53 protein-coding genes (1 of these 53 cut by a window edge) are annotated in these 57,221 nt (G+C 62.8%); 19 read left to right on the top strand and 34 right to left on the bottom strand.

The features are described 5' to 3' along the window. Window positions 1-43 precede the first annotated feature (43 nt). Both JQ641_RS06000 and JQ641_RS05995 read right to left on the bottom strand, forming a co-directional pair. The gene (locus tag JQ641_RS06000) at window positions 44-1,264 is read right to left on the bottom strand and encodes an LL-diaminopimelate aminotransferase (RefSeq protein WP_211995011.1); all 1,221 of its coding nucleotides are present in this window, start codon (window positions 1,262-1,264) and stop codon (window positions 44-46) included. Window positions 1,265-1,544: 280 nt separating this feature from the next. After that, complete coding sequence (locus tag JQ641_RS05995; protein WP_211995010.1) at window positions 1,545-1,835, bottom strand: hypothetical protein; 291 nt, start codon at window positions 1,833-1,835, stop codon at window positions 1,545-1,547. Window positions 1,836-2,134: 299 nt separating this feature from the next. Here JQ641_RS05995 and JQ641_RS05990 point away from each other — a divergent pair, with 299 nt between their 5' ends. Then, window positions 2,135-3,940, top strand: a complete 1,806-nt coding sequence (locus JQ641_RS05990; RefSeq protein WP_211995008.1) for a PHA/PHB synthase family protein — start codon at window positions 2,135-2,137, stop codon at window positions 3,938-3,940. A gap of 70 nt (window positions 3,941-4,010) precedes the next feature. Then, window positions 4,011-4,409, top strand: a complete 399-nt coding sequence (locus JQ641_RS05985) for an MAPEG family protein (RefSeq protein WP_192740854.1) — start codon at window positions 4,011-4,013, stop codon at window positions 4,407-4,409. Window positions 4,410-4,486: 77 nt separating this feature from the next. Here the strand turns inward: JQ641_RS05985 and JQ641_RS05980 are convergent, their stop codons facing one another. The 7 genes from JQ641_RS05980 to JQ641_RS05950 all read right to left on the bottom strand — a co-directional run bounded on the left by JQ641_RS05980 (window position 4,487) and on the right by JQ641_RS05950 (window position 11,544). Continuing rightward, complete coding sequence (locus tag JQ641_RS05980; protein ID WP_211995007.1) at window positions 4,487-5,725, bottom strand: DUF1963 domain-containing protein; 1,239 nt, start codon at window positions 5,723-5,725, stop codon at window positions 4,487-4,489. Window positions 5,726-5,841: 116 nt separating this feature from the next. Further along, window positions 5,842-7,047 (bottom strand): MFS transporter, encoded by a 1,206-nt coding sequence (locus tag JQ641_RS05975; protein WP_211995006.1) that lies wholly within the window; start codon window positions 7,045-7,047, stop codon window positions 5,842-5,844. A gap of 4 nt (window positions 7,048-7,051) precedes the next feature. Further along, window positions 7,052-7,645 carry a class I SAM-dependent methyltransferase gene (locus JQ641_RS05970; RefSeq protein ID WP_211995004.1) on the bottom strand — a complete coding sequence of 198 codons (594 nt, stop codon included), beginning with the start codon at window positions 7,643-7,645 and terminating at the stop codon, window positions 7,052-7,054. A 190-nt stretch (window positions 7,646-7,835) separates the two neighbouring features. Next, on the bottom strand, window positions 7,836-8,813 hold the full coding sequence (gene argC / locus JQ641_RS05965) for an N-acetyl-gamma-glutamyl-phosphate reductase (protein ID WP_211995002.1): 978 nt from the start codon (window positions 8,811-8,813) through the stop codon (window positions 7,836-7,838). Beyond that, on the bottom strand, window positions 8,810-9,505 hold the full coding sequence (locus JQ641_RS05960) for an FMN-binding negative transcriptional regulator (protein ID WP_211994999.1): 696 nt from the start codon (window positions 9,503-9,505) through the stop codon (window positions 8,810-8,812). Before JQ641_RS05960 ends, argC begins: the two co-directional genes overlap by 4 nt. Before the next feature lie 282 nt (window positions 9,506-9,787). Then, window positions 9,788-10,777: an MBL fold metallo-hydrolase gene (locus JQ641_RS05955; RefSeq protein ID WP_211994998.1), complete on the bottom strand. Its 990-nt coding sequence runs from the start codon at window positions 10,775-10,777 to the stop codon at window positions 9,788-9,790. Between the two features lie 236 nt (window positions 10,778-11,013). Beyond that, on the bottom strand, window positions 11,014-11,544 hold the full coding sequence (locus tag JQ641_RS05950) for a DedA family protein (RefSeq protein WP_211994997.1): 531 nt from the start codon (window positions 11,542-11,544) through the stop codon (window positions 11,014-11,016). Window positions 11,545-11,832: 288 nt separating this feature from the next. Here JQ641_RS05950 and parE point away from each other — a divergent pair, with 288 nt between their 5' ends. The 4 genes from parE (at window position 11,833) to JQ641_RS05930 (ending at window position 16,249) form a co-directional block, all read left to right on the top strand. Then, on the top strand, window positions 11,833-13,890 hold the full coding sequence (parE, locus tag JQ641_RS05945; RefSeq protein ID WP_211994996.1) for a DNA topoisomerase IV subunit B: 2,058 nt from the start codon (window positions 11,833-11,835) through the stop codon (window positions 13,888-13,890). A gap of 253 nt (window positions 13,891-14,143) precedes the next feature. After that, the gene (locus tag JQ641_RS05940) at window positions 14,144-14,971 is read left to right on the top strand and encodes an outer membrane protein (RefSeq protein ID WP_211994994.1); all 828 of its coding nucleotides are present in this window, start codon (window positions 14,144-14,146) and stop codon (window positions 14,969-14,971) included. A gap of 283 nt (window positions 14,972-15,254) precedes the next feature. Continuing rightward, window positions 15,255-15,440 carry a hypothetical protein gene (locus JQ641_RS05935; protein ID WP_211994991.1) on the top strand — a complete coding sequence of 62 codons (186 nt, stop codon included), beginning with the start codon at window positions 15,255-15,257 and terminating at the stop codon, window positions 15,438-15,440. Between the two features lie 38 nt (window positions 15,441-15,478). Continuing rightward, entirely contained in the window at window positions 15,479-16,249 is a 771-nt protein-coding gene (locus JQ641_RS05930) for an SDR family NAD(P)-dependent oxidoreductase (protein ID WP_211994988.1), read from the top strand. A gap of 82 nt (window positions 16,250-16,331) precedes the next feature. On the opposite strand, the gene JQ641_RS05925 is transcribed toward JQ641_RS05930, so the two are convergent. From JQ641_RS05925 to JQ641_RS05905, 5 genes are all read right to left on the bottom strand, one after another. Continuing rightward, window positions 16,332-17,831: an outer membrane protein gene (locus tag JQ641_RS05925; RefSeq protein WP_211994986.1), complete on the bottom strand. Its 1,500-nt coding sequence runs from the start codon at window positions 17,829-17,831 to the stop codon at window positions 16,332-16,334. Between the two features lie 210 nt (window positions 17,832-18,041). Next, the gene (locus JQ641_RS05920) at window positions 18,042-18,827 is read right to left on the bottom strand and encodes an outer membrane protein (protein WP_211994985.1); all 786 of its coding nucleotides are present in this window, start codon (window positions 18,825-18,827) and stop codon (window positions 18,042-18,044) included. Window positions 18,828-19,020: 193 nt separating this feature from the next. After that, entirely contained in the window at window positions 19,021-20,280 is a 1,260-nt protein-coding gene (locus JQ641_RS05915; protein WP_211994984.1) for an FAD-dependent oxidoreductase, read from the bottom strand. A 48-nt stretch (window positions 20,281-20,328) separates the two neighbouring features. Further along, on the bottom strand, window positions 20,329-21,858 hold the full coding sequence (locus JQ641_RS05910) for a caspase family protein (protein WP_211994983.1): 1,530 nt from the start codon (window positions 21,856-21,858) through the stop codon (window positions 20,329-20,331). A gap of 133 nt (window positions 21,859-21,991) precedes the next feature. Beyond that, window positions 21,992-23,773: a winged helix-turn-helix domain-containing protein gene (locus tag JQ641_RS05905; RefSeq protein ID WP_249150223.1), complete on the bottom strand. Its 1,782-nt coding sequence runs from the start codon at window positions 23,771-23,773 to the stop codon at window positions 21,992-21,994. A 253-nt stretch (window positions 23,774-24,026) separates the two neighbouring features. Between JQ641_RS05905 and JQ641_RS05900 the strand changes: the two genes are divergently transcribed. The 3 genes from JQ641_RS05900 (at window position 24,027) to JQ641_RS05890 (ending at window position 28,238) form a co-directional block, all read left to right on the top strand. Beyond that, window positions 24,027-25,067, top strand: a complete 1,041-nt coding sequence (locus tag JQ641_RS05900; RefSeq protein WP_349628511.1) for an AraC family transcriptional regulator — start codon at window positions 24,027-24,029, stop codon at window positions 25,065-25,067. 317 nt (window positions 25,068-25,384) lie between these two features. Next, complete coding sequence (locus JQ641_RS05895; protein WP_211994979.1) at window positions 25,385-26,926, top strand: DEAD/DEAH box helicase; 1,542 nt, start codon at window positions 25,385-25,387, stop codon at window positions 26,924-26,926. 244 nt (window positions 26,927-27,170) lie between these two features. Beyond that, window positions 27,171-28,238 (top strand): GGDEF domain-containing protein, encoded by a 1,068-nt coding sequence (locus JQ641_RS05890; RefSeq protein ID WP_211994978.1) that lies wholly within the window; start codon window positions 27,171-27,173, stop codon window positions 28,236-28,238. Between the two features lie 101 nt (window positions 28,239-28,339). On the opposite strand, the gene JQ641_RS05885 is transcribed toward JQ641_RS05890, so the two are convergent. The 11 genes from JQ641_RS05885 to JQ641_RS05835 all read right to left on the bottom strand — a co-directional run bounded on the left by JQ641_RS05885 (window position 28,340) and on the right by JQ641_RS05835 (window position 37,856). Further along, window positions 28,340-28,819: a TfoX/Sxy family protein gene (locus JQ641_RS05885; RefSeq protein WP_211994977.1), complete on the bottom strand. Its 480-nt coding sequence runs from the start codon at window positions 28,817-28,819 to the stop codon at window positions 28,340-28,342. 143 nt (window positions 28,820-28,962) lie between these two features. Then, complete coding sequence (locus tag JQ641_RS05880) at window positions 28,963-29,352, bottom strand: HesB/IscA family protein (RefSeq protein WP_211994976.1); 390 nt, start codon at window positions 29,350-29,352, stop codon at window positions 28,963-28,965. 145 nt (window positions 29,353-29,497) lie between these two features. Next, window positions 29,498-29,911: a VOC family protein gene (locus JQ641_RS05875; RefSeq protein WP_211994975.1), complete on the bottom strand. Its 414-nt coding sequence runs from the start codon at window positions 29,909-29,911 to the stop codon at window positions 29,498-29,500. Between the two features lie 9 nt (window positions 29,912-29,920). Beyond that, on the bottom strand, window positions 29,921-30,307 hold the full coding sequence (locus JQ641_RS05870) for an SUF system Fe-S cluster assembly protein (RefSeq protein ID WP_192739476.1): 387 nt from the start codon (window positions 30,305-30,307) through the stop codon (window positions 29,921-29,923). Next, window positions 30,304-31,551 (bottom strand): cysteine desulfurase, encoded by a 1,248-nt coding sequence (locus tag JQ641_RS05865; protein WP_211994974.1) that lies wholly within the window; start codon window positions 31,549-31,551, stop codon window positions 30,304-30,306. The genes JQ641_RS05870 and JQ641_RS05865 overlap by 4 nt, the downstream gene beginning before the upstream one ends. Further along, on the bottom strand, window positions 31,548-32,873 hold the full coding sequence (gene sufD, locus JQ641_RS05860; RefSeq protein WP_211994972.1) for a Fe-S cluster assembly protein SufD: 1,326 nt from the start codon (window positions 32,871-32,873) through the stop codon (window positions 31,548-31,550). Before sufD ends, JQ641_RS05865 begins: the two co-directional genes overlap by 4 nt. Window positions 32,874-32,893: 20 nt before the next feature. Beyond that, window positions 32,894-33,649 (bottom strand): Fe-S cluster assembly ATPase SufC, encoded by a 756-nt coding sequence (gene sufC, locus JQ641_RS05855; protein WP_211994970.1) that lies wholly within the window; start codon window positions 33,647-33,649, stop codon window positions 32,894-32,896. 16 nt (window positions 33,650-33,665) lie between these two features. Next, window positions 33,666-33,869: a GlyGly-CTERM sorting domain-containing protein gene (locus tag JQ641_RS05850; protein WP_211994968.1), complete on the bottom strand. Its 204-nt coding sequence runs from the start codon at window positions 33,867-33,869 to the stop codon at window positions 33,666-33,668. 5 nt (window positions 33,870-33,874) lie between these two features. Beyond that, window positions 33,875-35,356 carry a Fe-S cluster assembly protein SufB gene (sufB, locus tag JQ641_RS05845; RefSeq protein ID WP_211994964.1) on the bottom strand — a complete coding sequence of 494 codons (1,482 nt, stop codon included), beginning with the start codon at window positions 35,354-35,356 and terminating at the stop codon, window positions 33,875-33,877. A 91-nt stretch (window positions 35,357-35,447) separates the two neighbouring features. Beyond that, window positions 35,448-36,608, bottom strand: coding sequence for a cysteine desulfurase family protein (locus JQ641_RS05840; RefSeq protein WP_211994962.1), 1,161 nt, complete (start codon window positions 36,606-36,608; stop codon window positions 35,448-35,450). Between the two features lie 33 nt (window positions 36,609-36,641). After that, a complete protein-coding gene (locus JQ641_RS05835; RefSeq protein WP_211994961.1) occupies window positions 36,642-37,856 on the bottom strand; it encodes an acyltransferase family protein in 1,215 nt (404 codons plus the stop codon). Window positions 37,857-37,887: 31 nt separating this feature from the next. Here JQ641_RS05835 and JQ641_RS05830 point away from each other — a divergent pair, with 31 nt between their 5' ends. The 3 genes from JQ641_RS05830 to JQ641_RS05820 all read left to right on the top strand — a co-directional run bounded on the left by JQ641_RS05830 (window position 37,888) and on the right by JQ641_RS05820 (window position 40,264). Then, a complete protein-coding gene (locus JQ641_RS05830) occupies window positions 37,888-38,829 on the top strand; it encodes a LytTR family DNA-binding domain-containing protein (protein WP_211994960.1) in 942 nt (313 codons plus the stop codon). Window positions 38,830-39,088: 259 nt separating this feature from the next. Next, window positions 39,089-39,736 carry an alpha/beta hydrolase gene (locus tag JQ641_RS05825; protein WP_027536583.1) on the top strand — a complete coding sequence of 216 codons (648 nt, stop codon included), beginning with the start codon at window positions 39,089-39,091 and terminating at the stop codon, window positions 39,734-39,736. Between the two features lie 15 nt (window positions 39,737-39,751). Beyond that, a complete protein-coding gene (locus tag JQ641_RS05820; RefSeq protein WP_211994959.1) occupies window positions 39,752-40,264 on the top strand; it encodes a DUF1697 domain-containing protein in 513 nt (170 codons plus the stop codon). 89 nt (window positions 40,265-40,353) lie between these two features. Here the strand turns inward: JQ641_RS05820 and JQ641_RS05815 are convergent, their stop codons facing one another. From JQ641_RS05815 to JQ641_RS05805, 3 genes are all read right to left on the bottom strand, one after another. After that, the gene (locus JQ641_RS05815) at window positions 40,354-40,677 is read right to left on the bottom strand and encodes a DMT family transporter (protein ID WP_211994958.1); all 324 of its coding nucleotides are present in this window, start codon (window positions 40,675-40,677) and stop codon (window positions 40,354-40,356) included. Between the two features lie 2 nt (window positions 40,678-40,679). Beyond that, entirely contained in the window at window positions 40,680-41,357 is a 678-nt protein-coding gene (locus JQ641_RS05810; RefSeq protein ID WP_211994957.1) for a glutathione S-transferase family protein, read from the bottom strand. 119 nt (window positions 41,358-41,476) lie between these two features. After that, a complete protein-coding gene (locus JQ641_RS05805; RefSeq protein ID WP_211994955.1) occupies window positions 41,477-42,580 on the bottom strand; it encodes an anhydro-N-acetylmuramic acid kinase in 1,104 nt (367 codons plus the stop codon). A 176-nt stretch (window positions 42,581-42,756) separates the two neighbouring features. Between JQ641_RS05805 and tyrS the strand changes: the two genes are divergently transcribed. Further along, the gene (gene tyrS / locus JQ641_RS05800) at window positions 42,757-44,010 is read left to right on the top strand and encodes a tyrosine--tRNA ligase (RefSeq protein WP_211994954.1); all 1,254 of its coding nucleotides are present in this window, start codon (window positions 42,757-42,759) and stop codon (window positions 44,008-44,010) included. A 55-nt stretch (window positions 44,011-44,065) separates the two neighbouring features. Next, window positions 44,066-45,313, top strand: coding sequence for an MFS transporter (locus tag JQ641_RS05795; RefSeq protein WP_211994953.1), 1,248 nt, complete (start codon window positions 44,066-44,068; stop codon window positions 45,311-45,313). Window positions 45,314-45,343: 30 nt separating this feature from the next. On the opposite strand, the gene JQ641_RS05790 is transcribed toward JQ641_RS05795, so the two are convergent. The 3 genes from JQ641_RS05790 to JQ641_RS05780 form a co-directional block, all read right to left on the bottom strand. Then, complete coding sequence (locus tag JQ641_RS05790) at window positions 45,344-45,634, bottom strand: GlsB/YeaQ/YmgE family stress response membrane protein (RefSeq protein WP_211994952.1); 291 nt, start codon at window positions 45,632-45,634, stop codon at window positions 45,344-45,346. A 131-nt stretch (window positions 45,635-45,765) separates the two neighbouring features. Further along, entirely contained in the window at window positions 45,766-46,080 is a 315-nt protein-coding gene (locus tag JQ641_RS05785) for a hypothetical protein (protein ID WP_211994951.1), read from the bottom strand. A gap of 110 nt (window positions 46,081-46,190) precedes the next feature. After that, entirely contained in the window at window positions 46,191-47,399 is a 1,209-nt protein-coding gene (locus JQ641_RS05780) for a sensor histidine kinase (protein ID WP_211995263.1), read from the bottom strand. 242 nt (window positions 47,400-47,641) lie between these two features. On the opposite strand from JQ641_RS05780, the gene JQ641_RS05775 reads away from it, so the two are divergent. The 3 genes from JQ641_RS05775 to JQ641_RS05765 all read left to right on the top strand — a co-directional run bounded on the left by JQ641_RS05775 (window position 47,642) and on the right by JQ641_RS05765 (window position 49,118). After that, complete coding sequence (locus tag JQ641_RS05775) at window positions 47,642-47,809, top strand: hypothetical protein (protein WP_211994949.1); 168 nt, start codon at window positions 47,642-47,644, stop codon at window positions 47,807-47,809. Between the two features lie 36 nt (window positions 47,810-47,845). Continuing rightward, window positions 47,846-48,253 carry a response regulator gene (locus JQ641_RS05770; protein ID WP_211994947.1) on the top strand — a complete coding sequence of 136 codons (408 nt, stop codon included), beginning with the start codon at window positions 47,846-47,848 and terminating at the stop codon, window positions 48,251-48,253. Window positions 48,254-48,356: 103 nt separating this feature from the next. After that, window positions 48,357-49,118: a Crp/Fnr family transcriptional regulator gene (locus JQ641_RS05765; RefSeq protein ID WP_211994944.1), complete on the top strand. Its 762-nt coding sequence runs from the start codon at window positions 48,357-48,359 to the stop codon at window positions 49,116-49,118. Between the two features lie 8 nt (window positions 49,119-49,126). Here JQ641_RS05765 and JQ641_RS05760 read toward each other — a convergent pair whose 3' ends face one another. Further along, on the bottom strand, window positions 49,127-50,230 hold the full coding sequence (locus JQ641_RS05760) for a mandelate racemase/muconate lactonizing enzyme family protein (protein ID WP_211994942.1): 1,104 nt from the start codon (window positions 50,228-50,230) through the stop codon (window positions 49,127-49,129). Window positions 50,231-50,324: 94 nt separating this feature from the next. Further along, window positions 50,325-54,080 (bottom strand): YhdP family protein, encoded by a 3,756-nt coding sequence (locus JQ641_RS05755; RefSeq protein WP_211994941.1) that lies wholly within the window; start codon window positions 54,078-54,080, stop codon window positions 50,325-50,327. Window positions 54,081-54,308: 228 nt separating this feature from the next. Here JQ641_RS05755 and JQ641_RS05750 point away from each other — a divergent pair, with 228 nt between their 5' ends. Together JQ641_RS05750 and JQ641_RS05745 are read left to right on the top strand one after the other, a co-directional pair. Beyond that, window positions 54,309-55,118, top strand: coding sequence for a peroxiredoxin (locus JQ641_RS05750; RefSeq protein WP_211995262.1), 810 nt, complete (start codon window positions 54,309-54,311; stop codon window positions 55,116-55,118). A gap of 101 nt (window positions 55,119-55,219) precedes the next feature. Beyond that, on the top strand, window positions 55,220-56,569 hold the full coding sequence (locus JQ641_RS05745; protein WP_211994940.1) for a M23 family metallopeptidase: 1,350 nt from the start codon (window positions 55,220-55,222) through the stop codon (window positions 56,567-56,569). Window positions 56,570-56,646: 77 nt separating this feature from the next. Here the strand turns inward: JQ641_RS05745 and JQ641_RS05740 are convergent, their stop codons facing one another. After that, on the bottom strand, window positions 56,647-57,221 hold the 3' end of the coding sequence (locus JQ641_RS05740; protein ID WP_211994939.1) for a DUF5666 domain-containing protein. Its footprint extends 619 nt past the window's final position; 575 of the gene's 1,194 nt are visible here — the last part of the coding sequence; its start codon lies beyond the right edge, outside the window — the gene reads right to left on this strand; it ends in the stop codon at window positions 56,647-56,649.

Raw genomic sequence — 57,221 nt, 5'->3', positions numbered from 1 at the left:
GATCTGGTTCCGAAAACCGGAAGTCCGCTTTTCGGGATCATGCCTACCGCCGGTTGGCGAGAGGAACCACGTTGTGCAACGTTTCAATGCCGCTTTCAAGGAAGCGCCGCACGCCGCGCGCGGCCTGGCGAATACGCTGCTCGTTTTCCACCATGGCGATGCGGACATAGCCCTCGCCGTGCTCGCCGAAGGCAACCCCGGGCGACACCACCACGCCCGATTTTTCCACCATCAGGGTGGCGAACTGCATGCTGCCGACGCCCTCAAAGGCTTTCGGCAGCGGCGCCCAGGCGAACATCGAGGCTGCCGGCGGCGGAATATCCCATCCCGCACGGCCAAAACTTTCCACCAGCGCGTCGCGGCGCTTGCGGTAGGTGTCGCGCATCTCGCGAATGCAATCATCCGGTCCGTTCAAGGCCGCGGTGGCCGCGACCTGGACCGGCGTGAACGCGCCGTAATCGAGATAGGATTTCACCCGCGCCAGCGCCGCTATGATCCGCTCATTGCCGACGGCAAAGCCCATGCGCCAGCCCGCCATCGAAAACGTCTTCGACATCGAGGTGAATTCGACGGTCACGTCGATCGCTCCGGGAACCTGCAACACCGAGGGCGGCGGGTTCTTGTCGTCGAAATAGACTTCGGCGTAGGCCAGATCCGACAGGATGAAGATCTCGTGCTTCTTCGCGAACGCCACCAGATCCTTGTAGAAATCGAGGTCGGCGACATAGGCGGTCGGATTGGACGGATAGCAGACGATCAGCGCGATCGGCTTCGGGATCGAATGGATGATCGCGCGCTCCACCGCTTCGAAGAATTGCGGCGTCGGCTCCGAGGGCACCGAGCGGATCACGCCGCCCGCCATCAGGAAGCCGAAGGCGTGAATGGGATAGCTCGGATTGGGGCACAGCACGACATCGCCGGGCGCGGTGATCGCCTGCGCCACATTGGCGAAGCCTTCCTTGGAGCCCAGGGTCGCGACGACCTGGGTTTCCGGATTGAGCTTGACGCCGAACCGGCGGGCGTAATAGGCGGCCTGCGCCTTGCGCAGCCCGGTGATGCCGCGCGAGGCCGAATAACGGTCGGTCCGCGGCTTGCCCAGCGTATCCTTCAGCTTCTCGATCACATGGGCCGGCGTCGGCAAATCCGGGTTGCCCATGCCGAGGTCGATGATGTCGGCACCCGCGTTCCGCGCGGCCGCCTTGGCCCGGTTGACCTGTTCGAACACGTAAGGCGGCAGACGGCGGATGCGGTAGAAATCTTCCATGGGACCTTTGCTCCGACGACCAGCGGGACAGAATCGGTAGAATCTGCGGTTTTCGAAGCCGAATTCGGCTTCGTCCAAAACTCGCGCTCAATCAATTACTTAGAGCGAATTCAGGCGCAGAATCCTGTGTGCCGGACCGTGATGCGGTTGAATTAAGGCTCTTTTAGCACGGGCGTCCCGCAGCGCCAGAGACTATAGCGTTTTCAAGCGAAAGCCTGCCTGGACTTCATTTGGGGGCGGCAGCCGGATCGCGTCACGAAACGCGTCAAAAACAGACAGCTTATTTGGCGGCAGGGTTTGCTGCGGCCGCAGCCGCCTGACGATCCCGCGCGGCACGCAGTTCGGCCTCGATCTTGGCCTGCTCCGCCGGCTTGATGACAGCCTCGTCGCGCTCCGGCGGCAGGTCGTGGACCGGCAGATAGCCCCCGGCTTCCTTCGGACGCGCGGGCGCGTCGCCCGGTACGCCGACACCTGGCAAATCCGCGATCGACGTCGAGCAGCCGCTGACCGCGAGCGCGGTTGCGAACAGCGCGGCCATCGACCACAGCCTTATCATCCGATCCACCGGCATCCGTCCGGAAGTCCCCAATACCTGTCCCGTTGCCTTAGATCGTTTGCACAGTGCGCGTTGGCAAGGGCTGTTGGTATGCGCCTTGCAGCGCGCTGGATCGTCGAGCTGCGTCAAATTCTCCGCAACCCTTCAAACCATTGTCGCCCGAAACGATTAAAGCCAGAACAGGTAACTCAAACGGTGCGGCTTCAATGTGTCCGAACGGAGAAATCTTATCGCAGTGCAACAGGATTAACCCAAACCTACCGCCGCCGTCAGGCGCGGTGACGAACTCGAAATGAAGTTATAGTGTCCCTGACATGACCGACGTTAACACCGAAATCCACGCTGCGAAATCCTTCAACGCTGAAGCCTTCGCCATGAACATCGCCAGGGCCATGGAGAGCAGTGGCCAGGCGCTCGCGGCCTACCTGAAGCCGCGCGAAAACGGTGAGCTGAAGGACAAACCGCCGAATGAGATCGCTGAGGTGATCAAGACCTTCAGCACGGTCGCCGAATACTGGCTTTCGGACAAGGAGCGGGCGTCCGATCTGCAAGTCAAGATGGCCAAAGCCTATCTCGATCTCTGGGGCTCGACGGTGCGCCGCATGGCCGGCGAAGAGGCCCCGCCCGCGATCGAGCCGTCGCCGCGCGACAAGCGCTTCAAGGACCCGGAGTGGAAGACCAACAAGTTCTTCGACTTCATGATGCAGCTTTACCTGCTCACCACGCAATGGGCGCAGGAACTGGTGAAGAACGCCGAAGGCATCGATCCGCACACCCGCAAGAAGGCCGAATTCTACGTCCAGCAGATCAGCAACGCGATCTCGCCGTCGAACTTCGTTTTCACCAACCCGGAAGTGCTGCGCGAGACGCTGGCGTCGAACGGCGACAACCTGGTTCGCGGCATGAAGATGCTGGCCGAGGACATCGAAGCCGGCCGCGGCACGCTGCGCATCCGCCAGTCCGATCCCACCAACCTCGTCGTCGGCGTCAACATGGCGACGACGCCGGGCAAGGTGATCTTCCAGAACGAGCTGATGCAGCTGATCCAGTACACGCCCACCACGGAGACCGTGCTGCGCACGCCGCTGCTGATCGTGCCGCCCTGGATCAACAAGTTCTACATCCTCGATCTCAAGCCGGAAAAATCCTACATCAAATGGTGCGTCGATCAGGGCATCACCGTGTTCGTGATCTCCTGGGTCAATCCGGACAAGGAACTCGGCAAGAAGACGTTCGACGACTACATGAGGCAGGGACCGCTGACCGCGATGGATGTCATCGAAAAGGTCACGGGCGAGATGAAGGTTCATACCGCGGGCTATTGCGTCGGCGGCACCCTGCTCGCCTCGACGCTGGCGTGGCTCGCCGAAAAGCGCCGCGTGCGCGTCACCTCGGCGACGTTCTTTGCAGCCCAGGTCGACTTCACCCATGCCGGCGATCTGCTCGTGTTCGTCGACGAAGACCAGATCTCGGCGCTCGAGCGCGACATGCATGCGGCCGGGGTGCTCGAAGGCAGCAAGATGGCGATGGCCTTCAACATGCTGCGCTCGAACGACCTGATCTGGTCTTACGTCGTCAGCAATTACCTGAAGGGACAACCGCCCTCCTCGTTCGACCTGCTGCACTGGAACTCCGACGCGACGCGGATGCCGGCAGCCAACCATTCCTTCTACTTGCGCAATTGCTACCTGGAGAACCGGCTGTCCACCGGCAGCATGGTGCTCGACAACACGCTGCTCGACCTCTCGAAGGTGAAGGTGCCGGTCTATAATCTGGCGACGCGCGAAGATCACATCGCGCCCGCGGATTCGGTGCTGTATGGCTCGCAGTTCTTCGGCGGGCCGGTCAAATACGTGCTGTCCGGATCCGGCCACATCGCCGGCGTGGTCAATCCGCCGGCGTCCGGAAAGTATCAGTACTGGACCAACGACAACATCAAGGACGTCACGCTGGCCGACTGGCTCAAGAACGCTACCGAGCACAAGGGATCGTGGTGGCCGGACTGGCGTCAATGGCTGGAGGGCCTCGACGCCGAGATGGTGCCAGCGCGCGCGGTCGGCTCCGAGGCGATGCCGCCGATCGAGGATGCGCCGGGCAGCTACGTTCGGGTCCGCGCGTAGCGCAAGCCTGCGGGGTTGGCTATAAGCTGATATCCCGTATCGGGAATCGAAATCGAGCGAGGGGGAAACGATGACGCGTGAACTGTTCTGGCTGACGCTGACGGTGATTTTGACCGGTCTGCTGTGGGTCCCCTACATCATCAATCGCTGTCAGATCCGCGGCCTCTCCGGCGCCATGGCCAATCCCTCGCGCAACGACAAGCCGCATGCCGAATGGGCCAACCGGCTGATGTTCGCGCATGACAACGCGGTCGAGAACCTCATCATCTTCGCCCCCCTGGTGCTGATCCTCAACGCCGCCGACTATTCCACCAAATGGACCGTGATGGCCTGCATGGTCTATTTCTGGTCCCGCGTCGCGCATCTGATCGTCTATACGCTCGGCCTGCCGGTGTTCCGGACGCTCGCCTTCACCGTCGGCTTCCTCGCGCAAGCCGTGCTGGCGCTGGCGATCTTCCAGGTGCTTTGAGCGACGGAATTGCTGGCAACGCGACAGGGTGATGAGGTCGATGGTTCAGTCGACCTCATTGCCGCCGCAGGCGATGTTCAATTTGTGATGTCTATGGCGATATCCGCAAAGTTGCCCTGCGACAGCGCCTTGCGTTTGATCAACAGCACGATCGAATAGACATCTCCCCAAATCCAACCCTGCATACTGCTGGTAGGAAGCTCCAGCAGCACCTCGGTGTCGGTTTCCGGACCGTGCGGTGTGTAGAGATGCCCCGCGGGAGCGTGTCCCATGGCGCCATGATGCCCCAGCGTTTCGCCGAGCCAGATTCGCTCCATCAGCTCGCGCAGCGCCGGATGCAGGCTTGCGGGGTCTTTCGTGTAGGCGTTGATGCCATGCCAATAAAGTAGCGAAGTATACCAGCTCCACCATATCGGCAGGCTCCGCGAGATGTCAGGCAATTCGCAAAGCCGTGAGCTGCGGTACTCCAAACAGCAATAGCCGTCCTCGTCGTCCTTGAGATAATTGAACTCGTAAGTCGGAAGGCCGGCGATTTTCGAAAGCTGCGCGGCGACCTCTTTCAGGTCGAAGCGGTATCTGCTCGACACAAGAATGGCCTCGACTTTGTAGAACTCCTCCAGGCTCTGGAACGCCAGCGCCTTGGTTTCGTCCATCCATTGCAAGTCATTTTCGCGGAGCTTCTTCATCGCTGGAAAGCGACAGATCTGCTTCAGCTGCCCGATGAAGAATTCTTCCAGACTATCGAGCAGGACAACGAGCGTTTTCGGGTCGAAGGGGTGGAGGGCGGGATTTGCGAGGTCGGGCTTGACGTCCTTCCACGCTGCTTCGGAGGGCCTGCGGCTTACGGTGTCGATCGAGCGCGCATGACGCCCTTCGTCGATCCTGACCGGCCAGCGCGGAAGGAGATCAGTCTCTTTCGCATGGGACGCGTAGGTCCTCGCCCATTCCGCGCCCATTTGCCCTGGCCCATCACGTTCTTCAATGTCGCCTCTGATGTGGAGGACTTCAGCGGCATTTCCCACCGGATGCACGAACACTGCCAGCCAGCCGTCGCGTGGCCCCGCCCCTGACCATATGCCCGCCGGAAGCTGTGAAAGATTGATCTGACACGCGAAATGCAGCGGTACTCCCTTCTGTTCCGGCCAGGAAATGCCTTTCGGCAGTCTCGGCTTGCCACCGAACCAGCTATCCGCCTCGTCGAAACGTATCGGGACAATAGGGGTCAGCAGCGCGCAGGGACGATCCGCGCTGTGCGCCCGTTCGCGCATTTTTTCCGTGTCGGCCTGGTTCTGCAAAAAATTCAAAAGGAGATTCATGCGCTTACCTTCTACAGGCCTGTTAGGTGCGCGCATGATGCGTCACATTGCTTAAAACACCATTTTCAGATGGTTGCAGATTGCTGCTAATGCAGCCTGACGTCCGCTACGGCCAATCAGCCCGCGGCAATCGTCCGGATCGCCGGGCGAAGCTTCCTGAGCCGAAGCAGGATCAGGAGAGCCCCGCACGAACATGCCATGGCAACGCCAAGCAGCGCGTTGCTGCCGAAATTCGTCAGCAGGCCGACGAGAAGCGGGGGCGAAGCTGCGGAAATGATATTGAGCGGCAACGCCAGGCGCGAGGTCGCCTTGGCGAATTCGGCCTGATCGTAGAACACCAGCGGTATGGTCGCACGGGCGACCGCGAACGCGCCGCTGCCCATGCCGTACAGCAGAATGAAGGCCGCGATCGCCCAATGCGATCCGCCGCCGATCATCAGAAGCAGCATCCCCACGGGAATGGCCGAGCCGGCAAACAGTGCCGTCGTGATCCCATCCCAGCGCCCGCCACCAAGAAAATCGAGTCCCCGCGCGCTGACCTGGATCACGCCAAGCATCGAGCCGAAGGTAACGGCCGTCGCCGGCGACAGGCCCTCCGCTTTCAGGAGCTCGATCAAGACAGCGCTGAATCCAAAGGAAACGAACGCATTGAACGCGAGAGCCACCAGGATCAGGTAGAAGGTGCTTTTCAACACGATCGGCGACGCGCTCGCCGGCAGCGCCGTGGCGACAGCTTCACTGGCCCGTTCGGTTCGGCGCGGTAATCCGAAATAATACAGCGGCAGGCACAAAAGCAGCAGCATGCCGCAATAGACCAGACAGGTTCCGCGCCAGCCAACCTCGTGCGACAGAAACGACGTGGTTGGCCAGAAAACACTGCTGGAAAGCCCGGTCACCAGCATCATGGCGCCGATGCCCCGCTTTGCATCACGCCCGGCAATCTCGTTGAGCATGATGTAGGCGGCGGTGGACAGCGTGGCACTGCCGGCCGCGCCGAGGATCACCCACGCCGCGAAAAACTGTATCGGGCCATGAGCGAACGACAGCAAAACGAAGCCCGGCGCACCGATGATGGCGCCCGCGATCATCACCCGGCGGGCACCAAATTGCGTGAACGGCCTTGCCAGGACAGGAGCGCACAGACCCATCAGGACATAGAAGATCGAGCTGCCGGCAAACACCGCCGAGATGTCCATGTGAAGATCGTCGGCGATCTGCCCGCCCACGACCGCGAGCAGTCCGATCGTGCCCCATCCGATGACCTGCGTAATCGCGAGAACGACCAGGACGCGGAAAATTGTCTTGCCGGACTGAAGGACCATCGGATCAGAGGCTTTTCCGGGCCACGACAAACAGCATCGGGGCCCACTGGTTGTCGAAGCCGATGACCTCGCCGGACTCGATTTCAAGTGAACTCCAGTTGCCCGCGCTGGCGTAGGTTTCGCGCAGCCAATCAGGCGACGGGTAATTGTAGTAGCGGCCTAGCGTGTCGCGGCCTTCGGCGTCACCGGTCTTGAAGCTGGCAAAGAAAGCGCCGCCGGGTTTCAGCGCGCGCCAGATCAGCGACAGCACCTGCGCCAGTTCATCGCGCGGAACGTGCAGCAGGCAGGCATTGGCCCACACGCCGTCATAAGTCCCGACCGTGTCGATGTCATGAAACAGCAGCGTCCCGACCGGACGGCCGAGACGGCGCGAGGCGACCTCCGCCATTTCCGGCGATCCGTCCGTCGGCAGGACATTGAAGCCCCTTGCCAGCATTTCCGCGGTGTCGCCGCCGGCGCCACATCCAAGTTCGAGGATGGCAGCACCAGGTGGCAGCAGCGCGAGGAACGCCTCCAGCCTTGCCCGACGCGAGGTGATCTCGCGCGCCGCGTAAGCCTCGGCATGGCCGCGGTAGAATTGAAGCGTCGCCTCGTCCACGAATTCCTCTCGCTGTCGGCGAGGCTCAGCATCAGCCGCACGTTACGGCAAAACAGTAGACCTGCCTTCGCTGGGCGCAACCATGAATTCTGCGGTTCTGGGATGCGCTCGCAAGCCCTAACGGTCGAACGGCGGCAGCGCCGGCAGCGCGCTGATGGCGTGATGCCGGCGTGAGCGTAGGGCTTTGGGCCTAACTGTCGGCCAACCCCAGCATCAGCCGCATGTTCTGCACCGCGGCTCCGGAGGCGCCCTTGCCGAGATTGTCGAGACGCGCGACCAGCACGGCATGGGGATGCTGCTGGCTCGCAAACACGTAGAGCTCGAGCTTGTTGGTCTCGTTGAGCGCTTCGGGTTCGATGCGTCCGGTCTTCGACGTCGCGTATTCGAGCGGCATCACGGAAACATATTTGCTGCCCGCGTACCGCTTTGCGAGGGCGGCATGCAGTTGGGCGCCATCGGGCTTGGCCGGAAGCGCGTCGAGATGCAACGGCACCGACACCAGCATGCCTTGCCGGTAGTTGCCGACCGACGGAACGAATATCGGCCGCCGCGTCAGCCGTGAGTAAAGCTGCGTCTCCGGCAGATGCTTGTGCTCGAAGCCAAGACCATAGAGTTCAAAGGACGGCCCGGTGCCGCCTTCGAAACTTTCGATCATCGACTTGCCGCCGCCGGAATAACCGCTGACCGCATTGATGGTGACGGGATAGTCCGCCGGCAGCAGTCCCGCGTCCACGAGCGGGCGCAGCAGCGCGATCCCGCCTGTCGGATAGCAGCCCGGGTTTGAGACCTTCCGGGCCGCCCGGATCTTGTCGGCCTGGTCAGGCGCAAGTTCCGGAAAACCATAGGCCCAGTCGGGCGCGACGCGAAACGCCGTCGAGGCGTCGAGCACCTTGGGTCCCTTGGCGCCCATGCCGTCGATCAACGCCACGGTTTCCTTTGCCGCATCGTCGGGCAGGCAGAGGATCACGAGATCCACCTCCTCCATCAGCGCCCGCTTGGCGCCGGCGTCCTTGCGCTTGTCCTCGGCAATGCTCTTCAGCGCGACGTCACCCTGCAGGCGCAGCCGCTCCTGAATACCAAGGCCCGTCGTTCCGGACGCGCCATCGACAAAGATGGTGGGCTTCCTGGTGTCGCCGGTCGTGTGCGGCTTGATATCGGTCAGGGTCATGGCGCGTTCCTTTCAAGCGTCGTCGTTTCGTTGGTTGCTGCTGTATCGGCAATGTCGGTCATGAAGGCCTGCGGGCGCGCCTCGCGCATCAGACCTGCGATCTCGGCTGCATCAGCGTCACCCTGTGACGCCAGCGCGTTGCTGATGGCCGAGTAGTCGGCGTCGGATTTGTGCTGGTTCAATTTGAAGCTGCCCTCGACCTCATCAACCGTCATCACCAGTCCCACGATCGCCTTCTTCATCGCGTCCAGCCGCCCGGCCGTCATTTTCGACGACAACCAGGGCTTCTTCGGCAGCAACCTGTCTTCGAACTTGGCGCTGAGCGTCTCGATCTGCTCGGCCAGTTCGTCGTCGGACAGTGCCCGTACCGTGCCCGTCAGGTGCACGGCCTGGTAGAGCCAGGTCGGCACTTGATCGGGCGAGACGTACCAGTCCGGCGAAACATAGGCATCCGCGCCGTTCACGGCCAGCAGCCAGGACGAGGTCCCGCCGGCGAGCTTTACCAGCGGATTATGACGGGCAACATGAAACAGCGCGCGCGGCGTCCCGTCATCGGCAAAGCCGAGATAGAACGGCAGCGGCGAGGCAATCGGCTTGGCGCCATCCCACGCGCAGACGAGTCCAAAGCCGCGCGCTTCCGCAAACGCCAGGCTGGCGGCACGGTCGGGCTTGAACGGAGGCGGCGTATACATTTCAAACTCCTGCTTGACGTAGGAGCCGCCAGATCAAACCGCGTGTCTTGAAGGGAAAGAGCCGCGGATCGTATCCGGCGGCAGAGGCGATGATCTTAAACGCAGACAACCGCCCATACCGCGATAATGCGGCGGCGGCGGGCGATGATGCTGGTCGAAGCGTTGATCATGGGCCGGGGCTATAAGGCCGCGCGGTTCCACCGTCAAGCCAAAACACCGGACCAGAACACAAAGGCCGCCCCGAAGGGCGGCCTTTGCTCGGATTTCGACGATGACCGATGGTCAGATCACCGGATTCCACGGCGCCGGAACCAGCCGGTAACCGGTACCGTCCTTCTCGACAAAGCCATTGGCCGGGAATGGAAAATGGAAGCCCTGGACCCGCATCTTGTCGGCCACCAGCATGTCATAGACCTTGCGGCGGGTGGCTTCCGCCATTGCCGGATCCTGATCGAACATCAGATGCCAGCCCGGGTTGGTGACGAACAACGCCGGCAGGTTGGTGACGTCGGATTGGATGAAGACCTTGTCGGAACCGGACGACAGGACATACGAGGTGTGACCCGGCGTGTGACCGTGGGAAGCCACCGCCTGCAGCCCGGGAGCGACGTCCTTGCCCATTTCGTAAGGCGTGACCTTCTTCTTCAGTCCGGCGTCGAACACGCGGCGCGCATTGGCGAACACGCCCTTCATCCGCTCCGTGGTCTGCTTGCCCATCTCGCCGTCATCCATGAAGTATTTCCACTCGGCGGCCGGCACCAGCACCTCGGCATTCGGGAATGCCAGCACGTTGTCGGCGGTCAGCAGGCCGTTGATGTGGTCGCCGTGGAAGTGCGAGATCACCACCATGTCGACGGCTTTGGGATCGATCCCCGCGGCGACCATGTTGCTGGCGAACTGTCCGACATTGCCCTTGCTCGACGCGAAAGCGCCCGGGCCGTTGCCGGTGTCGACGACAACCAGCTTGCCACCGGTATTGATGACCAGCGGCGCGAACTGGATGCTCATCTTGTCTTTCGGCATGAACGCCTTTTCGAGCGCGGCGTTGACCTCGTCCTTTTTGACGTTGAGCACGAAAGTATCGCCCAGCGCGAAGTTGTTGATGCCGTCGGAGATGACGTGCACCTGGGCGTCGCCGACCTTGTAACGATAGAAACTCGGAGCCTGCTTCTCGGCGACCGGCGCGGCCGCCTTGGCCGGCATGCTGGGCAACAGAGGTGAAGCAGCGAGAGCCGCGGCTCCAGCGAGTGCGTGACGTCGTGTCAGTTCCATGTGATGTCCTCCCAGTGAGACGATGAATGCGGTTCGCGGGATTTCCCGCTTTATCGACGTGTCGTGTGACGTGTTCTCGGTGACGTGTTCTCGGCCCTGGTTGCCGCCGCTTCTACCAGCCCTTCAATGCTGGCGCGATGACGCCGGTGCGACGGCAGGCAAGCCCGGTGTGTTCCCCATCATGAGAGCTAACCCCTGCCCCCGGCGGCTTATTCCGGCAGCGCGAGCGCCTTGCGTCACAACAACCGCCACACCCATTCGATGATGTGCGCGATCACGTCGCCAAACAGCAACAACGCTGCCGACCAGACCAGCGCGGAGACGAAATTGGCGATCTGGAACGGCCAATACGGCATCTCGAAAATGCCGGCGGCGAGCGGCACCGACGCCCGCAATGGTCCGAAGAACCGCCCGATGAAAATCGACGGCACGCCCCACTTTTTTACAAAAGCCTCGCCGCGCGGCAGGATTTCCGGATAGCGCGACAGCGGCCAGATCTGGGCCACCCGCTCCTTGTATTTGAAGCCGAACCAGTAGGAGACCCAATCGCCGAGGCCCGCGCCAATGCCGCCGGCGATCCAGATCGGCCAGAAGTTGATGCCGCTGACGCCCATCAGGGCGCCGATCGCGACCAGAGCCCCCCAGGCCGGAACGACCAGTGAGACGAACGCCAGCGATTCGCCGAACGCCAACAGCAGCACAACCGGTGCCGCCCAGGCCTGATGATCGCGCACGAAATCAGCCAGGGCGCGCGCAAAATCTTGCATCCCTTAAACGCCTTCCAGCCCCAAATCCGGCCATTGAATCAAACCCGCGGGCCCATGGCCTTGGAACAGGTACGCCAGCCCGTTGCGTGACTTCAAGTCACAAAGGCGGACACCGGGCGTGATTTAGCCGCTCTCCCGTGTTCCGCGCCTGACACAGCACTTATCTCGTGGTACGGCCGGCCCGAGCGGTTGCAGCGTTCGGCCCGGCCGTCACTTTTTGAGCCCATCCGTGGCATAGTCAGACAGACCGATTCGCTGCGCCAGGTTGCGCGCATCACATGAAGAACCATGCCCAAGCCATTGAAAACAGATGCCAAAACCAAATCCGCCAGCGACTTGTTCGGCGCCGATGAACCGAAGGGCCGCGCCTCGCTGAAGGTCGCCGCCAAATCCAGCAGCGCCGAGGCCGGCTATACCGCGGCGGATATCGAGGTGCTGGAGGGGCTTGAGCCGGTCCGCCGCCGGCCCGGCATGTATATCGGCGGCACCGATGAAAAGGCGCTGCACCACCTGTTCGCCGAAGTCATCGACAACTCCATGGACGAGGCGCTGGCAGGCCACGCCTCTTTCATCGAGGTTACGCTGAGCGCGGACGGATTCCTGACCGTGACCGACAATGGCCGCGGCATTCCGATCGATCCGCATCCGAAATTTCCGAAGAAGTCCGCGCTCGAAGTCATCATGTGCACGCTGCACTCCGGCGGCAAGTTCGACTCCAAGGTCTACGAGACCTCGGGCGGCCTGCACGGCGTCGGCGTTTCCGTCGTCAACGCCCTCTCCTCGCTCCTCGAGGTCGAGGTCGCGCGCGAACAAAGGCTCTACAAGATGACCTTCGAGCGTGGTCATCCCAAGGGCAAGCTGCAGGAACTCGGCAAGATCAACAACCGCCGCGGCACCACCATCCGCTTCAAGCCCGACACCGAGATTTTCGGCGCCAAGGCCGCCTTCAAACCGCAACGCCTGTTCAAGATGGCGCGCTCGAAGGCCTACCTGTTCGGCGGCGTGAAGATCCGCTGGCGCTGCGATCCGGAACTGCTGCGCGGCATCGACGAGGTGCCGGCCGAGGACGAATTCCATTTCCCCGGGGGATTGAAGGATTATCTCGGCGCCGCGATCCACGCCGACACGCTGGTGCACCCGGATATCTTCTCCGGCAAATCGGGGCGCAACGGCGCCCACGGCGCCTGCGAATGGGCGGTGGCCTGGACGGCGGACGCCGACGGCTTCCTCTCCTCCTATTGCAACACCGTGCCGACGCCCGACGGCGGCACCCACGAATCCGGCATGCGCAGCGCGATGCTGCGCGGCCTGAAGGATCACGCCGAGCGCATTGGCCAGGGCAAGCGCGCCGCTCCGATCACCTCGGAAGACGTCATGGTAGGCGCGGCGGTGATGCTAAGCGTGTTCGTGCGCGAACCTGAATTCCAGGGCCAGACCAAGGACCGCCTCGCCACCGCCGAGGCGCAGAAGATCGTCGAGCAGGCGATCAAGGACCCGTTCGACCACTGGCTGTCCGGCAATCCGCTGCAGGCCAACAAGCTGCTGGATTTCGTCGTCGAACGTGCCGACGAGCGGCTGCGCCGCCGCGCCGAGAAGGAGACCTCGCGCAAGACCGCGGTGAAGAAGCTGCGCCTGCCCGGCAAGCTCGCCGACTGCACCAACACCGCGACCGAAGGTTCCGAACTGTTCATTGTCGAGGGCGACTCGGCCGGCGGCAGCGCCAAGCAGGCGCGCGACCGCAGGACCCAGGCCGTGCTGCCCTTGCGCGGAAAGATCCTCAACGTCGCCTCCGCCGGCAAGGACAAACTCACCGCCAACGCCCAGCTCTCCGACCTGATGCAGGCGATCGGCTGCGGCACGCTCGCGCATTACCGCGAGGAAGACCTGCGGTATTCACGTATCATCATCATGACCGACGCCGACGTCGACGGCGCCCACATCGCCTCGCTGCTGATCACCTTCTTCTACCGGCAAACGCCGCGACTGATCGACGAGGGCCATCTCTATCTTGCTGTGCCGCCGCTTTATCGGCTCACCCACGGCGCCAAGACGGTCTACGCCCGCGACGACGCCCACAAGGACGCGCTGCTCAAGAGCGAGTTCAACGCCAATGCCAAGGTCGATGTCGGCCGCTTCAAAGGGCTCGGCGAGATGATGCCGGCGCAGCTCAAGGAAACCACGATGGACCCGGCCAAGCGCACCCTGCTGCGCGTGGTGCTATTGGCCGACGACCGCGAAGGCACCGCCGATTCAGTCGAGCGGCTGATGGGCACCAAGGCCGAGGCCCGATTCGCCTTCATCACCGACAAGGCGGAGTTTGCCAGCGAGGATCTGCTGGACGTCTGACCTTCGGGGCGATCTGGGCCGACGGCACGTGATTGTTGGGTTTGCCGGCTTTTCGGCTTGCTTGACCCCGTGGGCACCTGATCGTGCCTATTTTTGAGGCTCTTTTCCGAAGTTCCTTTTCGGGCGGATGTGCTCTCCCCGCAACAGCATTTCAGGTAGAACCGCGTATATTCCCAACACTGGGTTTAGGGAATCGGTGCAAGCGCACCATTTGGGCGGTCGGTTACGACGCTTAATTTTGAGGGTTTCGACAATGAAGAAATTGGTGCTCGCTCTGACCGCGATGGCAGCCTTGACTGCCCCGGCCCTCGCGGCCGACATGGCTCCCCGCTATGCCAAGGCTCCGGTTGCGGTTGCCCCGGCCGTAAGCTGGACCGGCTGCTGGATCAGTGGCGGTGGCGGCTACGGCATCTCCCGCACCAACCGCGACTCGCGTGATGTTCTTGCGCCCAACGGCATCAACGTCCTCAACGCCACGTCCGGTTCGGACGGCTGGCTGGCAACGGCTGGCGTGGGCTGCGACTACCAGTTCAGCGGCCGCTGGGTTGTCGGCGCCTTCGTCGATGGCACCTACTCCGACATCAAGGGTGACCACGCCTGGCGCGTGTTCGGTCCCGCCGAAACCTTCGTCGGCGAAAACAAGATGGATTGGTCCTGGGCTGTTGGTGGCCGGATCGGTTATCTCGTGAACCCGTCATTCCTGACCTATTTCAACGCCGGCTACACGCAGGCTCATACAGACGCCTACAATCTGCAACGGATCGTTGCTCCGTTCTCGGCGTCCGGCCTTACGGTTCCGGGCCAGACCTTTGACGGCTTCTTCATCGGCAGCGGTTTCGAATATCAGCTCGACTTCCTGCCGGGCCTGTTCGTGAAGACCGAAGGTCGCGCCGCCTGGTACGATCGCAAGGACTCGCGCCTCAGCTGTACGGCTGTTGTTGCTGGTACGGCCTGCACCGCTGCCGCACTTGGTACCGATCCGCACGGCAACATCGACTCGCGCAAGATGGTCACCTACATCGCGAAGACCGAGCTGGTCTACCGCTTCAACTGGGGTGGCCCGGTCGTCGCCAAGTACTGATCGACACACTGATCTCTGCCCAATCGGCAGCTCAAAAGCCCCGGCATCGCCCGGGGCTTTTTTGTGTCTGGTTGCGTGAGGCCGTTGCCGCGCCCGAATGCTGCTAGCCCGAGTTGCAGTCTTGAGCTGTTGGTAAGCGCGGCGCAGCCTGCCCCCGATCACCAGTCTCCTGATCATTTCCGCCCTTGCCGAAGCCGCCTGCATTGTATTCGATCGACAGCTGGGGTCGGCCTCGGCCGGGGACGCCGGTCAAGCCGTTCGAAAGCGGCAGCGGGGAGTATTCATGGCCAGACTGCTCTTGATTGTTGGCTTTCTGGCGCTCGCCGTCGGCCTGCTCTGGATCGGCCAGGGCACCGGCGCGATCACCTGGCCGCAATCGAGCTTCATGATCAACCAGCTGCAATGGGCGGGCTATGGTGCCGTGCTCGGCGCTGTCGGCCTGATCCTGATCTGGCAAGGCAAGAGCTGAGCGCCGGTTCTGTCGACAACAACAATGGGACAACAACAATGAAAACAAAACTTTTCGATCTCAGCGGCAAGGTCGCCATCGTCACCGGCGGCAATGGCGGCATCGGGCTCGGCATGGCCCGGGGATTGGCGGACGCCGGCGCCGCGATTGCGGTTGTCGGGCGCAATGAAGCCAAATCGGTTGCTGCAGCCGCCGAGCTCGCGCGCAGCGGCGCCAAGGCCATTTCGGTGGTCGCAGATGTCACCGACAAGGCCGCGGTCGACGCCATGGCCGCGCGCGTCGCCGGCGAACTCGGCCGGATCGACATCCTCGTCAACAATGCCGGCATCAGCATCCGCAAACCGCCGCACGTGCTCGATCTCGCCGAGTGGAACAGCGTGATCCAGACCAACCTCACCAGCGCCTTCCTGGTCTCGCAGGCGGTCTACCCTGCGATGAAGCAAGCCGGCGGCGGCAAGGTCATCAACATCGGCTCGATGATGTCGATCTTCGGCGCCAGTTTTGCGTCGGCTTACGCGGCGAGCAAAGGCGGCATCGTGCAGTTCACGCGCGCCTGCGCGGTGGCCTGGGCCCCGGACAACATCCAGGTCAACGCGGTGCTGCCGGGCTGGATCGACACCGATCTCACCAGGGGCGCCCGCGCGCAGATCGACGGGCTGCACGACAAGGTGCTGGCGCGCACGCCGGCGGCGCGTTGGGGCGTGATCGACGATTTCGCCGGCATTGCGGTGTTTCTGTCTTCGCCCGCGTCCGATTTCACCACCGGCACCGCGATCCCGATCGACGGCGGTTTCTCGGTCATGGGCTAGCGCCGACGTCACGCTGAAGCACTTCCGCAACGAAAAAAGCCCCGGACATGCCGGGGCTTTTTAGCTGCTGATTGAGCAGAGATCAGTACTTGGCAACGACCGCACCGCCACCCCAATTGAAGCGGTAGACCAGCTGGCTGCGAACGGTGTGGGTGTATTTCTCGGAGTCGATCGAGGCGCCAATCGGCAAACCCGTCGCGGTATCCCGAATGGGATTGGTCGCCACGTCGAATTCCGAGAAGCGGTACTCGGTTTTCCAGAACAGGCCAGGCAGGAAGTTCAGCGCATATTCGTCGCCGGCGCCGATGAACCAGCCCTTGTAGGTGCGCTTGTCCATAAAGAGGCCGGCCGGAACACCGAAGGGAACGAAGTTGAGAGTAAAATCAGTTCGGTCGAAGGTTGCTTCGGTATAGCCGACCGAGACATAGGTCAGGAGGTTGGGCAGCGCCAACCAACCGAGACGGCCGCCGGCCGACCAGGCCGAACTCATCTTCTCTTCGCCAACGGCAACGATACGTTGCGGATTGAGATTTCCCTTGAGGCTGGTGAAATCGTAATCGCCGAAGGCGCCGACGACAAAGCGCGCGCCTGCAGCGGCCAGCTGGTAGTCGCAGCCGCCTTGCACTGTTCCGAGATAGCCACGGCCGCCCGTGGTCGCCGTCTCGCTGAACCGGGTCCGGGGCGGACCGTCATCGACAGTGGTGTTTTCCTGGTTCCAAAGCCCGTAGCCGCCACCGCCGCCGACATAGCACCCGGTCCAGTTCACCACTGGCGCAGCAGGAGCCTTGACGTAAGCCTTGGCCGGGGTCGATCCGCCCCAGTTGAAGCGGTAGACCAGCTCGCTGCGAACCGTGTGGAGGAGTTTCCTGGAATCCTCCGCAGTGTTTGACACCCCCGTTGCGGTATTCCGAAGGGGATTGGTCGCCACATCGAATTCCGAGAAGCGGTATTCGTTTTTCCAGAACAGGCCCGGCAGGATATCAAGCGCATATTCGTTGCCGGCGCCGACGAACCAACCCTTGTAGGTTTGCTTATCCTGGAAGCGATTGGCCGAAACGCCAAAGGGCGGGAAATTGAACGTAAAGTCGGTGCGATCGAAAGTCGCCTCGGTATAGCCGGCCGAGAAATAGGTCAGGAAGCTGGGGGTAACCAGCCAGCCGAGACGGCCGCCGACCGCCCAGGCCGAACTCATCTTTTCCTCACCAACCATAGAGGCACCGGAGGGAGCAAGCGTTCCCTTGAGGCTGGCGAAGTCGTAATCGCCGAAGGCGCCGACCACGAAGTTTCCACCTGCCGCCGCAAACTGGTAGTCGCAACCGACCTGCACCGTTCCGAAATAGCCACGACCGCCAGTTGTTATGGTATCGCCAATCGGAATGGGGGGCGGACCGAAGCCCGAGGTCGAGTTTTCCTGGTTCCACATGCCGTAGCCGCCGCCACCGCCGACGTAGCAGCCGGTCCAGTCTGTCACCGTCACGGCCATTGCTGGCGCCTTGGAATAGGTGCGGGCGGGAAGATCAGCCGCGAAAGCCGGGGCGGCAAATGCCGCAACCGCGGACAGGGCGAACACCAATTTCTTCACTTTGAATAATCCCCTCTATCAGAGTTGGGCAGAGTACATCGACAACCGAAATCCTGACGTGTCCCAGCTGGCACCGGCTTGTCGCCGTGGGCACTGCGAGGGCTACAACGTCGCGAGCCAGGCGGATTGTCTCTTACTGTTGCGGGGCCGCTACAGACTCACCGCGTGATGTCGTGGCCGCAGTATTCCGCTTTAAGCAGCTAGCGACTCTCAGTACCTGGCGACGACCGGTCCGGCCGACCACGGATTGAACTTGAAGCTCACCCGCCCCATCACCGAATCGACCTTCGCCGAGACGTTACGGAGATCCACCACAGTGCAGCCGACCAATGCCCGGTTACAATTGTGCTGCTCGCTGTCGAACTCGTAGTGCTTGTAGTCGATGCCGAGAACGAGGTTGTCCAGGACCGCGTATTCGCCACCGACGCCGGCATACCAGCCGCCATGAGCGGCGCTGGCCGCCGCGATCGTAAGGTTGGCCGCGGGGAGGTAGACTTGGGTATCGATGTCAGCCCGGGCGTAGCCGCCCTGGCCGTACACCATAAAGCGATTCCAGGCATAGCCGAGCCGGCCGCCGATGTAGCCGATGTCATTGATGCGGCTTTGGCACGACCCCGCAGGGCCGTAGATGCAGCCAGGACCGAAGAAGCCATTGCCAACGGTGGTGTTGAAGCGGTTGTCCAGGCCGTTCCAGCCGCCTTCGATACCGAGCACAAAGTTGCCCCACTGCTTCTGGATTCCGGCAAAGCCGCCGTAGATCAACCGGCTCTGGCTGTCCGTCCTCCAGAAGGAGCCGGGAAAAGCGTTGTAGAGAACGCCGTCGGTGGTGTCCCATGCGCCGCCGGCCGCGCCGCCGAGATAGATACCGGACCAGTCATAGGTGACAACCGGGGGTGCAACGGGCGCCTTGGTGTACGGCCGGGCCGCGATGTCGGCGGCGAACGCGCTCGCCACGCTGGCGGCAAGGATCGAAGCTGCGAGTACCGGTTTCTTCACTTTGAATAATCCCCTCCATCAGAGTTGGGGAGCGTACATCGACAACCGAAATCCTGACGTGTCCCGGCTGGCACCGGGCTTGTCGCCATGGGCACTGCGTGGGCTACAACGTCGCGAGCCAGGCGGATTGTCGCTTACTGTGGCGGGGCCGCTACAGAGTCACCGCATGATGTCGTGGCCGCAGCCAGCTTGTTCAGTGTTCTGCAGATGCCGGCGACTGCACATGCTCGGGCCGGACGCCGAGGCCGAGAAACCGCGCCGTGATGCCCTGCAGCCACGGCACCGCCGTGACCAGCCGCACGATCATCGGAGGTTTTAGCAGCACACCGCCCGGCTTCAATGCCGCTCGGACAATGTTGTCCTGAACAACGACCTGCATCCGCTGTGTCATCCGCACCGGAAACTCGCGGCGCTTACGTACCGCATCCAGTTCGTCCTCGGGTGGACAACCATTCACCAGCTTCGCCGCCAGCAGGTTCGCGGTCGCAACCGCATCCTGGACCGCGAGATTGACGCCGACGCCGCCGACGGGCGACATCGCATGTGCGGCATCGCCAATGCACAGCAAGCCCGGCCGGGTCCAGCGCGGCAAACGATTGACCGCGACCGTCAGCAGCTTGATGTCATCCCAGCTCTTGATATCGGCAAGGCCGGATTTGAGGATCGGCGCCATCCGCGCGACATTGTCGAGCAGTGCGGACAACCCCCTCGCCTTGACCGCATCGTACTGGCCCTTGGCGATAACGTAAGCGCATTGCCAGTAATCGCCGCGATCGAAAGTCACCATCATGCTGCCGGGATCGATGCGGGCGAACAGGTTTTCGGTTTCGTTGGCGCGTTTGCCGGCGCGAAACCACAGCACATCCATCGGCGCGCCGATTTCCTCGATTGCAAGCCCCGCCCGCTCGCGCACCAGCGAATGGCGGCCATCACAGGCAACGGTGAGATCGGCCTCGATATCGATCACGCCCTCCGGCGTGTTTGCTCGCACGCCCGCGACGCGGCCGCCGTCCTCAATGAGATCGGTCGCTTCGGTGCTCATCATCACCTTGAGCGAGGCAAACCGCTTGCCGCTCTCGCGCAGGAAATTCAGGAAATCCCATTGCGGCATGAAGGCGATATAGGGATATTTTGCCTTCAGCCGGCTGAGGTCGGCCAGCCGCACCGGCGCGCCGCCGAACAGACCGTCCATCTTCTGCAGCCGCTGATGCGGCAGCTTCAGAAATCCTTCGATCAATCCGAGTTCGTCCATCACCTGCAGGGTCGAGGGATGAACCGTGTCGCCGCGAAAATCGCGAAAGAAGTCGGCGTGCTTTTCCAGCACCACGACATCGACCCCGGCGCGGCCCAGGAGATAGCCGAGCATCATGCCGGCGGGCCCGCCGCCAACGATGCAGCAGCGAACCTTCATCGTGCGCCCCGGGGGCTGCCGTGAAAAACTGCCTGCGTCCATGATCGACCTCCGAGCGGACTGTAGCTCAATCGGACGACGCTGGCTGGATTACCGTCGAAAGCTCTTGATCTCGGACACGCTGCCGTCGCGGTAGACCAGCTCGACCGAAACCGACTTGGTCGCCGGCGCAAGCTTGAGGTAGGGCTGCGCCTCGCGCGGGATGACGCTGGGATCCCTGGGATCGCACGGCGGCATTTTCAGAACCTGGTCGGGCACGGCACTGTCGATGCCGACGCGCACTTCGCGGATCGCGCAGCGGTACGACATCAAATGGGTGTAATAGACCAGCAGCCCGTTGAATTCGCGAAACGACAGCCAGCTGGTCGCGGTCATGTCGAGGATCTTGCGCTGGTCGCGGATCAGCGCGGCTTCGGGATCGAAGCGGATCGGAAACGGCCCCTGCACTTCGCCATTGGTATCGACATAGCGCACCTGGATCGTGGCGGCCGGCGCATCGGCCGGAAGCTCGATCGACGGGTTCGGCATCCGCTTGCGGGTGCGCGGATCGAGCGTGTCGATGAAGCCGGTCTCGCGGAAATCGCCGGCCTCGCCCATCCGCCAGGAAATCCCGAGCGTCGGATCGGCGATCGAGAACACGACGGTCCATCCGCCATTATGGCGCGAGAACATCGCGATCGGTGCGTTGACGGAGTCGTTTGACGGCGCAAGCCGGTGCATCGGCGGCAACGCTGCAACCTTCTGCAATGGCTCCGCAGGCTTGGCGACGGCAACCTCGGGCGCGGCCTTCGCCGTGCCGCTCAGGAATACGTCGTCGACCATCTGGTCGAAATAAACCGGGATCTGCTTGTGGCGCACGGTCTCCGCCAGTTCGGCGACCAGCCGCCGCGTGCGTTGCGCGACCTGCACGAGGTTGACGCCGGGCTGCGTCAGTTCCTTGGTAAAGGTTCGGGTGAACACCGAATTGGGATTGGCATCGTCGTTCGACAGGCGGTCCAGCGCGGTCTGCCGCGGACCCGCTGAGAATATCGAGAACACGCCTTCCGGCAATTGCGTCATCGGCGCGAGGCCGCCGCCACCGGCGACGGCGCGGGTGCCGGAGCGCTCGAACGGATTGTTGCGGCAGGCATCAAACACCAGAATGGCGGTTCGCGCGCCCTTGTTCTGCAGGCGCTCGATGATGCGGTCCGCGAGGATGGAGGCGTCGCGCACCAGTTCCTCCTGGCCTTCGGTCGCCGCCGGTACGTCGGTCGGCAGCAGGAAGTTCTGGCCGGCGATTTCGAAGCCGTGGCCCGCATAGAAGAAGAACGCGGTGTCGCCCTTGCCGACCGCCTTGTCGAACGCGAGCAGGCTCTGGCTGAATGCCTGGCGCGTCTGGTTCTCCGCGACCATGACGGTGAAACCGAGTTGCTTCAGCGTATCGCCCATGGTGCGGGCGTCGTTGACGGCCTTCTGCAGCTTCGGCACGTTCCGGTAGTCGTTATTGCCGATCACGAGCGCGACGCGTTTTTCGGCATGAGCGGGGGCAGCGAACGCCAGCAACGAGGCGACAATGCCGAATGCCAGTCCGGACAGCAGCCCGGCTTTGAACCGTGCCTTGGACAGTAACCAGCTCGTCATAACCAGTTCCCCGCAATGATCCGCGGCCGCGCGGGACCGCTTTTGTCGTAGTCGATAAAGCCGCGCCGGCGGTTCAATGCTGCAGGCAGGACCAGAGCCCCATTTCCGCCACGTTAAGTCAGATGCGAGACCGCTATTTCGCTGCCATACCAAGCGCCAGGAGAGTATCCTCCACACGCCTGGAAGCTTCGTTATACACGGGGCTGGCATTCCTGGGATCAAGCCTGATGTTGGCGATCGTGGAGCCGGGCCGCAGTTCCATGGTCTTGGCCAGGGCCGCCTTGGCCTCGTCCGTGCGGCCCGTACGATGGTAGGCAATTGCCAGCACCGCGTGTGATCGTCCAGTGGCCGGCGTGATCGCAATCGATTTCGTGAGATAAGGGATCGCCTCTTCGTTGCGGTCCATCACCACCAAGGTCAGCCCCGCTCCCAACAGCCAGGTCCAGCGCGCCGTTCGCGGCGTATCGAATTGCTCGGCTTGCTTGAACGTCGCCAGCGCGTCGTCGAACCGCCCCAGCCGAAGCTGCCCGAGGCCCAGATTGTAGATCGCGAGCCCGTCCCAGGGATCCAAGGTCAACACCCTGCCGCAGGCAACCAGGCTTTCGATGAACTGGTTTGTCGCATTGAGGAGCCGGCAATACGCCTCCAGCACGGGGATGTAGGTCGGCTTCGCCCGCAGCGCCTGCTCGAGCATCGATTGCGCGGCGCGCTGGGTCTCGGCAACATCGGCCCGGTTGTACCAGGTCATCTGGATGCCGCGCAGCAAATGCGCGGACAACGCGGCGGCGAGGTCGACATTACCGGGATCGGCCGCGATGGCTTTTTCCAGCATGGTCTGCGCGGCCTTGAAACGCTCCGGCGTCGTCTGGTTGATCGAGGCCATCGCCTGCTCGATCACGACCTTGGCGGTGCCGCCGGCCAGGTCGTCGTCGGTCGCGGCCGGGCCGGCATTGATCATCGCATTGATGCGAAGCGCCAGCGGATGGCCGACGCCTGCGGCGAGCCGGATCTGCTGAAGCGTCATGTCCGACTTCTCGATGCCGACCGAAACCGAGTTGGTCCAGCGTACCTCGCCCGTGGCGCCATTGCTCATGCGCGCCTGGATGGTCCAGGCCCCGCCTTCCAACCGCAGTTCGCCGCTCACCACGAAGTCGGCCTCCGGGTGCGCGGCGACGGGCTGGGGCACCGCCGAAGCTGTTTGAGATCGCGGCGCCAGCACGCGCAACTTGTCGATCCGGGCCAAGCCGTCGGTGAGCCGGTCGGTCACGTCCCCCGCCATCTCGGCAACCAACTGGCTGTCACCGACGCCGACGATCGGCATCATGGCGATGGTCGGTGACTTTCGTGGAAACATGGAATCGGGCGTGAGCACCGGTGCTGCGGCGGCAACGCTGACGGCCGCGCTGAGGCGGTCAGCCACGCTCGCCGCCAACTCGGCAAGTTTCTGGCCCTCACCCACCCCAACGAGCTGCTCTGCGGCAACGGCCGGGGGTTTTCGCGCGAAGATGAAATCGGGCACGAAGATCGGCGCGGCGACGGCCAGGCCGATGACCGCACCGAGCCCGGCCGCCGTCGCAAGCGCGGCGCGCAAGCCGAAGCGGAGCCGTGTCCGGGCGGGCTCCGCCGCCAGCGCCGGTGGCGCCATCGCGACCGCTTCGACGCCGGCTGTCGCGACCGGGGGCTGTGCTTCATCGCCAAGGCCGCCCGGCCCGACCGTCACTTGCCCGTCGAACAGGTAGCCGCGGCCGGAAACCAGCTTGATCAATTGGCGCTGGTCGTCGCCAAGCGCGGCGCGGATTTCGCGGACGCATTGGAAAAGGCTGTCGTCGCCGACATGGATATTCGGCCAAATCGCGTCAATCAGGTCCTGCTTGCTGAGAACGCGTCCGGCGTTGGTCACAAACAGCTGCAGCATGTCGAAGGATTTCGGGCGCAGCCGGATCGCTTCGCCACCGGGCCCGCGGAGCCGGGCGCGTTCCGGGTCAAGTTCAAATCCGGCGAAACAGAGCAACTTGTGACCGCAATCTTCTCGGGGCTGGGCTGCGCACAGCGAATATCAGAGAAATTTCAGAAAGTCACCGCCGTCCCATCAGGACCGGGATACCCCACCGTGGCATGATTCCCGAGTGATTTGCCGCGCCGCGGCATATCCTGGGAGGAGTGCTGGGGTGGCTATTTCGGCTTTAAGAGGAGCGGCACGTCTGGCGTCGGTCGCCTATGCCCCTCCTGGAGATCAGGGTACCTCTGTCAATAAGTGGTCCACCGATCAGGTCGAACCGAAGGACCGCTTCGACTATTGGCGCGAGGTGCGCTCCAAGGGGCTTTTTGGGGCGACCGCCGAACTCGACCGGGAGCACCGCCCAAATTTCTCCGGAGAGTTCTCGCTTCGAAAGATCGGCTCCGCGGGCCTGATCGGCCTGCGCGCCTCGAGCTATCACGTCGAGCGCAGTGCGACCGATATCGCCAACGCCCCCAGCGACAGCCTTTGCATCTGCCAGCAGCTTGGCGGCGGCGGCTGGTTCAGGGTCCGGAATGTCGATGACTTCCAGGTCGCCGGCGGAGCGTTTTCGACGAGCTATTCGGACCTGCCCTACCACACGGTCCCGATCGCCGCTGAAGGCTTCGATCTTCGCATTCTGAAGGTGCCGGTGGCCGACATTCTGCTGCCGCTACCCGGCCTGCACGAGCTCGTCCCGAAACCGCTTATCGACCGCCCCATCCTCATTCCGCTGCTGGAATCCTGTTTCACCGATCTGACCGAAACGGATGACGACAGCGATCCGGCGACAACGAAGGCGCTGGTGCAGACGCTCACGCACCTCACGCTGATCGAGCGCGGCGTTGTCCGGCCGACCAGCCGGGTGGCGCAGTACGCGGTTCGGGCCGGCCGCCTGTCCCTGGCGCGGCGGTTGATGGCCCGCCACATCGCCGAGCCTCAATTGTCGCCCGCGTTCATCGCAAGTCAGCTCGCGATCTCGGTTCGTCATCTGCACGTGCTGTTCGAAGAATCCAGCATGAGCTTCTCGCAAACCGTCACCGCGCTGCGCATCGAACGCAGCCGCCGCCTGCTGCGCGAGGCGCCGGCCATGACCATCGCCGAGATCGCCTTCGCCAGCGGCTTCGACAGCCTCGCAACGTTCTATCGCGTGTTTCGCGCGGTTCAGGGCATCACGCCCGGTGACTTCCGGGAAGCGGCGACAAGGAAATAGGGTATGAGCGCGCGACCGGTCGCGTGGCAGCAGGCTCCGCAAGCTCGACGCATTTGACCGCCAAATAACGGTTTAGCCGTTATTTGTGCGAAAACATTAAGCTTTTTCGGCCTTTTCGCCGGTTCCCAGATTGACTTTGGCCGTTTCGCGCCTATGTTCCGGCTCAACGCGGCCTAGGATCGACACGCGATTCCCTAAGGTTAGCCGCTCGTCTGCGTAAGTCAGAGCCCCCAGCTTCTTAAAGCGCGCCGTTTCGGGGTTGAACGCGACAGCCTTATTACCCTCGATTCCGAACGGCGGTGTCGACTAGAGGCTCAATGTCTTTTTCCCATCTCGGACTTTCCGACAAGGTTCTCGCCGCTGTTGCGGCCACCGGCTACACCACCCCTACGCCCATTCAGGAACAGGCGATCCCCCACGTTCTGGCCCGCCGCGACGTTCTCGGCATCGCCCAGACCGGCACCGGCAAGACCGCCGCCTTCGTCCTGCCCATGCTTACCATGCTGGAAAAGGGCCGCGCCCGGGCACGAATGCCCCGCACCCTGATCCTGGAGCCGACCCGCGAACTTGCGGCCCAGGTCAAAGAGAATTTCGACAAATACGGCATTGGCCAGAAACTCAATGTCGCCCTGCTGATCGGCGGCGTCTCGTTCGGCGATCAGGACACCAAATTGACCCGCGGCGTCGACGTCTTGATCGCGACCCCGGGCCGGCTGCTCGACCATACCGAGCGCGGCGGGCTGCTGCTCACCGGTGTTGAACTCCTGGTCATCGACGAAGCCGACCGCATGCTGGACATGGGCTTCATTCCCGACATCGAACGGGTCTGCAAGCTGGTCCCGTTTACGCGACAGACCCTGTTCTTTACCGCGACGATGCCGCCCGAAATCAGCCGCATCAGCGAAGCCTTCCTGCACAATCCCGAGCGCATCGAAGTCTCCAAGCCCGCGACCACGGCGGTGGGCGTATCTCAGTTCCAGGTCGCCTGCGGGCGCGAGGTGCACGAGAAGCGCGAGATCCTGCGCCGCCTGCTGCGCGACGCCAAGGACCTCCAGAACGCGATCATCTTCTGCAATCGCAAGCGTGAAGTCGCGGTCGTTGCCAAATCGCTTCAGAAACACGGCTTCAGCGTCGGCGCGCTCCATGGCGATATGGACCAGTCGGCCCGCACCGCCGCCCTCGAATCATTCCGCAAGGGCGAAATTCCGCTGCTGGTGGCCTCCGACGTCGCCGCCCGCGGTCTCGATATTCCCGCCGTCAGCCACGTCTACAATTTCGACGTGCCGCATCATCCCGATGATTACGTCCATCGCGTCGGACGCACCGGTCGCGCCGGCCGTGCCGGCACCGCGATCTCGATCGTCACATCGCTCGACACCAAATCGCTGGCCGCGATCGAACGGCTGATCGGAAAATCCATCCCCCGCGCGGAAGGCGACTATTCCGTGCGATCGGAAACGTCAGGCGATATCGACCCGCCGCGCGAGGCGCGCGGCAGAGAAGGTTCTCGCGGAGGCTCACGCCACGGTGCGAGAGAAGGCTCCAAGGAAAGCGTCAAGGAAGGTTCGAGAGAAGGTTCGCGGGAAGGTTCACGTGGCGGACGGAAACCGCGACGAGAGCGTGAGCCCCGCCACGGTGAGCGCGAGCCGCGCCACGCCAAGGGAGGCGAGCGCAACTCCGGTCCGCAGCCGCAGGCCGCGACCGAAGCGTTCACGCCGCCAGCGCCCGCACCGGCCTCCCGCGTGCCCTCGATCGGCCGGGCCGAACCGCGGCGCGCCCAGCGCGAGGTCGAATCCGAGCCTGCCGATCACTCGCATCTTCCGGCGTTTTTGCTGCGTCCCGTGCGCGCCCGCGTCTAGAGCCTTTTCCGTTCCGATGGAATCGGAACGGGGCTCTAGATTCTTGTTTTGACGCGTTTTCTTCACGCGAACCGGTGTCCACTTCGCTGGAAAACGCTCTAACGCTTTCAACGCCATCCACGCGGTAAACAGGGAACACCCCTGTTTACCGGGCGTTCATTCTCCTCCCTTAACTTCACGGCGATAATTTTAGTCATTGCCTGCTGGGCGGCGCGAAGCGTTGCTCGCTATTAGGGACGGATCAGTGGTGAAACTGCTGGACGAACACGAACGCACGTTGGCCTTCGCCGAAGTCGCGATGGGTCAGATCAAGTCGCTTCGGCAGACCGCCGTGCCCCGCAATTATGAAATCTGGTACGTCTACGCCACCGGTTACAACGCCCCCCTCAACAAGATCATCAACGAGACGCTGGCGCGCAACGGCAGGCTCAGCGAAGCCGACCTCGAACAGATCTACGAAACCTACCTCTCCCACATCAAGACCTCCGACCGCATCGACAAGGTCGGCGCGCGCGTGATCGGCGAGATCGACGACGTGATGAAGCTACTCACCGAAGCACTCGGCATGTCGGCGAGCTATGACGCCAGCCTGAGCGGCGCCAGCGAGAAACTGTCGACCGCGCAGAGCCGCGACCAGATCAAGGCGGTGGTCGACCAGCTGGTGAAATCCACCCGCGAGATGCGCGACACCAACAAGGCGCTGGAGAACCGGCTGTCGCTGTCGAAGAACGAGATCAGCAATCTCCAGCACAGCCTGGAAGCCATCCGCGCCGAGAGCCTGACCGATCCGCTCACTGGCCTTGGCAATCGCAAATATTTCGACCGCTCGATCGAGATGGCGGTACAGGCGGCGCTGGCCAACGGCGAGCCGCTGTCGCTGTTGATGTTCGACATCGATCATTTCAAATCGTTCAACGATTCCTACGGCCACCTCACCGGCGATCAGGTGCTGCGTCTCGTCGGCATGTCCTTGAAGCAGACCATCAAGGGACAGGACATCACCGCGCGTTATGGCGGCGAGGAATTCGCGGTCGTCTTGCCCAACACCGCGCTGCGCCAGGCACTGACGGTTGCCGATCACATCCGCCGCGCCGTGATGGCGAAGGAATTGAAGAAGAAATCCACCGGCGAAATCCTCGGCCGCGTCACCATCTCGGTCGGCGTTTCCATGCTGAAGCCGGACGACGACACGGATTCGCTGATCGAACGCGCCGATGCCTGCCTCTACGCCGCCAAGCGCAACGGCCGCAACCGCGTAATCTGCGAAGTCGACCCCGAATACGCCGCCGATTCCCGCAGCCAGGTGGCCTGAGTCCAATCCCTCATGGTGAGGAGCGCATCTTGCGCGTCTCGAACCATGAGGCCCCCATCTAGCCTGTGGCCATCCTTCGAGACGCGCGCCATGCGCGCTCCTCAGGATGAGGAGTTTCTTCGCGGCGCTTTCTTTTTCTTCTTAGCTGCCGGCTTCTTCTTGGCTGCCGGCTTCTTCTTGGCCGCCGGCTTTTTCGCGACAACCTTCTTCACGGCTTTCTTCGCAACTTCCTTCGCCGCCTTGCGCGCCTTCGGCCGCTTGCGCAACGCGGCGCGCTGCGCGGCGGCCAGCGCCGCCCTCGCCCAATTGCTCAGCTCCTCCGAATCGTCGAACAGCCGCGCCGGCAATTGCCAATACGAATTCACGGTCACGGTCTTCGTACGCGTCTGATACGAAAACGGCTGCGAGCCCTCCGCCTCGAACTGCGGAATCGTCGTTTCATCAGCCCTGAAATACAGGCCGGCGCGCAGCGCGAGTGCGAAGTTGGTGCCGTCAGCGGAAATGCCGAAGCCGGAAAACATCCGGCGGATCGTCACCGGACCGAAATCGGCAAACAGGTCGATCAGGAAATCGCGATCCATGCGCTAGGTCTCGTGCCCCGGACGCAGCGCAGCGTGTAACGATGCGCTGCAGAGCCGGGGCCCATGATTTTGAGCGTCATAAAGTGATGGGTCCCGGCTCTGCGCAGCAGCGTTGCACGCTGCAGCGCGTCCGGGACACGAAGCTAAACCTTCGCGGGCGTCAGCTGCACCGACTCGCCGCAACCGCAGGCCGAGACCTGGTTGGGATTGTTGAAGATAAACTGGGCCTGCATCTTGTCGGCCTTGTAGTCCATCTCGGTGCCGAGCAGGAACAACACGGCCTTGGGATCGACCAGGATCTTGACGCCGCGGTCCTCGACCACCTCGTCGGTGGGGCGGACTTCGTGGGCGTATTCGACGGTGTAGGACTGCCCGGCGCAGCCGCCGTTCTTGATGCCGACGCGCAGGCCGACGATTTCGGAATCGGCGCGCTTGGTCAGCTCCGTAATGCGCTCTGCCGCCGCTTCGGTAAGTTTCATGACCTGCGGGCGCGGCCGCGGCTTCGGCTTGGAGACGGGTGCGGTGGTGTCCATTGCAGTGGATCTCCTTACGCCGCGCGGTGGCGACGAAATCCTATACCGTTAAAGTAACAACGAAATTCCTGCTGTGAAGGTCTGATATCCCGAATTTGGTTAGAACCTGTCCGAACGAAACCGTATTCCTTCTCGCAGATCGCTCCTAATAAATCGCCCAAACTCCCGGCGTCACCAGCTCCAGCAGATGCCGGTCCGGGTCGCGAAAGTAGATGCTCTTTCCGCCGCGCGGCCAGTCGGTCCTGCCTTCGATAGCGACTTTGTGCTCGCCAAGCCGCGTTTCCCAGGCAGCCAGTTCGGCCGCCGTGATGGCAAAGGCCACATGTATCGGGCCGCTGCCGTCATGCGGCGGAATAGTCCCGCCGGGCAAATGGAGCGTCTCTAGCGTCGCACCGCGACGAAACAGCAGAAGCACATTGCTGCCGCCGACATCGAAAGCAAGAAATCGCGAATCACGCGTCAGCGCTACCAGCCCAAGCACGTCTTCGTAGAATGCACGGGCGCGGTCGAGGTCATCGACATAAAGTGCGGTCTCGAGAACACCGGATAGCTTCGGCACCAAGACCCGTCACCACATATTGAGCACGAGGCGAGCCTCGTCGGACATGCGATCCGGCGTCCAGGCCGGCTCCCACACCAGATTGACATTGACGACGCCGACGCCGGGAACGCTGGCGACCGCGTTCTCCACCATGGTCGGCAGTTCGCCCGCCGCCGGGCAGTTCGGCGTGGTCAGCGTCATCATCACATCGACGCTGCGGTCGTCCTTGAAATCGACCTTGTAGATCAGGCCGAGTTCGTAGATGTCGGCCGGAATTTCCGGGTCGAACACCGTTTTCAGCGCAGCCACGATCTCGCCGCCGAGACGCTCGGTCTCCTCTGGCGGCAGCGCCGACTGGGTTTCCATATTGGCTTTGACTTCGTTGGCGGTTTTGACTTCGGCTGTGTCGGTCATGAAAACAAATCCTGCGCCTTGATCAGCGCCTGCACCAGATGGTCGACTTCTTCACGGGTATTATACATCCCAAACGACGCCCGGCAGGTGGCTGTGACATTGAACCGCTCTAAAAGCGGCATCACGCAATGGGTGCCGGCGCGGACCGCAATGCCCTGGCGGTCGATCACGGTCGCGATATCGTGGGCATGCGCGCCCTTCATCTCGAACGAAATCACCGGTCCCTTGCCGCGCGCGGTCCCGATCAGCCGCAGCGAATTGATTTCGCGCAGCCGATCCTGGGCGTAGGTCACGAGGTCGTGCTCGTGGGCGGCGATGCGCTCCTTGCCGATCGAATTGACGTAGTCGATCGCAGCCCCGAGCCCGATCGATTCCACGATCGCGGGCGTGCCGGCCTCGAATTTATGCGGGGGATCGCCATAGGTGACCCAGTCCCGGGCAACTTCGCGGATCATCTCGCCGCCGCCGTTGAAGGGGCGCATCGCGACCAGGTGCTCATGCTTGGCGTAGAGCACGCCGATGCCGGTCGGGCCGTACAGCTTGTGACCGGTGAAGACATAGAAGTCGGCGTCGATGTCCTGAACGTCGATCGTCATGTGGACGGCGGACTGGCTGCCGTCGATCAGCACCGGGATGCCGCGGGCATGCGCCAGCTTCACGACGTCCTTGACCGGCACGATGGTGCCGAGCGCGTTCGACATCTGCGTGACCGCGACCAGCTTGGTGCGATCGGTCAGCAGCTTTTCGAATTCCTCGATCAGGAAATTGCCTTCGTCGTCGACCGGCGCCCATTTGATGACCGCGCCGTGGCGCTCCCGAAGGAAATGCCAGGGCACGATGTTGGAATGGTGCTCCATGATCGAGATGATGATCTCGTCGCCGGCCTTGATGTTGGGCTCACCCCAGGACGACGCCACGAGGTTGATCGCCTCGGTGGCGTTGCGGGTGAAGATGATCTCTTCGGTGCGTCCGGCGTTGAGGAATTTTGCCACCTTGGCGCGGCCGCCTTCATAGGCTTCGGTCGCGGCGTTGGCGAGATAATGCAGCCCGCGATGCACGTTGGCGTATTCGCTCTTGTAGGCTTCCGTCATGCGGTCGAGCACGGCGGTGGGCTTCTGGGCGGAAGCGGCGTTGTCGAGATAGACCAGCGGCTTGCCATAAACCTTCATCGCCAGCGCCGGAAAATCCTCCCGCACCCGCGCCACGTCATAGGCGCCATTCTTTACCGCCGGATGCATGGTCAACCCCTCGCCTCCAGCCAGCGCTGCGCCGCTGCAATCGCAAGCTCGCGCAGGCCGTCATTCACAATCGATTCAATCGCCTCGCCGACGAAGGCCTGGATCAGCAGCGCCTGAGCTTCCTTCTCGGAAAGGCCGCGGGCGCGCAGGTAAAACAGCAGGCTCTCGTCGAGCGCGCCGGTGGTGGCGCCATGGCCGCAGGTGACGTCGTCGGCAAAGATCTCGAGCTCCGGCTTGTTGTCGGCCTCGGCGTCGTCGGACAGCAGCAGCGCCCGCGTCATCATCTTGGCGTCGGTCTTCTGGGCATGCGGACGCACGATGATGCGGCCCTGGAACACCGAATGGGCGCGGTCGTCGACGACGGCGCGGAAGATTTCGCGGCTGTCGCAATGCGGCACCGCGTGGTCCATGAACAGCGTGGTGTCGGCGTGCTGCTTGCCGTTGAGCAGGTTGACGCCGTTGGTCTCCACCCTGGAGCCCTCGCCGGCAAACGCGATGGTCGCCTGGTAGCGGCTGACGCCGGCGCCCGACATCATGCCAAAGGTGTTGAAGTGCGCGTGTGCGCCGAGGCTCACCACACCAGAGGAAATATTGAAGGCGTCGCGACCGTCTTCGTTGAGACGGACATGATCGAGGCGTGAATTGTTGCCGATCGAGATCATCAGGGAATCGTGAACCTGATAGGCCTTGGCGCCCTCGGCCGCGATATAGCTTTCGACCAGGGTTGCACCGGCATCCTTGCCGAGGCGCAGCAGCGAGCGCGTGAACATCGCCGCCGGCACCGTGCCGCTGGCGATATGGACGATCTGCAGCGGCTGCGACAGCACGACACCGTCGGCGACATCGATCACCACGCCGTCGGTCATCATCGCGCTGTTCAGCGCCACCATGGGATTGGCATTGTCAGGCGTGAACAACAGCGCCTGCAGCGCGGCGTCGCCGGTTTCCAGCGTCTCGCGCAGGGTGCGGATGCCGAGGCCCTTCTCGATACCGCCGAGTTCGGAAAGCTTTGGCGCAAACACGCCATCGACCAGCACCAGCCGGCGGACGCCTTCGATGGCATGCAGCTTGGCGGCGCTGGCAGCTCGCGAAAATTCCGCCGCATCCGGCGCGGGCGCCAGCGGCAGCACTTCGCGCATCAGCGCGCGCAGATCGGTGTATTTCCAGTCCTCGATCCGGCGATGCGGCAGGCCCGCTTGCGCATAGGCTGCGAAAGCCGCCTCGCGCGCCGCAGCAACCTTGCCGGTGCCGGGAAGCCGGTCGCGCGCGATCGCAAAGCTGTCGCTCAGCGCGCTCCCGGTCTCGTTTTTTACCAAAGCCACATTCATCACAAAATCCGTATCCCGCCTCAGGCTGCGTCTTCGAACTGGGCGTAGCCGGAAGCCTCGAGCTCCAGCGCCAGTTCCTTGTCGCCGCTTTTGACGACGCGGCCCTTGGACATCACGTGCACGAAATCCGGCACGATGTAGTTGAGCAGCCGCTGGTAGTGGGTGATGACGACCATGGCCCTGCCCTGCGAACGCAGCGCGTTGACGCCGTCGGCTGCGACACGCAGCGCGTCGATGTCGAGGCCGGAATCCATTTCGTCGAGGATGCAGACGGCCGGCTCGAACAGCGCCATCTGCAGAATCTCGTTGCGCTTCTTTTCGCCGCCGGAAAACCCGACATTGACGCCGCGCTTGAGCATGTCGCGGGGAATGTTCAGGCTGGCCGCCGCCGCATAGGCCTTCTTCAGGAATTCCGGCGTCGTCAGCTGGCTCTCGCCGCGCGCCTTGCGCTGCGCATTCAGCGCCACGTGCAGGAAGTTCATGGTGGCGACGCCGGGAATTTCGACCGGATACTGGAACGCCAGGAACACGCCCTTGGCGGCGCGCTCATCCGGCGACATCTCCAGGAGGTCCTCGCCCTTGAACAGGATTTCGCCGCCGGTGACTTCGTAGCCCGGCTTGCCGGCGATGACGTGCGACAGCGTCGATTTGCCGGAGCCGTTCGGCCCCATGATCGCGTGCACCTCGCCTGGATTCACCGTGAGCGACAGCCCATGGAGGATCTCACGCTCCTCGACACGGACTTTCAGGTCTTTCACTTCAAGTAACGCAGTCATATTCTTTCCTTCTGGCCTAAAACGCCCGAACTAGAGCTGGCAAAAAAAGCCAGGCAAAAAACCCCAGAGATCCACCACCTGCAGCCAGTTTTCCGAATTCGGTAACTTCAACCGATCCCGCAAAACTCCCGATCAACACGGCAAACAATCCGACGATCGCAATCATCAAAAACAGCGCGAGCGGCGCAAACCGTATGAAGTAGAAGATGTTTCGAACCATCCGGGCTACCCGACGCTGCCCTCCAGCGAGATCGAGATCAGCTTCTGCGCTTCCACCGCGAATTCCATCGGCAGTTGCTGCAGCACATCCTTCACAAAACCGTTGACCACGAGGCCGACAGCTTCTTCCTGGGAGAGTCCGCGCTGCACGCAGTAGAACAGCACGTCTTCGGAAATCTTCGACGTGGTGGCTTCGTGCTCGAACAGCGCCGAGGAGTTCTTGGCCTCGACATACGGCACGGTGTGCGCGCCGCATTTGTCGCCGATCAGGAGCGAGTCGCAGGCGGTGAAGTTGCGCGCGCCTGTTGCTTTCCTGTGAGCGGTAACGAGGCCGCGATAGGTGTTTTGCGAGACGCCGGCGGCGATGCCCTTGGAGATGATCCGGCTTGTCGTGTTCTTGCCGAGGTGGATCATCTTGGTGCCGGAATCGACCTGCTGGTGACCATTCGAGATCGCGATCGAATAGAACTCGCCGCGCGAATTGTCGCCGCGCAGGATGCAGCTCGGATATTTCCAGGTGATCGCCGAACCGGTCTCGACCTGGGTCCAGGAGATCTTGGAATTATTGCCGCGGCAGTCGCCACGCTTGGTGACGAAATTGTAGATGCCGCCCTTGCCTTCGGAGTTGCCCGGGTACCAGTTCTGCACGGTCGAATATTTGATCTCGGCATCGTCGTGCGTGACGAGTTCGACGACGGCGGCGTGCAACTGGTTCTCGTCACGCTGCGGCGCAGTACAGCCTTCGAGATAGCTGACGTAAGAACCCTTGTCGGCGATGATCAGCGTGCGCTCGAACTGGCCGGTGTTGCGCTCGTTGATGCGGAAGTAAGTCGACAACTCCATCGGGCAGCGCACGCCCGGCGGCACATAGACGAACGAGCCGTCGGAGAAGACAGCCGAATTCAGCGTCGCGAAATAATTGTCCGAGGTCGGCACGACCGTGCCGAGATACTTCTTCACCAGTTCAGGGTGTTCGCGGATCGCTTCAGAGATCGGCATGAAGATCACGCCGGCCTGCTTCAGCTCCTTCTGGAATGTGGTCGCGACCGAAACCGAATCGAAGACAGCGTCGACCGCGATCTTGCGCTGGCCCTCGGGGCGTACGACGCCTTCCAGCACCTCGACTTCGCGCAAGGGAATGCCGAGCTTCTCGTAGGTCTTCAGGATGTCCGGATCGATCTCGTCGAGCGAACCGATCGTCTTCTTCGGCTTCGGCGCCGAATAGTAATAGAGATCCTGGTAGTCGATCTTGGGGTAGTTGACGCGGGCCCATTGCGGCTCGGTCATGGTCAGCCAGCGGCGATACGCCTCCAGACGCCATTCCAGCATCCAGGCCGGCTCGTTCTTTTTTGCGGAGATGAAGCGAACGGTGTCTTCCGACAGCCCTTTTGGAGCCTTGTCGGACTCGATCAGCGTCTCAAATCCATATCGATATTGGTCGACGTCGATCTGCCTGACGCGATCGACCGTCTCCTGTACGGCAGCCATTCCATCCTCCGCTCGCGGTTTCAAGGACCGCGGTGGATCAATCCGGCGGTTCTAGAGCCTGATCGATCCTGATTGGTTCAGAACCGATTGCTTAGAACCGTTCAACCTGTGTTTCGTTGCTCTTAAGTAAGGTATTGGCGAGCTTTCGCCAAGCCTTGAGGGCTAATTCAATCTCTGTCTGTGATGTAGACCACCCCAGACTGAGCCGCACAGCTCCCTGAGCCAGTTCCCGGCCCTGCCCCATGGCGTCCAGGACATGCGATGGCTGGACCTTGCCGGAGGAACAGGCCGAACCAGACGATACCGCAATACCGGCGAGATCGAAGCCAATTACGGCCGTTTCGGCCTTTAAGCCGGGAACCGTGAACAGTGTGGTATTGGGCAACCGCGGCGCTGCTTCCGAAAACACAATCATCCTGGGCGTCTGCTTCAAACCGTCCTCAAGGCTGCTCTTGAGGCCCGCCAGACGGCCAGCGTCCACTTCCAGCGCTGTCATGGCGACCTTGGCGGCAGCGCCAAACGCCGAAATCCCCGCAACGTTCTCGGTACCCGCCCGGCGGCCCAGCTCCTGCCCGCCGCCGCGCAGCAGCGGCTCCAGCCCCTGCACGTCCCCGGCCAAAACAACCGCACCGACACCCTTGGGGCCACCGATCTTGTGCGCAGAAAGCGTGATCAGATCGGCTTCGATCGACTTGATATCAAAGGCTATTTTTCCGAATGCCTGGATCGCATCGACATGCAGCAGGCCACCGGCCTGATGGACGATCCGAGCCACCTCCGCCACCGGCTGAATGGCTCCGGTCTCGTTATTAGCCAGCATCACCGACACCAGCGCGGGAGGGCCGCTCAACAGCTCGCGCAGATGGTCGAGGTCAACAAGGCCCGAGGCCGTGACCCTGATGGTCTTGATCGCGTCGGCCGGAAACCGGCCGCCCGCCAGCACGGAGGCGTGTTCGATGGCGGACACCAGCAGCTGCTGAACCGGCTGCCCCGCGCCCCGCCGCAAGCCCGGCGTCAGCGCCAGCGCGTTGGCCTCGGTTCCGCCCGATGAGAAGACCACGTCCTGCGGCCGGGCGCCGACCCCCGCCGCGACCGCGGCGCGGGCGTCCTCGACCAGCCGGCGGGCCTGCCTGCCCTCGGCGTGGACCGAGGACGGGTTACCGGCGAGCTCCCAGGCCGCCGCCATCGCCGCCTTGGCCTCCGGGCGAAGCGGCGTGGTCGCGTTCCAGTCGAGATAGATCCGGTCGGGCATGCGCCGTCTTAGCACCTTTCAGGAGGCGGCCAATCATTGCGCGGGCTGGCTCCTCGCCCGCACCGGCATGGCCGGTTCGGATGCCATCCGCAATCCGAACAAGGGCCTCAAGATAGTGATGCGCCGAACGATCTCATAGGTCGCCACGCAGGCCGCGATCGTGCCAAGAATGACGATCCCCGCCTCAAGCCAGGCTGGCAGGCCTTGTCCGTGCAACGCATGCGCAATCATGATGATCGCGGTCTGGTGCACGATGTAATACGGGAAGATCGCATCGGTGAGATAGCGCCGCGCCGGCGAATCCGCGGTCAGCCATCGCCGCGCGAAGCCGAGCAGCGCGACCATGCAAAGCCATTGATAGGATCCGTAGGCCACGCCGGCCATGATTTTCAGCGGCATGCCGCCGTACCTGGTCGCCCACACCGCGAGAAAGCACAGAAAGAACCCGGCCGCCAGCGACAGCGCCAGCCAGCGCAGACGCTCCATCGCCTCCCAGATGGCGTTGGCGCGGGCCAGCACAAAACCGAACAGGAAGACGGTCGCGAACAGCGCGTGATTGTACCAGTCGCCGAACAGCGCGTGCGTCGATGGAAAGTGCGGTAGCAGCACCAGACGATAGGCCGCAAGCAGCAGCGGCGGCACGACCAGCAGCAGCACGCCCGACAGCACGGATGCCAGCCGCCGCTCGATCCATCCGAGAAGTCCGGGAGCCAGCCACAACACGCCGCCCAGCGCCACCGTGTAGACCCACAGATAGACCACGAACCAGAGATGGTTCCAGGTCGGCAGCACGATGCAGGGGTTTGGGCAGAATTGCGACCCGAAAGCGAGATAGTGCCGCTGGTAGAAATCGACGAAGCCGGCCGGATAGCCAAGCGACTCGACGATCTGGTCATAGGCCTGCGGCGGCACGATCACCAGCATCCCGAACGCCAGGGGAATCAATAGCCGCGCCGACCGCGACCGCAGCAGCGGCCCCAGTTTGTATTTGCCCAGCATGAAGCGGGTCGCCACCCCCGAAACCAGGAACAGCAGCGCCAGCCGCCACGGATTGAGCACCAGCATCACCGGTTCCAGCGCAGCGATCCGATGCGCGCTCTTGATGTGAAAGCCCCAGGAAACGTAGAGCATGCCGACATGGTAGAAGATCAGGAGGCCGAAGGCTGCGATCCGCACCCAGTCGAGATCGATGCGCCGCTCGGAGCCGGGAGCGGAATCCGGTGATTGTGATATGGTTTGCTGCCACATGGCTTGATCCCTCAATGCGCGACGAAGTTGGATGACCGACGTCAAAAATGCGCCTGATAGCCGTGGCGTCGAGCCGGTTTGGGATCAAAACCAGCCGGCTTGGGACGAGACGACCCCGCGTGGGACCAGCGGCCTGTTTCGCGGGACAACCGGCGCCGACTGGCTGGTCTACGCCGGGGTCGCGGCGGTCGCGCTTGCGATCGGCAGCGTCAACGCGCTGTCGATCGCGGACGACATCGCCCGGCGCGGCGGCTCGTACAACCTCAAGACGCCGCTGCTCTGGGAGATGACCAGCATTGCCGTCATCATCCTGCTGGCGCCGGCCCTGTTCGCCGCCGTCAGGCGAATCCGCCGGGAACCGCGCTGGCTGGTCCGTATCGCGCTGGTGATCGCGGCCATCATCGTCTTCTCCGCCGTGCACATCACCGGGATGGTGGCCTTACGTAAACTCGTGCTGTGGATGCTCGGCGGCAGCTATGATTTCCACCTCTCGCTTGCGACCCTGCTCTATGAGGCTCGCAAGGACGCGGTCACCTGCCTGTTGATCGGTGGCGGCATGTGGCTGATCGACAGCCGCCGGGAGGTCGGGGCGGTTGCGACGGCGGCCCCCGCCACGGCAGCGGAAGAGCTGCCGCATATGGTCTGGCTGCGCGACGGCACCACCAGCATCCGCATCGAACCCCGGGAGATTATCTGGATCAGTTCGGCCGGGAACTATGTCGAATACAGCCTCGCCGATGGTCGCAGCCATCTGGTCCGCGGAACGCTGGCGGCGGCCGAGGCCCAGCTTGCGCGCTTCAAACTGGCACGCGTTCACCGCACACGGCTGGCCAATCTCGACCGGGTGACCGCCGTGGCGTTGAAGCCATCGGGAGATTTCGAGCTTACTTTCGACACCGGTCAGACCGCCGTCGGCAGCCGGCGCTACCGCAGCGCCATCGCCTCGCTTGAACGCATCACCGCTTCAAGTTGAGCGGCAGCCTTGCCAGGCCGGCACTGAATCGGCCCTCGGCGATAGAAATCCTTAAAATCCATCAAATACTTATCCCGGGCGCTGGATTCGCCTTGGCCCGGCCTCGGGTGCATAAAAACCTTGCTTTTTGCCCCTCGCCTCATGCTAGAACGCGGCCGACAGTTCACGGGGCGCCGCGCGCGCATCTCCCAAACGACGCCTGATTGCCGTTTCTCCGCGGATCAATTCCGTCGCCAAGAAGCACTTCCAAGGATCATCCATGCCCGAAGTTATTTTCACCGGTCCCGCAGGCCGTCTCGAAGGCCGCTATCATCCGGCGAAGCAGAAGAACGCGCCGATCGCGATGATCCTGCATCCGCATCCGCAGTTCCACGGCACGATGAACCACCAGATCGTCTACCAGTGCTACTACGCGTTTGCGCATCGCGGCTTTTCGGTGCTGCGCTTCAATTTCCGCGGCGTCGGCCGCAGCCAGGGATCGTTCGACCACGGCACCGGCGAATTGTCGGACGCGGCATCCGCGCTCGACTGGGCGCAGACCATCAATCCCGAGGCGCGCGCCTGCTGGGTCGCGGGCTTTTCGTTCGGTGCCTGGATCGGCATGCAGCTTCTGATGCGCCGGCCCGAGGTCGAAGGTTTTATTTCGATCGCGCCGCCCGCCAATCTCTATGACTTCTCCTTCCTCGCGCCCTGCCCGTCGTCGGGCCTGATCGTGCATGGCGAAAAGGATGCGGTGGTGCCGCCGAAGGACGTCAACACGCTGGTCGAGAAGCTCAAGACGCAAAAGGGCATCGTGATCGACCAGCAGGTCATCCCCGGCGCCAACCATTTCTTCGACGGCAAATTGCAGCCGCTGATGGAGACGGTGACCGGCTATCTCGACATGCGGCTCGCCAACGTCCGCTAAATCAGGCGTTACGGTGTGACCGCGTTCGTCGCCCTGCTCCGTGCCGTCAATGTCGGCGGCACCGGCAAGCTGCCGATGAGCGAGCTGAAGGCGATGTGCGAGGCGATCGGGTTCGAGGCCGTTCGCACCTATATCGCCAGCGGCAATGTCGTGTTTACCAGCCGCAAAGCCGAATCCGCCGTCAGGAAGGCGCTGGAAGGCCGGCTGGAAACCTATGCCGGCAAGGCGATCGTCGTTATGGTGCGTACGGCCGCCGAAATGCAGGCCGTGCTGAACAACAATCCGTTTCCCAAGGCGCCGGGCAATCGGACGGTCGCGATCTTCCTCGACGCCAAGCCACCGGCGGATACGCTTACCGCTCTCAGGCATCGCAAGGACGAGGAAATCGGATTGGGCGCCCGCGAGATCTACGTCCATTACGGCGACGGCATGGGACAATCAAAACTGGTGATCCCTGCCGCGAAGGCTGGAACGGCGCGCAACATGAATACGATCGCGACGCTCGCGAAAATGGCCGCGGATTTGTAGGCTTGTAGGATGGGTGGAGCGAAGCGATACCCATCAATTTCATTCGACGGAGCTGGTGGGTATCGCTTCGCTCCACCCACCCTACGCATTCATGCCAGCTTCAACGCGACGATCCCGGTCATGACGAGCACGATACCCGCGATCTTCACCGGGTTGAGCGCTTCGCCGAACAGCAACACGCCCATCGTCAAGGTCCCGACCGCGCCGATGCCGGTCCATACCGTGTAGGCGACGCCGATCTCCAGCACTTGCAGCGCGCGGCCGAGCAGGAACACGAACGCTGCCAGCAGCGCCAGCGAGGCGATGCTCCAGCCGAGCTTCGTGTAGCCGTCGGCGTATTTCATCGAGATCGCCCAGCCGACATCGAGAATGCCGGCGGTAACCAATGCGACCCAGGCGATCTGCGGCGACATGGCTAAGCCGCCAATTTCAGCATGTGCGCGTTGTGGCGAACCAGGAAGGCGTGCAGCAATTGCGGATAGTCGGTGCCGACGGCGCTCTGAACACTGTCCCGTCTTGCCAGCTCCGTCCGCCATGCGCGCACCTTCGGCGCTTCTGCGAAGATCGAGAGGTCGATCAACTCGTCGAACACATCGAAGTACCGGAAGATTGGCGCGAACACGGCATCCACGAGACTGAATTTTTCGCCGGCGAAAAATGGACCCGAACCCAGCGCCTCCTCGACGCGCGCGAACTTCGTGGCTACCGCGACGCGTTTGGCTTCGAACACCGCGGCATCGCCTGTTGTCTCCAATCCCCACAGCTCACTCAGGATCGTCGACCCGAATTCCATCCAAGCCCGGTGCTGCGCCCGGTGCAAGGCATCCTGCGGATGCAGTCTTGCGCCCGTTTGCGTTTCCTCGATGTACTCGCAGATCACGTTGCTCTCGAACAGCGCCACCTCGCCCGCGTCGCTGCGCACGATCAGCACCGGCACCTTCCCAAGCGGCGAAAGCTTCAAAAACCAGTCCGGCTTGCTCGCGAGATCGATATCGACGCGCTCGAACGGCACGCCCTTCTCGTTCAGCGCGATCACGGCGCGCTGCACATAGGGACAAAGCTTGTGGCTGATCAGAGTGAGTTTTGCCGTCATGACGACCTCCAAAAGGCGAGGCCAAGCGGCTCGCTTCATGCATCTGCATCAAATTAGATGCATCTGCATGAAGCCGTCAAGGTCGATGCAATTGCATCAACAGATGTTGATCCCGGCGCTTACGGCCGGGCCATCAGCCCCCCGGTCATCGGAATCGGCACTCCCGTGGTGGCGGGATAGCTCAGCGGCAGGCCCTTGAGCCCTCGCGCCGCCAGGAAGCCAAACGCCTGCGCCTCGATCGCGTCCGAGGCCCAGCCGAGCCCATCGGCGGCCTCGACGGTGGCGGGCTGAAGCCGGTCGCGCAGCATCCTCAGCATGGTCAGGTTGCGGGCGCCGCCGCCGGCCACGATCCAGCTCTTCGGCACCTTCGGCAGCAATGGCACGATCCGGGCGATCGATGCGGCCGTGAACGCGGTCAAGGTCGCGGCGCCGTCCGCAGGCGACATCCCGTCGACCTTGAGCGCGGCAAAATCATTGCGGTCGAGCGATTTGGGCGGCGGCTTGGCAAAGAACGGCATCGCCAGCGCGCGGGCGATCCAGGCGTCATCGACCTTGCCTTGCGCGGCGGTCTGGCCTGCGGTGTCGAAACGCTGATTCAGGGCGCGGTACATGTGGTCGTCGAGCAGCGCGTTGCCGGGACCGGTGTCGCAGGCGATCAGCGTGTCGGTCCCGTCGATATAGGTGATGTTGGAGACCCCGCCGATGTTAACCACGACGATCGGCCCCTCCCGCTCGAGCGACTGGGCCAGCGCGCGGTGATAGACCGGCACGAACGGCGCGCCCTGCCCGCCGGCGGCGACGTCGGCGGCGCGGAAATCATGCATGACGGGAATGTGGATCGCCTTGGCCAGGGCTGCGGCATCGCCGATCTGTACCGTCAATCGGCGCTCGGGCCGGTGCAGCACGGTCTGGCCGTGAAAGCCGACGATGTCGATGTCCTGGGCCGAGATGCCGTGTTGCGCGGTAAAGGCGGCCACCGCCTCGGCATGGGCCAAGGTGACGGCCTGTTCGGCGTCCCGCAGGACGCCAGGCCGCGCATCGCGCTGCGGCAGGTTGACGGCCTCGTAAAGCGCCTGGCGCAGCAGGCGACGCTCCATTTCGCTGTAGGGACGGTATCCGGACGGCCCGAAGGCCCGGACTTTCCGGCCATCGGTTTCGATCATGGCGACATCGACCCCGTCTAGCGAGGTGCCGCTCATCAAACCTATGGCCGTCAACATCATAGTAATCGTGCCTTCGCCACGCCCTGCTCGAATCGTCCCGCCGACGACGACCAGCTTGTGCCAAACACGGACATCTTATAATGCCACACCGCACCGGCTTGCGGCAGGCCATTCCGCTATGGTTCCGCAACTCGTTACAATTACCGTGAAAATAGAATGATCAGAGTCGCAGACCAATGACCGCATTTAAATCAGATTTCCTGAACATTTTACAGGAGCGCGGCTTCATCCACCAATGTTCCGATTTCGACGGCCTCGACGCGCTCGCCGCGAAGGGCCAGGCGACCGCCTATGTCGGCTACGATTGTACCGCGCCGTCGCTGCATATCGGCAATTACCTCACCATGATGATGCTGTACTGGCTGCAGCAGAGCGGCAACAAGCCGATCACCCTGATGGGCGGCGGCACCACCATGGTCGGCGACCCCTCCGGCAAGGACGAATCCCGCGCGATCCGCTCCATCGCGGAAATCGAGGCCAACAAGGCTTCGATCCGCGGCGTGTTCTCAAAAGTGCTGCGCTATGGCAACGGCGCCAGCGACGCCATCATGCTCGACAACGCGGAATGGCTGACCAAGCTGAACTGGATCGAAATGCTGCGCGACATCGGCCGGCACTTCTCGGTCAACCGCATGCTGACGATGGACTCGGTGCGCCTGCGGCTGGAACGCGAACAGGAGATGAGCTTCATCGAGTTCAACTACATGGTCTGCCAGGCCTACGATTTCGTCGAGTTGGCCCGGCGCACCGGCTGCCGGCTGCAGATGGGCGGCTCCGACCAATGGGGCAACATCGTCAACGGCGTCGACCTCGGCCGCCGCATGGGCACGGATCAACTGTTTGCGCTGACCACGCCGCTGCTGACGACCGCCTCCGGCGCCAAGATGGGCAAGACCGCGCAGGGCGCGGTCTGGCTCAACGCCGACGCGTTCTCGCCGTACGATTTCTGGCAATACTGGCGCAACGTCGAGGACGCCGACGTCGTCAAATTCCTGAAACTGTTCACGATCCTGCCGATGAGCGAGATCAACAAGCTTGCGGCGCTGCAGGGCGGCGAGATCAACGAGGCCAAGAAGGTGCTGGCGACGGAAGCAACCGCGCTGCTGCACGGCCGCGATGCCGCCAACACGTCAGCCGAAACCGCGCGGCAGACGTTTGAGGAAGGCGCGGTCTCGGAAACCCTGCCGACGGTCGAAATTCCGCGTGGCGAACTCGACGCCGGCATCGGCGTCCTCGCGGCCTTCGTCAAGGCCGGCCTCGTCGCATCGAATGGCGAGGCGCGCCGCCAGATCAAGGGCGGCGGCCTTCGCGTCAATGATGCTGCCGTGACCGACGAGAAGATGGTCCTGAACGCTGATAATCTCACGCAGGAAGGCGTCATCAAGCTGTCGATGGGCAAGAAGAAGCACGTCCTGCTCAAGCCTGCATAGGCGTATTCGGTTTTGACGCTTGTGGGGTGCTGCGGAAACGCGCTCCCTGCTTGCCATGGATCACAGGACGCCAGTCGGAGACAAGCTGACGACGCCGCCAAAACCGGCGCGCACCGCCCTCAACGTGCTGGCGCTGTGCTTTGTGTTGTCGGTGGTCGGCCGCGGCCTCGGCGAGAGCTTTACGGTTTTCCTGAAACCGATCGCGGAGAGTTTCGCCTGGGACCGCGCCGAAGTGGTCTCGGTCTATTCGCTGACCTGGCTCGCGGGCGGGCTGATGGCGCCGTTCGTCGGCCGGCTGTTCGACCGTTCCGGGCCCCGCCTCGTCTATTCGCTCGGACTGCTGCTGCTCGGCGGTTCGTTTTTGATTGCCTCGCGCGCGCAGGCGCTGTGGCAGTTCCAGATCTCTATTGGACTATGCGTCGGCATCGGCATTGCGCTGATCGGCGTGGTACCGAACTCGATCCTGCTCGGCCGCTGGTTCGGACCGCGATTGCCGACCGCGATGGCGATCCTCTATTCCGCGACCGGTGCGGGCATTCTGGTGCTGCTGCCGGCATCGCAGCTGCTGATCGACCGCATCGGCTGGCGCGATGCCTATCAATGGTTCGGCATCGTCGCGCTGTGTCTGTTACTGCCGCTGCTGCTGATGCCGTGGCGGCTGTTCGCGACCGGCTCGCCGCATGTCGTCAAGAAGACCGACGACGGCGTGGTCGATGATGGCTGGACGCTGAAGAGCGCGATGCTCAACCACGTCTTCTGGGCGCTGTTCTCGACCTTCTTTTTCACCGCAGTGGCGATGTACGCCATAACGGCGCAGATCGTGGCGTATCTGATCGACGCCGGCTTCCCGCCCCTGGAGGCCGCCACCGCCTGGGGATTTTCCGGCGTGGTGCTGCTGTTCGGCATGCTCGGGATCTCGACGCTCGACGGCATCATCGGCCGCAGGCCGTCGGTGCTGTTCAGCTACGGCGTCTCGATCGTCGGCATCATCCTGCTCTGGTTGCTGCAATATTATCCGAATTACTGGCTGCTGACCGGCTTCATCATCTCCTTCGGCAGCATGATCGGTTCGCGCGGGCCGCTGATCACCGCGACCGCGCTGAACATTTTCCGTGGCAAACGGGTCGGCACCATCTTCGGCACGATTTCGATCGGCAGCGGCCTCGGCTCGGGACTGGGCTCATGGGCCGGTGGCCTGATTCATGACTGGACCCACAGCTATAACGCGCTGTTCGTGTTCGCGCTGGTCAACGTGGTGCTGGGATTGATCCCATTCCTGGTGGTGCCGGCGCTGCGGCGCTGACAATACAATCCAGGGACGGCGCAATTGTCGTCACGGGCGCCACCAGCTCCTTCGCCATCGGCCGCCACCACGAACCAGCCGCACGACGACGAGCAGCAATATCGCGCCGATGGTCGCATTGATGATTGCGCTGATGATTCCGGTTCCGAGATGAATGCCGAGCTGCGGCAAAAGCCAACTTCCGATAAAGGCGCCCACAATCCCGATAAGGAGATCGCCGACGATCCCAAAACCAGTCCCCTGCACGATTTGGCCCGCGAGCCAGCCGGCCACGAGACCGACAAACAAGATGACCAGCAAACTCTCGCCCGACATATGCATATCGTCACCTCAGCGGTTGGCCGCAGCGCCAGCATTGCAGGCTGGTCCGCATCTGCCTGTATAAGATTGATCATGCCCGACCGAACAAAGTCGGCCGGGCAGATCTTCTTTGGTCATTCGCAGCGCGTGGCTCAGTAGCGACCGCCGCCGACACCAATGCTCACGCCGGGCGCATGAATTCCAATACCGGGTCCGCGCTCTTCATAGCCGCGGCGCTCGATATAGCGCTCGCGCGGCGCATAGCCATACGAGTCGCGAGACTCGCGAAGGATGACGCGACGCTCCCCGCGCTCACGCCAGCAACGGCCGTCTTCGTCGCAAACCATGCGTACGTTCTGAATGTTGCTGTCCGATGCGACCTGGCCAATGGAAAGCGGAGCCGCCGAGGCAGCAGTGGCGAACAACGCCGCAGCGCCGGCTGCCAGCGCGAGGGTGAGCGTTTTCATTTTTTCTCCGGGGGTTGATGTGTCAGGGGACCAATAGACCGGTGGCCCGTTGGTTCCTGCGACATCTTCACGTGTTCTGCCTGCATCGAACGGCGCGAGAGGCAAGAATTCTATTCTTTGGCTCGGGGCAGGATAGGCAGGTCGAGTAGGAAATGTGCCCCTTTGGGATTTCCGGAGGTAAGCGTCAGGTGGCCTTGAAGCTGCCGCACCATGCCGACGATCACCTTGAACCCCAGACTGGTCTTCGGCTGATCGATGTCGAAGCCGGGCGGAAGCCCGATGCCCTGGTCGGAAACCACGACATGAAGGTGTTCGTCGATTTCTCGCGCGCTGACCTCAATAACGCCACTACCTTCGGGGTAGGCGTATTTCACCGCGTTTGTGACGAGCTCATTTATCAGAAGCCCCAATGGAATGGCATGATCAGCCGAAAGCAGCATTGGGTCGGCATGACAATGCAGCGTATGGCCGCGCATCGTGCCTTTCAGCTTTTTGCAAAGCTCGTTCATGAAGTCCACGAGCTCGACAAAGCCGATCTGCGGACTCCGCCATAGATGATCATGCACCTGCGCGATGGTGGCGACGCGCAGGCTTGCATCCTCAAGCGCATTCTTGACATCCTGCGATGGAGCTGTCCGGGCCTGCACCCGCAGCAGCCCTACCACGGAAGTTAGACTGTTCTTGACGCGGTGGCTCATCTCCCGTGTCAGCAACGCCTGGTGCTCTAGTGCCTCCTGTAGCTTGGCATCCGCCTGCTGACGTTCGATGGCGATACCGAGCAGGCCGGCAAAGCCGGCCAGGAAGTCGGCATCCGCCTCGTCGAACTGGCCGGGATCGGCGCTATCGACTTCCAACACGCCGAAGAACGTTTTGCCCTCCCCGCCCTTTTCGATCAGCACGTTGATCGCGCGCCTGACGCCGTGATCTGCCAAAAGCTTTGGCGTCCGAAAACGGGTCTCCGCCTCCAGATGGTTCGAGATGACCGTGGCCCCGGTTTGATAGGCGTAACCGGCGGGCGATCCCAGATCGGCGGCAAGCGAGACATTGTCGACAGTGTCGAGGTCCCAGCCGACGCCGGCGCGCACCATCAGACGGCTCTCTTCCGGCTCAAATTCCAGGACTTTGGCGAATCGTGCCTGAAGCCCTTCGGCGCAAAGTTCTGCGGCCCGCTGCAGGATTTGTCGGTAGTCACGGGTTTGCATGGCTATGCGACCGAACTCGCCGAGCAGGGATTGCTGCCGAAGTCGGTATGGAAGCTCGTCCCGATCAGGCGATGCTGCAGGAAACTTGAATAGTTCCTGAATTTCTTCAGCAGGCATATGCAATCGCGGACCTCCGAACACCGCTTTCGCCGGGGATCAGCTCGGACCTCAGCCAGTGCTTTCAAAGCACTATGGCAGCCCTACGTTGGCCAGTCTGAGCAAAACAGCTCACTTCGGCGTCCCGGGACGTGCGCGCCCGCTCCTGCAGCATCACGAATACGTGGGTCCTGGTCTGTGGTGTGGACCACCGACAGCACGAAAGGCGGTGTGCCATCACTCACACCTTCCAGGAGGTGCGCATGCCCGATTCCGAAAGCGACCGAAAGCGCGACCTCGAGTGCCTGCGCCTGGCATCGGACCTCATTGAACTCGCATCCATGTCGCTCGCCCCGGAATTGAAGGCGCAGTGTCTGCGGATGGCAGCCGATTTGACCGAGCAGGCCAATCAGGGACACGGCAGCCAATAGCCCGTTTTGGAAAGTTCCCGTCAACTGGCTGCAGGATTGCCCAGCAAATCACCGACCATCGTTCTGATCGTAGAGGACGACACACTGCTGCGGATGTGCGTCGCAGAGATTGTTGAGGAAGCAGGCTTTGCAGTCATTGAAGCTGCTGATGCAGACGCGGCGATGGCGCTGCTGGAATCCCGCTTGGACATTGCGTTGCTGCTCACAGATATCGACATGCCCGGCAGCATGAACGGATTACAATTGGCCCACGCGGTGCGCAACCGCTGGCCGCCAATCAAAATTCTCGTCGTATCGGGACAAGTGCGGCTACAGCCCTTCGAACTTCCGCAGGACAGCTGCTTTCTCGCAAAGCCTTACCAGACTGCGGCGCTGGTCGAGGCGCTGTGTACCCTGGCGCCTCCCTTGGGCCATCCCTATCGGGAACCCAGCAATGTCCACTGAGCTGTTTTGCTCAGACTTGAGCCGCTTATTAGTGCAAATCTGATCCGCCAATCGCCGTGCCTAAAATCGGTCCGAAGCACTAGGATCATCACGGCCATAAGCGATGCCCCAGGCGCAAATGGATTATGACCCGCGAAGCAATCAACTGCTCGGCGCCCTGGAGCCAGACAGCCGCAGGCGAATAGATTCCTACCTCGAGCCGATCGATTTCGAACTCGAAGAGATGGTCTGCGATGCCGGCGGTCTGCTCAAACACGCCTATTTTCCGCAAGGCTCGGTTCTGTCGCTATTGACCGTTCTGGAGAATGGCGCCGCCATCGAGACGGCCAACATCGGACGCGAAGGTGCGTTCGGCCTGTTTGCAGCCATGTATAGCCGTGTCTCGTTCAACCGCTGTCTCGTGCAACTCCCGGGTCATACGGTTCGCTGCCCGATCGAGCTATTGCAACACGAATTCAAAAATAGCGAACACGTGCGCGACCTGTTCGTTAGTTACTCGGAGACCCTGCTTTCCCAGGTTCAGCAGACGGTTGCCTGCAATTCCATGCACACTACGGAAGAGCGAATGTGCAGGTGGTTGTTGATGATGCACGACCGCGCCGGCGGTGAAGCGCTGCCTTACACCCACGAGTTTCTTTCGCATATGCTCGGCGCGAACCGGAAATCCGTAACGCTTGCCGCACAGTCGATGCAGACCGCCGGTCTCATCCATTATCGCCGCGGCACCATCCAGGTACTCGACCGAGCGGGCTTAGAGAAGGCGTCATGCGAATGTTACGCCATCGTCAAGGAGCGCTTCGATGCGTTCCTGACGCCGCCTTCGACGGCGGTACAGGGCCACAACAAGGGCCGTACGGCCGGGTGAAGCACCCGCTAGACGCGATACCGCTCCATGACCTCACGGTCCGGCTCGTAACCGAGCCCCGGCCCGTCCGGCACCGCGACCGCGCCATCGGCGCCGACATCGATCGCACCGCGCCACAGGCACGCGGCACGGTTCATATAAAAGAACTCGACGAAGGTCTTGTCGTCACGCAGCGACAGCAATTGCAGCGTCGCCAGAAGGCCCGGACCGAAATAGGGCGAATGCGGCGCGAGCCGGACGCCCCTTTCGTCGGCCAGATCAACCACTTTCAGATATTCGGTAATGCCGCCGACCTTGGTCACCGAGGGCTGCGCGTAGCTGACCGCCCCCGCATCCATCATCTGGCGGAATTGATTGACGGTGCAGGCATTCTCGCCGGCGGCGATATCGAGCCCGCCCTTCGTGCGGGTCTCCGCCAGCGCGGCAAAATCTTCCGGCGGCCATACCGGCTCCTCCAGAAACATCGGCGCGGCCGCCTTGCATTCATGCGCGAAGGCGATCGCTTCCGCCGAAATCATCGGGCAGTTCATATCGACCATCAGCGGGATGCTGTCCCCGATCGCGCGCCGTGCGGCGAATACCGCCAGCGCCGTCGTCTCATGAAGCTTGATGGCGGTGTAACCCCGCCGCAACGCCGTCTCGCATTCGCTGGCGACGAGATCGGGTGTTCCGATCCGCAGCAGGCTGGCATAGGCAGGAATCCGCGCCCGCTTGCGCGCACCCAACAGGCGGTGTAGCGGGACGCCCTGCACGCGGGCCGCGAGATCCCACAACGCGATATCGAGGGCGGAGATCGCGAACATCGTGATGCCGTAGCGGCCGAACAGATGCAGATTGCGCTGGATACGTTCCATGAAGGCGGGAATGCCGGCGGCTTCGGGGACCTCGAGGCCCCGGGCCTGCGGCGCGATCATCTCATCGATGGCGGTGGCACTGGATCGCGGGCACACGTAGCTGAAGGCGTCACCCCAGCCGGTCAATCCTGAATCTGTCGAGACCTCGACGAGAACGATCTCCAGCGCCGATATCGCTGACGCGCCCTGCTTGAAGCTCGCCACGCCGGCGTCATAGGGGATGCGGATGTGATGCGCACGGACGTTGGTGATCTGCATGACGCCAGCCTCCCGTTTTTTTGAAAGCTAGCGCGAGACGATGGCGGTTGGCCAGATCAATCGCTGATGGCAAAATCCCTCAACCGCCCACGCCCTAATTATTGGTCGGCGGGAATTCGATCGGGTTGTTCTGCTTGCCGGTGTTGAACTCGAAGATCTTGCGCAGCACGCCGGGCGCCATCGCTGAAATCGGATTGACGCGCAGCACCGGCGCGGCCGGCGTGCCGACGACCTCATAGGTGACGCCGATCAGGCCCTCATTGCTCCCGCCGCCGAGGAACAGGCCGAGCACGGGAATCTGGCCGAACATGTTGTTGAGCCCGTACATCGGAACGAAGGTCCCGCTCATGCGTACCGAGTTGCCGATATAATCGAGCGTGCCTTCGATGGTGGCGCCGATGGTCGGGCCCTTCACGACGCCGTCCCTGATCGTGAGATGTCCGCTCTGCCGGGTGAATTCCGCGCGCAGCGCCGAGAACGACACGCCGTTCGATACGCCTGTCGGTGCGCCCGCCGCCGCGCGCTCCAGTTCAGGGACGCCTTTGACGGAGAAGTCGCGGATATTGATCAGGCCATCCTTGGCTGATGGTTCGACCGTCGGCGGCTCCATCGCGAGCGAGAGCTGACCACCGAAGACCTTCGAGTTGGTATCGGTGAAGCGGAGGAACGCCCCGGCGTCATTGGTCTGCAGAATGATCAGGTCACGCCCCTGCCCCTGCACGCGACCGCGCAAATCGGCGGTCACCGGCGTATCGCGCCCGACCTTGCCGGTCATCGCAAACGTCTTGATGACGCCATTGCGCCGGGACATCTTGGCGTCGACGCTGCGCAGCGCCTCGCCATTGTGGCCGGCGACCGCGCCGAGCTTGACGTCGATATCCAGATCGATGTTCTTGGTCTTCTTGGCGTCGGCTTCCTTGCCCGAGATCGCCGATTTGAGGAAGCCGCGACCGTCGAACACGTCGCCGCGCATCGTCACCTTCACGACGCCATCGGCATTGCGTTCGGCTTTCAGCGAGGTCTTGTCGCCTTCCGACGGCGAATAGGTCGGGAAGTTCGCGGTCATCAGCTCGCCATTCGCGTCGACTTCCAGCGAGCCCTTGATCGAGACGCCGCCGCCGTCGACGACAATGTCCTGGAACAGCGTCGACTGCTCCTTCTTGACGACGCTGAAGGTCGCCTTGCCGGACCTGCCCGGCACCTTGACCCAACCCGGCAGGATGTTGTCGAGCCGGAGCGAGGTAAGATCGGCCTCGATGCCGACGCGGGCGTCGTTATCGCCGATCTTGCCGATCAGCTTGATCGGGATCGCGCCGCTGACGGCGGGACCGAGATCCAGCCCAAGCCGCGCGCGGCTGGCGTCATCCAGCGTCGCCGACAGCCTGATATCGGCGTCGCCCTCGTTCGGCTTGCGATAATCCAGCGACGCCTGCTGGCCGTTGATCTTGACGTCGCCCCTGACCTGATAGCCGTTATTGTTGGCAACGACCTTCAGCGTGTTGGCCTCCAGCTTCTGGTTCATCACCAGCTTGTCGATGGAGACCCCGCCGAGATCGGCGGTCACAGCATAAGTCGTGTCGGCCTTGGTCAGCACGCCCTTGACCGGCATGCCGAGCATGACGTTAGCCGTCACTGTCCCCTTGCTCGCGTTCGGATCGATGAAATTGGCGGAGACGTCGCTGAGGCGATCGGATGCCAGGATCTCGGCCGCGGCCGCAATGGTTCCATCCATGCGGAATTTCACCTTCGACGGCGATGGCTTCGGCGCCATGTCCGGCACCTCGAAGACGAAATCCGAAATGGTGACCTTGCGACCGGCCGGCGTATCGGCGATGCCCTGGCCGATGTTGACGGTGGCGGTGCGACCCGTCACGCGGGCCTTCAGGTCGGCGTCGCGCACGACCGGCATGTCATCGACCGGGCGCACCGTCACGCCCGTCGCCGTGATATTGACCGCCAGGCCGTCGTCGGGAATCGGCGGGCCTTTGCGCGACAAATTTCGCACCGGCGAATTGACGCCGACCTCGATGCGCTGGAGCGTGCCGCGTTCGATCCGCTCGATCACCCATTCGCGCACTTCCGGCACGATCAGGACGGGCCACATCCGCTTGAGCGCGGAGGCCGACATTGGCGTACCGGCAAAGCCAAGCTGGAGCCGCGCTTCGCCGGAATAATCGACGCTGCCGGTTCCGGCGACGCCGATCTCGCCATTGCTGATATCTGCCTGCGTCAGCAGAAAGCGCTTCCTGTCGGTGTCGAAGCGCATGCCGATCGCGATGCGATTGAAGATCAGCGGCTGTTCGCCTTCATTGCCGGCCAGCACGATGGTGCCGCCGCTCAACCCGGCCTGCCATTCGGTCGTGGTTCCATTCGGCGGCTCGAGATGGCCGAGCAGCGTTACCCGGTTGGCGCCGGAAACGATCTTGAACGGGGCGACCAGCACACGCCGTGCGGAATCCCATTCGACGTTCATTTCCGCCGAATCGATCGCCATCGGATAATCGGGCGTATCGCTGTCGATGATTTGGCCGGCACCGGCGGTAAGCTTGCCGCGGAAATAGGTCGGCAGGCCATCGCGGCCGAGTTCGCCTTTCAGTTCACCCGAGAGCGGCAGGTTTGCGCTGTAGGTGAGATCCTTGACCCGCATCGCCAGCAGAATATTGGCCGTCGGTACCTTGTCGGCGCGCAGATCGACCGAGCGCACGCCGTTGGTCGGCGGCCCGATCACCGCCCGCAGCGACCATGGCCGGGCGCCCTCCTCGCCCACGCTCAGCGCCACGCCACCGGCGCTCGGCCGGCGAAGGCTCATGCTGATATTGTCGAACGTCCATTTGTTGCCGCGCTGCTGGTCGTCGACGACCAGATTGCCGTTCTTCAGGCCGATCTCGTTGAGATTTTGTCCGTCGAGACCGGTCAAGCTCAGGCTGTCGAGCCAATCGAGGCCGGCCAGCAATCCGTTCTGTGCCGTCTCGGGCGCCGGCGTGCCGGGGGGCGGCGCCGGCCGCGGGAATGTGGGCGCCAGGCCAGCGTCGCGCTTCGAGGCTACGCCGGTCGCCAATGGTTTGGCCGTGTCACCGGCGGATACCGTCACCTGGCCATCCGGTGTGATTCGTACCGCGAGTTCGGCATCGACCAGATTGAGGCTCTCGGCGCGAAGCCGCCCCATCAACAGCGCGGTGCCGGATAATCTCACTTCGGCTTTGGGGGCGCTTGCGACAATCGCCTGGTCGCGATCCCGGACCACGATGTCGCGGATGCGCACCGCGATTCGAATTCTGCCGGCGCGCTCGATTTGCGTGCCACCGACCTCGACCGTATTGCCGTGCCCGATATTTTCCTCGATCGCCTTCGCAAGCCAGGGCGTCGCCAGGTCGAGATTGATCGGACCGGCGCCGAGCCGCCACCAAAGCCCGCCGAAACAGCTGGCAAAGATCACGGCCAGCACCGCAATCACGACCGATAGGCGCTTGACCCAACGCTCGCCGGTGACCCAACGGTTCAACGCGGAAAAATTGTCGCTCAGCCGGTGAAAACGGGAATTGGAACGGGACAATAACCGCCGTGCGCGGTGGCGCGCAGCCTCGTCCTGATCGGTATCCCAGCCGGCCTCGTCATCCCATTGCGAGATTTGAGCCTCAGCACGCGGATTCGACCCTTGGCGCCCAGGATCTTGGCGCCCAAGATCTTGGCGCCCCGAACCCTGGGGTCCAAGACCTTTGAGCCCAGAACCTTGGAGCCCAGGACTTTGGGGCGAACTATTGCTAGCCATTGCCTCTCGGTGCTGGCGCTGAGGTTGATCGTCGCCGCAGGCGCGCCCATCGATCTGTATCGAGCGCTCCCGTGCCGGCATCGCTGCCAATCCTCGATTAATACTGTTACTCGTAGCCCAGCCCAAGGACTCAATCGCCGACTTAATCAAACGGGCCGTCAACGAGCGGACGGGTGGTGCGTCGAATTCCTTGTAACCATACTCCGAGGTCATCAAACTTGCCCAGCAGCCGGAGCGAATCCGATAGGCCGGGACAAGACCCGCAATACCCTATTGGTTGATCCGCCGAAAGCGACGAAAGGAAGGCGTATGTCCAAGAAAACGCGCAAGAAATCCTCCAAGGGATCCGCAAAGACACCCGTAAAGACACCTGCCAAGTCATCCGCGAAGACGCCTGCCAAGAAATCCGCCCGCAAAACGATCCCGGCGAAGGCAGCCCGCAGTGGCTCGAAAGCTCCAGTCAAAACGCCCGCGGCCAAGGCCGGCAAGGCGGTCGCAACAAAATCAGGCAAAGCGGCCAAAAGCGCTTTGACCAAAGAATCCCACAAGCCGGCGTCGAAATCGTTAAAATCCAAGCCATTGACGGCACCGAAGCCGGATTTGACGCCCGTGCCCGAGGCGGCCGCGAAGCCGGACAGCAAACCAGGCGTGGTCTCGGGCCGGGTTGAAGGCGCCAAAGCGCCGAGCTTCCAGCTGCCCCGGGACGGCGGTGACAGCGTGTCGCTCGCCGATTACGCCGGCCAGAAACTGGTGCTGTTCTTCTACCCCCGCGCCGACACCCCCGGCTGCACCAGGGAGGCGATCGATTTCACCCGCCTCAAGGACGCCTTCGCCGAAAGCGGAACGGCAGTGCTCGGCATCTCCGCCGACACCGTAAGGGCCCAGGAGTCCTTTCGCGACAAGCACCAGCTCTCGATTCCTCTGATTTCGGATGAAAAACACGAGATGCTGGAGGCCTATGGCGCCTGGGGCGAAAAATCCATGTATGGCAGGACCTTCCTTGGGATTCTTCGCACGACCGTTTTGATCGGCAAGGACGGCAAGATCGCCAAAATCTGGCGCAACGTACGGGTCGATGGCCACGCCGATGAAGTATTGGCCGCAGCGCAAGGATTATAGTTTTCCAGGTTCCATTTTCCAAAAATTAACCATGAGTGGGTCAAATCGGCCTCGCAAATTGAGCCGTACGGAACCCCTGTCCGACCGGCGCGGGAGTGTCGATGTCGTACCGTTCCGGTCATCATTCCGAGTACCACCAGCACCATCATCCCCATGACAGCCGGGCGCGACGTCCCGTGGCGCAAGCCGCGGCACTCCCGCCGGCCAATGATGGCTACGCCATTGTCCATGCCGGCAAGCAGGTGCGGTTCGGGCCCGTGGTGTTCTGGATCGTCGTCGGCACGGTCGTCGTGCTCGGAATGTGGTCGGCGGCGACCGCCACCTATTTCGCCTTTCGCGACGACGTCCTGACCCGTCTGATCGCCCGCCAGGCCGAGATGCAATACGCCTATGAAGACCGCATCGCCGAGCTGCGCGCCAAGGTCGATCGCACCACCAGCCGCCAATTGCTCGACCAGGAACAGTTCGACCAGAAGCTCGACCAGATCATGAAGCGCCAGACCGCGCTGGAATCCCGCGCCACCGCTTTGGGCTCCATTCCCGACAGCACGGCCACCGGATCGATCCGGCCGACGGCACGCGGCGCCGCCGCGGAGACCCCCGCTTCCGGAACACCGAAGCCCAGCCCGATCAGCGACACCGTGATCTTTGTGGCGCCGCCGGATCGTGAAGCCCGTCTGGAGTCGCGCGCACCGGTCGTGGTCAAACAGCAAGCCAACCAGTACGCCAAGGTTCAGGGCGTCGACAACGTCCTGGTCCGCCTGCAGACCTCGCTCGACCAGGTCGAGCGACGCCAGATGGCGGCGCTGAGCTCGGTCGAAGACAGCATGGAATCGCGCGTCCGCCGGATGCGCGGCGTGTTCACCGATCTCGGCCTCGACATGGCGCAACTCGAAGCCGCGACGCCACGTTCGGGCGTCGGCGGCCCCTTCGTTCCGGTGAAGCTTGGGGCCGATGCCGGTCCGTTCGAACGCCAGCTCAACCGGATCAACGCCACCCGTGCCCAGGTCGAGCGGCTCAACCGCACGCTGGCCCTCGTGCCCTATCGCAAACCCGTCGTCGGCGAAGTCGAGTTCACCTCCGGCTTCGGCGTTCGCAGCGATCCATTCCTCGGTCGGCCGGCGATGCATACCGGTTTGGATTTCCGCGCCGCAACCGGCGATCCCGTGCGCGCCACCGCGAACGGCAAAGTGGCTTCATCGGGATGGATGGGCGGCTATGGCCGCATGGTCGAGATCGACCACGGCAATGGGCTATCGACCCGCTACGGCCATTTGTCGGAGATCCACGTCCGGGTCGGCGACGTCGTCAAGATCGGACAGGTGATCGGTGCGGTCGGCTCAACCGGCCGCTCGACCGGTCCGCATCTGCATTACGAAACACGGATCGACGGCGACGCGGTCGACCCGCAGAAGTTTTTGCGTGCCGGCGTGCGGCTCAGCTCAGGCTAGACACAAAATCTCGAAAACAACCCCATGCACAGATAGCATGGAATACGGCGAGCGGTATTAAAACACCTCGACAGCGACTACCGTCGACCGCCACCGCCCATTCCACCGCCACCGGGACCACCTCCACCGAAGCCGCCGGGGCCACCGCCGCCAGGTCCGCCGAATCCCCCCGGCCCAGATGGGCCGCCCGGGAATCCGGGGCTGCCGCCGGGTGACATAGACCCACCGGGATCGCTCGCGCGACCCGGGCCTGGAGCTCCGCCCGGCCCTTGCGGCGAACCGCCGGGAACGTGCGTGCCGCCCTGACCGGGCGCTGAGCCAGGAGCTCTGGCGGGACCGGTGGAATTTCCGATCGACGCGCCCGGGAAGTGGCTGACCGATTGCACGGATTCGACCCGCAGGCCGCGCGAACTGTCGAGCACGGCGTTCACGACCACGCGTGCGTCGCCGGCAGGCTGGAAGCGCGACACATCGCGCGCGACATAGCCCGATCCGAATTGCAGCTGATCACCTACCCGCCGCACGTAGCCTTCGATCGACAGACGGCTGGCGCCGGTCAGATCGGAAAAATCGTCTCGTCTCGCGTGCGCGACCTGCATCACGCCTTGCGCAAACTGCCCGTCGGCGTGAACGCGCTGACCGATCAGCGCCG

The organism is Bradyrhizobium sp. JYMT SZCCT0180, from assembly GCF_018130165.1.
Classification (GTDB): domain Bacteria; phylum Pseudomonadota; class Alphaproteobacteria; order Rhizobiales; family Xanthobacteraceae; genus Bradyrhizobium.
This window is presented reverse-complemented; position numbering and strand designations above follow the sequence as displayed.

Coding starts and splice junctions, on each gene's coding strand:
- JQ641_RS05825 (WP_027536583.1), top strand. CDS start 39,089: ATGCCCGAAGTTATTTTCACCGGTCCCGCAGGCCGTCTCGAAGGCCGC.
- JQ641_RS05850 (WP_211994968.1), bottom strand. CDS start 33,869: ATGGTTCGAAACATCTTCTACTTCATACGGTTTGCGCCGCTCGCGCTG.
- JQ641_RS05950 (WP_211994997.1), bottom strand. CDS start 11,544: ATGCAAGATTTTGCGCGCGCCCTGGCTGATTTCGTGCGCGATCATCAG.
- sufC (WP_211994970.1), bottom strand. CDS start 33,649: ATGACTGCGTTACTTGAAGTGAAAGACCTGAAAGTCCGTGTCGAGGAG.
- JQ641_RS05955 (WP_211994998.1), bottom strand. CDS start 10,777: ATGGAACTGACACGACGTCACGCACTCGCTGGAGCCGCGGCTCTCGCT.
- JQ641_RS05785 (WP_211994951.1), bottom strand. CDS start 46,080: ATGAAAACGCTCACCCTCGCGCTGGCAGCCGGCGCTGCGGCGTTGTTC.
- JQ641_RS05985 (WP_192740854.1), top strand. CDS start 4,011: ATGACGCGTGAACTGTTCTGGCTGACGCTGACGGTGATTTTGACCGGT.
- JQ641_RS05805 (WP_211994955.1), bottom strand. CDS start 42,580: ATGATGTTGACGGCCATAGGTTTGATGAGCGGCACCTCGCTAGACGGG.
- JQ641_RS05880 (WP_211994976.1), bottom strand. CDS start 29,352: ATGGACACCACCGCACCCGTCTCCAAGCCGAAGCCGCGGCCGCGCCCG.
- JQ641_RS05775 (WP_211994949.1), top strand. CDS start 47,642: ATGCCCGATTCCGAAAGCGACCGAAAGCGCGACCTCGAGTGCCTGCGC.
- JQ641_RS05760 (WP_211994942.1), bottom strand. CDS start 50,230: ATGCAGATCACCAACGTCCGTGCGCATCACATCCGCATCCCCTATGAC.
- JQ641_RS05905 (WP_249150223.1), bottom strand. CDS start 23,773: ATGCTGCAGCTGTTTGTGACCAACGCCGGACGCGTTCTCAGCAAGCAG.
- JQ641_RS05815 (WP_211994958.1), bottom strand. CDS start 40,677: ATGTCGCCGCAGATCGCCTGGGTCGCATTGGTTACCGCCGGCATTCTC.
- sufD (WP_211994972.1), bottom strand. CDS start 32,873: ATGAATGTGGCTTTGGTAAAAAACGAGACCGGGAGCGCGCTGAGCGAC.
- JQ641_RS05745 (WP_211994940.1), top strand. CDS start 55,220: ATGTCGTACCGTTCCGGTCATCATTCCGAGTACCACCAGCACCATCAT.
- JQ641_RS05980 (WP_211995007.1), bottom strand. CDS start 5,725: ATGAATCTCCTTTTGAATTTTTTGCAGAACCAGGCCGACACGGAAAAA.
- JQ641_RS05915 (WP_211994984.1), bottom strand. CDS start 20,280: ATGGACGCAGGCAGTTTTTCACGGCAGCCCCCGGGGCGCACGATGAAG.
- JQ641_RS05830 (WP_211994960.1), top strand. CDS start 37,888: ATGACCGACGTCAAAAATGCGCCTGATAGCCGTGGCGTCGAGCCGGTT.
- JQ641_RS05930 (WP_211994988.1), top strand. CDS start 15,479: ATGAAAACAAAACTTTTCGATCTCAGCGGCAAGGTCGCCATCGTCACC.
- JQ641_RS05790 (WP_211994952.1), bottom strand. CDS start 45,634: ATGCATATGTCGGGCGAGAGTTTGCTGGTCATCTTGTTTGTCGGTCTC.
- JQ641_RS05990 (WP_211995008.1), top strand. CDS start 2,135: ATGACCGACGTTAACACCGAAATCCACGCTGCGAAATCCTTCAACGCT.
- JQ641_RS05755 (WP_211994941.1), bottom strand. CDS start 54,080: ATGCCGGCACGGGAGCGCTCGATACAGATCGATGGGCGCGCCTGCGGC.
- JQ641_RS06000 (WP_211995011.1), bottom strand. CDS start 1,264: ATGGAAGATTTCTACCGCATCCGCCGTCTGCCGCCTTACGTGTTCGAA.
- sufB (WP_211994964.1), bottom strand. CDS start 35,356: ATGGCTGCCGTACAGGAGACGGTCGATCGCGTCAGGCAGATCGACGTC.
- tyrS (WP_211994954.1), top strand. CDS start 42,757: ATGACCGCATTTAAATCAGATTTCCTGAACATTTTACAGGAGCGCGGC.
- JQ641_RS05885 (WP_211994977.1), bottom strand. CDS start 28,819: ATGGATCGCGATTTCCTGATCGACCTGTTTGCCGATTTCGGTCCGGTG.
- JQ641_RS05940 (WP_211994994.1), top strand. CDS start 14,144: ATGAAGAAATTGGTGCTCGCTCTGACCGCGATGGCAGCCTTGACTGCC.
- JQ641_RS05995 (WP_211995010.1), bottom strand. CDS start 1,835: ATGCCGGTGGATCGGATGATAAGGCTGTGGTCGATGGCCGCGCTGTTC.
- JQ641_RS05870 (WP_192739476.1), bottom strand. CDS start 30,307: ATGACCGACACAGCCGAAGTCAAAACCGCCAACGAAGTCAAAGCCAAT.
- JQ641_RS05795 (WP_211994953.1), top strand. CDS start 44,066: ATGGATCACAGGACGCCAGTCGGAGACAAGCTGACGACGCCGCCAAAA.
- JQ641_RS05895 (WP_211994979.1), top strand. CDS start 25,385: ATGTCTTTTTCCCATCTCGGACTTTCCGACAAGGTTCTCGCCGCTGTT.
- JQ641_RS05810 (WP_211994957.1), bottom strand. CDS start 41,357: ATGACGGCAAAACTCACTCTGATCAGCCACAAGCTTTGTCCCTATGTG.
- JQ641_RS05910 (WP_211994983.1), bottom strand. CDS start 21,858: ATGACGAGCTGGTTACTGTCCAAGGCACGGTTCAAAGCCGGGCTGCTG.
- JQ641_RS05765 (WP_211994944.1), top strand. CDS start 48,357: ATGCCCCAGGCGCAAATGGATTATGACCCGCGAAGCAATCAACTGCTC.
- JQ641_RS05750 (WP_211995262.1), top strand. CDS start 54,309: ATGTCCAAGAAAACGCGCAAGAAATCCTCCAAGGGATCCGCAAAGACA.
- JQ641_RS05835 (WP_211994961.1), bottom strand. CDS start 37,856: ATGTGGCAGCAAACCATATCACAATCACCGGATTCCGCTCCCGGCTCC.
- JQ641_RS05975 (WP_211995006.1), bottom strand. CDS start 7,047: ATGGTCCTTCAGTCCGGCAAGACAATTTTCCGCGTCCTGGTCGTTCTC.
- argC (WP_211995002.1), bottom strand. CDS start 8,813: ATGACCCTGACCGATATCAAGCCGCACACGACCGGCGACACCAGGAAG.
- JQ641_RS05960 (WP_211994999.1), bottom strand. CDS start 9,505: ATGTATACGCCGCCTCCGTTCAAGCCCGACCGTGCCGCCAGCCTGGCG.
- parE (WP_211994996.1), top strand. CDS start 11,833: ATGCCCAAGCCATTGAAAACAGATGCCAAAACCAAATCCGCCAGCGAC.
- JQ641_RS05935 (WP_211994991.1), top strand. CDS start 15,255: ATGGCCAGACTGCTCTTGATTGTTGGCTTTCTGGCGCTCGCCGTCGGC.
- JQ641_RS05840 (WP_211994962.1), bottom strand. CDS start 36,608: ATGCCCGACCGGATCTATCTCGACTGGAACGCGACCACGCCGCTTCGC.
- JQ641_RS05780 (WP_211995263.1), bottom strand. CDS start 47,399: ATGCCTGCTGAAGAAATTCAGGAACTATTCAAGTTTCCTGCAGCATCG.